Source organism: Variovorax trehalosi (assembly GCF_051216415.1).
Lineage (GTDB): Bacteria > Pseudomonadota > Gammaproteobacteria > Burkholderiales > Burkholderiaceae_C > Variovorax.
Window position 1 is genome coordinate 1 of record NZ_JBPJZG010000002.1, and the last position, 55754, is coordinate 55754.

The window sequence follows — 55754 nt, forward strand, 5'->3', positions numbered from 1 at the left end:
GTTTCAGCGGAGCCTTCGATTATGCACTGTTTTTTGCAATCCAGTCAACTTCGAAGAAGCTTTTTTATCGACCAACTCTTCAGCAACCACCCCTTCCAGAGCAACCACCGAATCACTGCATGAGCGTCATCAGCCGAGCCCACGAGTATATGCCAAATCCATGGCCTCGCAAGACCTCGCTGAACAAAATCGACATCGGAGCCTCTTCGTCCTGGGGCAGCGCTTCGCGCCGCCCCAGGACGAAGAGGAGGCTCCTCCGATAATCCGTGCCACATGGCACTCATCACACTCCTCGACGCCCAACTCGCGTTCGGTCACGTCCCGCTGCTCGATCATGCGGACTTCTCTCTTCTTGAATCGGAACGCATCGGCCTGATCGGTCGCAATGGCGCTGGCAAGTCGTCGATGCTCAAGATACTGGGAGGCCTGGAAAAGACCGATGACGGCACCCTGCAACTGCAACAGAACCTGCGCGTCGCCTACGTTGCGCAAGAGCCGGTGCTCGATATGGATGCGGATGTATTCACCGCAGCCAGCCAAGGCCTGGGAAGCGTGATCGCCGTACGGGATCTCTATCTGTCAGGCGCCGAAGGCCTGGACCTCGATGCCCTCCAGTCGCAGATCGAAGCCTACGACGCCTGGAACTGGGAGCAGCGCGTCGAAGAGACGCTGCACCGCCTCCACCTGGACCGCAACGCCCGCGTCGGCTCCCTCTCCGGCGGTACGCGCAAGCGCGTGGCGCTCGCCCAGGCCCTGGTGGCCGCCCCGGACGTTCTTCTATTGGACGAGCCCACCAATCACCTGGACCTCGACTCCATCGAGTGGCTCGAACAGTTGCTGATCGACTTCAAGGGCAGCGTCGTCACCATCACCCATGACCGCAGCTTCCTGAACCGCGTCGCCACCCGCATCGTCGAGCTGGACCGCGGCAAGCTGGGTTCCTACCCCGGCAACTTCGAGCAATACCTCCTGCAGAAGGAAGAGCAGCTCGCCCAGGAAGCCGTCATCAGCGCCAAGGCCGACAAACTCCTTGCGCAAGAGGAAATCTGGATCCGCAAGGGCGTCGAAGCCCGCCGCACCCGCAGCCAGAGCCGCATCACCCGCCTGCAGGAGCTGCGCGCCAGCCGCGTCTCCCGTCGCGAGGTGCAGGGCAGCGTCAACATGGACGTGGCCTCCGGCCAATCGAGCGGAAAGATCGTGGCCGAGCTCACCGAGGCCACCAAGTCCTTCGGCGAGAAGACCGTCATCCGCAACTTCAGCGGCACCATCCTGCGAGGCGACAAGATCGGCCTGCTCGGTCCCAACGGCGCGGGCAAGACCACGCTGCTCAAACTCATCCTCGGCGAGCTCGAACCCGACAGCGGCAAGATCCGCCGCGGCACCAACCTGCAGGTGGCGTACTTCGACCAGATGCGCGACAAGCTCGACCTGGACGCCACGCTGGAAGACTTCATCAGCCCCGGCAGCGAGTGGATCGAGATCGGCTCGCAGAAGAAGCACGTCAAGAGCTATCTCTCCGACTTCCTCTTCTCCCCCGCGCGCGCCAACTCCCCTGTGCGATCGCTCAGTGGCGGCGAGCGCAACCGCCTGCTGCTGGCCCGCCTGTTCGCCCGTCCCGCCAACGTGCTGGTGCTCGACGAGCCGACCAACGACCTGGACATCGACACCCTGGAACTGCTCGAGAGCCTGCTGCAGGACTACGACGGCACCGTGTTCCTGGTGAGCCATGACCGGACCTTCCTCGACAACGTGGTCACCAGCACCATCGCCTTCGAGGGCGACGGCCGCTGGCGCGAGTACGAAGGCAGCGTGCAGGACTGGCTGATCCAGTCGAAGCGCGCGCGCGAGATCGCCGAGCAGCGCCTCGCCGCGGCACCACCGCCGCCCGCCGCACCGGCGCCCGCCCCTGCGGCCGAGACGGCCTCCAAGGCAGCCGCCCCCCGCAAGAAGCTCTCATATAAAGAGCAGCGCGAACTCGAAGCCCTGCCCGCGCAGATCGAAGCCCTCGAAGCCGAGCAGAAGCGCATCACCGAGATGCTCGAGCTCGACGGCGGCGCTATCTATGCTTCCGACGCTTCGCGCGCCGTGGAACTGAGCGAACGCCATGCGCAGATCGACGAGGAACTGCTCGCCGCCCTGGAGCGCCAGGAAGAACTGGGCATCGCGCGTTAATCAAGTCAAGCACCAAAGCCCCGTCTCGCGTCCGCCCGTCCGACGCGGGGCGGGTGCCGACTAGGCTATATATGCGGCTACCCCAATCCCCCGGGAATCGCCGCATGCCCTCACCCTTCACGCTCTTCGGCCGATATGCCGTGCTCGTCGCGGCATTGCTGCTGGGCGCCTGCGCCCAACTGCCCAAGGACGTCGACCGCCCCATCACGACCGCGCTCGCGTCACCCAACGACACCGCGCTGGGCGCGCTGGTCCGCCAGCGCCGGCAGGCCGACAAGGCCCGTTTCGAGTCGGGCTTCATGCTGCTGGGCGGCCCACCCGCCGCGTACGGCAGCCGGCTCGCGCTGATCGAAGGCGCGCAGAAGACGCTGGACCTGCAGTACTACGCCATCCACGCCGATGCGAGTACGGGCCGCCTCGTGCGAGGCCTCCGGGCGGCGGCCGAGCGCGGCGTGCGCGTGCGCATCCTGCTGGACGACTTCCACAGCACCGGCCGCGATGCACTGGTGCTGGGCCTGGCCTTCGTACCCAACATCGAGATGCGCCTGTTCAACCCGCTGGCAGGCTCGCGCGACTCCACCTTCAGCCGGCTCTTCAACTCGATCGGCGACGCCTCGCGCATCCAGCAGCGGATGCACAACAAGCTGTTCCTGGCCGACAACGTGCTCGGCGTCACCGGCGGGCGCAACCTGGGTGACGCCTACTTCGGCAACGCGACCACCGGCAACTTCGTCGATCTCGACGTGCTCGCGGCCGGCCCGATCGTGCAGGACCTCTCGCGCAGCTTCGACAGCTACTGGAACAACGAGCGCGCCTACCCGGTGCAGTCGCTGGTCTCGCGCGAGGAGTTCCAGGAGATCCGCGACCGCGCGCGCAAGGCAGACAAGGAACTGACCGACGAAGCCACGGCAGCGAAGAAGGACGATCCCGGCGCGCCCGAAAGCAAACCCAAGCCCGACGCGCCGCCCACCGCCGCCCAACGCGCCCGCGCCTGGGACGAGAAGCCGCTGGACCTGCGCACCGCCACCTTCGTCTGGGCGCCGGCCGTGATGCTGGCCGACCAGCCCGGCAAGATCCCGGCCGACTCCGGCCCCGGCGCGACGCGCGACCCGGGCCTCGTGGTAAGCCAGTCCGCCGACGCCGGGCGCGCCCCCCGCGCCTCGAATGCAGCGTCGCCGCCCTCGCGCCGCACCGCGTCGCTCGAAGCCGCATCGGACGCGGCCGCCAGCGGCGACACCGTGGTCGAGGGCCTGCTGCAACTGATCGGCCAGGCGCGCTCCGAGCTCCTCATCATCTCGCCCTACTTCGTGCCCGGCCAGGACATGAAGCAGGCCTTTGCCGCGGCCCGCGCCCGTGGCGTGAAGATCCGCGTGCTAACCAATTCGCTGGCCTCGAACGACGCGCCGGTGGCGCACGTGGGGTACGCGCGCCATCGCGAAGAACTGCTCAAGATGGGCGTCGAGCTCTACGAACTGCGCAGCGAGCAGACCACCTTCGGCACGGTCTTCGGCTCCGGCTCCTCGGGCGGCGGCAGCAGCGCCACCGGCGAATCGCGCGCGATGCTGCACTCCAAGGTGCTGGTGATGGACGGGCGGCTGCTGGTCGTCGGCTCGATGAACCTCGACCTGCGCTCCCAACTTCAGAACACCGAGATCGCGCTGCTGATCCGCAGCGACGAACTCTCGCGCGTGGCCGGAGAGCAGATCGAGCGCGGCATGCGCGAGCGCTCCTGGCACGTCGAACAGGTCAACGGCGCGCTGGTGTGGCACGCCCCCGAAGGCAGCGGCCTCGCGGACACAACCACCGAGCCCGACGCCAGCGCCACGCTGCGCCTGATGCTCAAGCTCTTCGGCCCGCTCGCGCCCGACCAGCTGTTGTAGTCAGCCCGGTCAGTGCTTGTGCTGGTGGGCGGCCCCACCGGCATCGGCGCCTTCTGGCGCCCCCACGGGCAGCGTCACGTCCAGCGCGGTCTTCACGCCCTTGGCGTCTTCGAACTTCAAGGTGAACGGCACGGTCGCGCCCTTCGCCAGCGCCCCCTTCAGGTCCATCATCATCACGTGATAGCCGCCGGGCTTGAGTTCGACGGTCTGGCCCGCGGGCAGGTCGAGGCCGCCGGCGAGCTCGCGCATCTTCATGGTGTCGCCTTCCATCTTCATCTCGTGCACCTCGGCCACGCCGGCCGCGGGCGTCGAGATGCCGACCAGCTTCGCGCCGGTGGGTGCGGTGAGCTTCATGAAGGCGCCCGTGCCGCTCTGGCCCGGCACCGATTGCCGCACCCAGCCGTCACGCACGTCGACCGTGGCCACACCCTGCGCCACCACGTTGAGCTTCGCGGCCGGCGCCTTGAGCCCTGCGGTCGAATTGCCCGACGTCGGCACTTCGGCCCAATCGGCGACACCGACGTCGCAGGTCTGCAGCACCTTGAACCACAGCGTGCCCGGCGTACCCGGCACCTTGCCGCGCAGCACGAATTCGCTGCGCTCCTTGCCCGGCAGCGCGTCCTGCGGGGTCTCAGCGGTCCAACGCACTTCGCCGTCGCCGGCGTTCTTCTGCACGTCGAGCTTCCAGCCCTTGCGCGCCTGGGCGTCGGTCAGCACGAAACCCTTGGGCAGGCGCACCGCGAGCCCGGTGGTGGCGGTGGCGCCCTCGCAGGCATGGCCGACGCGGAAGGCGGCGTTGTAGTCGCTGCCGACGGTGACGCCGCCCGGCGGCAGGGTGACGTGCGCCAGCGCGGCAGCCGCCCCACCCAGCAGGGCGCAGGCGGCGAGGGTCTTCTGGATCTTGAAGCGAGGGGTGTTCATGTCGTCGTGTCCTTGCAGATGAATGAAGGTGTCAAAGGTCGAACTTGAGTTCGGCCACGTAGGTGCGTTGCGGGTACGGGTGGAAGGCCCAGTACTTGTTGTTGTTCAGGTTGTCGATGCCAAAGGCCGCGCTCCACTGCCGGTCGATGCGGTAGCGGATGCGCGCGTCGACCACGAAGAATTTCGAAAAGCCCATGTACGCGAAACCATTGGGGTCGCTGTTGTCGAGCGAACCGTATTGCTTGCCGCTGTAGCGCATGCCGACGGTGTAGCTCCAGTTGGCATCGGGCCGATAAGTCGCGAGCAGCGCGGCGCGCACCTTGGGCACGCGCGGCTGCTCGCGCCCGACGCTCGCGGGGAAGCCGCTGTTGGCGGTGATCTTCGAGTTCGTCAGCGTGAGGCTGCCGCTGAGGTCGAATCCCTTCACGCCCACGTCGACCGCGTTCAGCGCCACCTCCAGGCCCCGGGTGCGGATGGCATCGACGTTCTGCACGGTGCTCACCAGGTTGTTGAGCGCCTGGCTGTAGAGCGCGTCCTTCGTGTTCTCGAAGAACAGCGTGGTGCGCAGCATGCCGTCCAGGCCCCAGCCCTTGAGGTCGCGCTCGGCGGTGAGCTCGGTGGTCCACGAGCGCTCGGGGCGCAGGTTCGGGTTGGTGTTGACGATGCGGTTGCCGTCGATCGAGCCCTGGTAGAGCTCGCTCACCGTGGGCATGCGCACCGCACGGCCGGTCGAGGCCTTGAAGAGCCAGTCGGGCGTGGCCTGCCAGGCGACCGCGGCCTTGGGCGAGTCGTAGCTGTTCCTGCGCGGCGCGAAGTCGAGCAGCCGCGTCGCGTTGCCGAGCTGCCCGCCGTAGGCCTCCCAACGCTCGTGGCGCAGGCCCAGCGTGGTCTTCCAGTCCTTCGCGAAGCGCCAGGTGTCCTGCACGTAGAGCGACTGCAGCCGGGTGTTGCCGTTGAAGGCCGAGAACGGCGTCACGGCCGACCCATTGATCCAGTCGAGCGTGTTGCCGACGCTGGTGCGCAACCGTGCCGTGTCCTGCTGGAAGCCGAAATCGACCACGTGCGCGCCCACGCCTTCGGCCGAGCCGGTGGGCCGCCAGGTGCCGGCGGCCTTGAAGGTGTTCCAGCCGGAACCGCCCATGTCGGTGGTGCGCCCCGGGCCACCGTTGAACGCAACCGGCAGTGGGTTCGTCGGCACCGGCGTGCGCGAGGTGTCGCTCGAATAGTCGAACAGGCTCGCGGCCACTTCCCAATCGAACACGCCGCCGGTGTGGCTCTTCACCGAGAGGCCGTGCATGTAGTGGGTGAGCGCGGTTTCGGTCGGCGCCAGCGCGGCGCTGGGCCCGTCGAGGTTGTAGGTGCGCCCGGCGATGTTCACCCGCCCCGAATACACGGGCCGTCCGAACGCATCGCGCAGCCAGGTGTCGACGCCGCCGTGCGTGGTGTTGTTCCAGGCGCCCAGCGTGTAGGTGGCGCGGAGGGTGGGCGAGAAGTCGTAGGCCACCTTGAGCTTGGCCTGCTCCTGCGTGGTGTCGTAGAGGGTGGCGCCGCCCACCAGCCACCACGGCTGGTTCGACGGGTTCAGCTCCAGCACCGCGCCGGTGACCGGCGTGCCCGCATTGCCCACGGTACCGGCGCTGAGCAGCCGGTTGCCGAACACCAGCGCCTGCCCCTTGCTGTGCGTGCGCGAGGCGCTGAGCCACCACGACCAGTCGCCGCTGCGGCTGCCCAGCGACAGGTCCAGCTGCTGGCCGGCCGGCGACGAATGGCTGTTGTACAGGTCGAAGTTGGAAGCAAAGCCGCTGAGCTTGACGTGCGCCTCCAGCTGCGTGGGCATGCGCGTCACGTAGTCGACGACAGCGCCGACCGAATTGCCCGGGTACGCGGCCGAGAACGGCCCGTAGAGCACGTCGACCCGTTCGATTTCTTCGGGCGACACCATGCCCCAGCGCGGCGCATAGGTGGCGCCGTTGCCCAACGGGTTCGACAGCATGATCCCGTCCGCATAGACCATCGAGCGCGCGCTGTTGCCCGTGCCCGAAGCGCGGGTGGCGAGCACCGCATGGTTGAAGTCGCCGATGTAGCGCTTGCGCACGACCAAGCTCGGCAGGTACTTGAGGGCATCTTCGGCATCGGTCGCGTTGACGGTCTCGGCGATCTGCTCGTGCGTCACGCCCTCGATGGTGGTCGGGATCTGTGTCGGCAGCGAGGTCGGCCGGCCGCCGCTCACGGTGACCGTGCTCAGGGCCCGGCCGGTGCCGGCTTCAGGCGCATCGGCCGGGGCCTGCTGTTGCGCCCACACGGGCGCGCTGAGGGGAAATGCCATGGCGATCGCCAGGGCGCGGGAATGCTTTTTCACTGGGAACCTGCTCCACGAACTTCAAGCCGGACAGGCCGCGGGCGCCCTCGATCGGGCGCATACGGCTAGGGTTTGGAAAGCTTCAGGAGAGGCTCGGGGGCCCGCGCGCCGGCAACGGCGCCGTGGTGGCCGCGGCAAGGCGCGCGGCGGGAATCGGCTGGACCACGCGGCCCAGCGGGAGGGGAACATCGAAGGAGACCGGGGCCATGGCCGGCGGCGGTGCGCCGGTCAGCACGCACAGCGGGCAGTCCATGTGCGAGGCGCCCATTTCCTGCGCACCGCCTTCGGTGTGCACCACCACCTTGATGGAGCCGGCGCTGGAGCACACCAACTCCATGGCTTGCGGATGCACGATGGGCGACGCCACCGCCACGCCCAGCGACAGCATGAACCACAGCAGCACCCAACGGCCGATCTGGCCGAGGACGCGGGGGTGGGGGCGCTGCAGGTGCATGGCGGTCGCGATTATCTGCGCACTTTGCCCTTGGGAGCCGCTGCGGCCGCGCGGGGCGCCGCCTTGGCCGGGGCCTTGGCGCCCTTGGGCGCAGGTGCGGCCTTCGAAGATTTCGCCCCCTTCTGGACTTTCTGCCCCTTCTGTCCCTTCACCGCCTTGCCGCCGCGCGCAGCGCGCGGCGCCGGCTCGGGCGCCGACAGCGCCGGCATCGGCACCGCCGTCTGGGCCTGCGCGCTGGTGAGTACCGGCGTCACGGTGAAGCCGCGCGTCGCCATCAGCGCCGGCAGCCCCTGCGGGCCGATCATGTGCAGCGCGCCGACCGCCGCGAACACGCCCTTGCCGCCCGCATGCAGGCGCTCGATGCCGTCGGCCAGCCCCGGGTTGCGGTCGTCCAGCAGGCGCTTCATGAGCCGCTGCTCGGCGGGGGTGCGAAGGCAGTCGCACCAGTCGGCGTAGCGGGCCAGCTTGTCGGCGTCGCTGCGCGCCCAGACATCGGCCAGCTCCTTCATCTGCCCGCGCAGCTTGCCCGACTCCAGCTCGTCGAGCGCCGCATCGACCTGCTCGGCTTCCTCCGCTTCGGAATCGCCGGTCAGCGCCTTCACCTGGGCGGCCGCGCTCTCCAGCGCGAAGATCGGCTTGTTGGCATTGCGGGCGGACACCGCCATCGTCTCGTCGACGCCGAACTCGGGGTACAGCCCGTCGGCGCGCGCCACCAGGCCGGCCAACGTCGACACCTGCAGGATGGGCTGCAGCTTCGCCGTGGCGCCGGGCGGCACGCAAGCCTCGGCGTTCTGGCGGTCGAGCCGGCGTGCGCGTTCGCCGCTGAGCATGCGTGCCAGAAGGGCCGGATCGGCCGGCTGGCCCATGAACCGGGCGGTGGCTTCGTCCCGCGCATCGATCTCCAGCGCGAGCGTGTCGCTCTGCGCCAGCGCCTTCTGCACGGTGGGGCCTGGCCGGACCCATTCGGCGCGGCCGATGTGGATCGTGCCGTAGAGCCAGGAGGTGCGCCCGTCGCGCTCGATGCGCCAGAGCAGACCCCGGTCGACGCCGTTGCGCACGCCCGGGCCCAGCTTGGCGAGGCTGGCAATGGCCGAGGGCGGACAGTCGGCCGCCTGCGCTGCGAACGCGAACACGCAGAGGGCGCCCGCCAGGACCTGGCGCGCAAGGCGTACAGGAGCCAATAAATCAGTGGTGCGCTTGAGCGCAGAGAGGATCCGGCGTATCCGCAAGGCCTGCTCCAGGATGAAAGAAAGTCCGGCATTCTCACAGCACCGCTGCCCATAATCCGAAACCATGCAGAGCATCTTCCACCTTGCCTTTCACGTGCGTGACCTCGACGGTGCGCGCCGCTTCTACGGCGACGTCCTCGGTTGCGCCGAAGGCCGCAGCACTGACACCTGGGTCGATTTCGATTTCTTCGGCCACCAGATCTCGCTCCACCTGGGCGAGCCCTTCGCCACCGCGCGCACCGGCCGCGTCGGCGACGTGATGGTCCCGATGCCGCACTTCGGCCTCGCGCTGGCCCTGCCCGACTGGCAGGCGCTGGCAAAGCGGCTCGAGGCCGCCAACACCGATTTCGTGCTCGAACCCCAGGTACGCTTCGAAGGGCAGCCGGGCGAGCAGTGGACGATGTTCTTCTGCGACCCCTTCGGCAATCCGATCGAGGTCAAGGGCTTCCGTTCCCTGGCCACGATCTACGACAAGTAAAGACACGTGGGATACACCTTCGCATCGGCCACCGTGTTGCTGCTGCTGATCACCGATCCGCTGGGCAACATCCCGATCTTTGCCAATGCGCTCAAGGGCGTGGCGCCCGAGCGGCGCACCTGGGTCATCATGCGCGAGGTGCTGATCGCCTTCGCGCTGCTGCTGGGCTTCATGTTCGTGGGCGACGGGTTCCTGCGAGTGATGGGCCTGTCGGGCCTCTCGCTGCAGATCGCGGGCGGGGTGGTGATGTTCCTGATCGCGCTGCGCATGATCTTTCCGCCCGAGCATGGCCCGGTCCCTGTCGCGGCACCGACCGAAGAGCCGCTGATCGTGCCGCTCGCCGTGCCCGCGCTGGCCGGCCCCTCGGCGTTGGCCACGGTGATGCTGCTGGTGTCGCAGGCGCCCGAGCGGCGCCTCGAATGGGTGGCCGCGCTCAGCGTCACCATGGCGGTGTGCGCCATCGTGCTGGTGCTGGCCGAGCGCATCCAGCGGCTGGTCGGCGAGCGCCTGGTGCTGGCCTTCGAGCGGCTGATGGGGCTGATCCTGGTGGCCGTGTCGGTCGAGATGATGATCCGCGGCGTCAAGCTCCTGGCGTCGGAAATGGGGAGGTAGCTGTCCACATGCCCTTCTTCGCGGAGCCCCACGTGGCAGCCCGGATCTTCCGGCTCACGCTGACCACCCTGATTCCGCTGCCGTTCCTCTTCGGCGCGAACGCCGCCCACGCGGTGCAGGTCTGCGAACTCAACGGCCAGAGCGTGAGCCCTTCCAACGGCAGTACCACGGCCGGCAAGACCGGCCTCATGCGCTGCAAGGACGGCACCACCGGCGAACTCCAGCGCGAGCAGCAGGTGCAGAACGGCGTCTTCATGGGCCTGGTGCGCTTCTACGAAAAGGGCAAGCTCGCGCGCGAACACACCATCAACGCCAAGGGCAACATGCAGGGGCGCGCCCGCGAGTTCTCGCCCGCCGGCCAGGTGCTGCGCGAAGCCGTCTACGACGATGGCCAGGAGCGCGGGCTGGTGCGCAGCTTCTACCCCGGCGGCCAACTGCGGCGCGCCACTTTCCACCCCAACACCGGCGCCGGCCCCGAGCGCGCTGTTGTCGAATTCACCGAGCGCGGCCAGATGTCGATGCTGCGCTGCGGCGAGGCGCCGGTGCTGGCGCCGGTGGCCGACGACGCGAAGCTGTGCGGTTTCACGAGCGGCGGCCCATCGCAGGTCGACCTGTTCGATGCGCGCGGCACGCTGCGCTCGCGGGTGTCGTACCTTGCGGGCAAGCGCGTGCGCAGCCAGGAGTTCTACGACAACGGCAAGCCCTCGACGCTCGACGAGACCACCGGCAACCAGCGCATCGAGCGCAGCTTTTCATCGGAAGGCGTGAAGCGCCGCGAGACCGTGTGGCTGCTGGCCGAACGCACCGCCATCCGGCAGCGCGAGCAGGAGTTCTCCGAAAAAGGCACCGTGGTGCGCGACCAGCGCTGGACGCCCGTGGGCGAGCCGCTGCGCGACGACGGTTTCTATCTGAATGGCCAGCCGCGCAGCAAGGCCGTGTACAGCGGGACCGGCACGGCGCGCGTGGTCGAGGTCACCGAGTTCTACGACAGCGGCCAGCGCGCCGCGCAGGGCCGCTATCTCGCGCCGGGCCGCAGCCGGCAGGTGCCCATCGGCACGCACCAGCGCTTCAGCGAAAAAGGCACGCTGCTGGCCGAATCGCACTTCGATCCCAAGGGCCGGGTGACGCGCGAGCGCGCCTGGGACGAGAACGGCGACCTGCAGCGCGACGACGAGGTTTTCGAAGACGGCTCGCGAAAAGCCTTCACGCAATAGGCGAGGCCTTCGCGGCGAGCGTCAGTCCAGCTTGATGCCAGCCTGCTTGATGATCGGCCCCCAGCGCTTCGATTCCGCACGCGACAGCGCCGCGAACTGCGCCGGCGTGCCGGGCATCGCTTCCATCCCGAAATCGTCGAAGCGCTTCTGCACGGCGGGCGTACCGAAGGCCTTGTTTAGGTCGCCGTTGAGCTTGTTCACCACCGCGGGCGAGAGGCCCGCCGGACCGAGGATGCCCTGGAACGCGAACACCTCGGTGTTGGGCACGCCCACTTCGGCCAGCGTCGGCACGTTGGGCAGCGGCTTGCTGCGCGCACCCGAGCCGATGGCCAGCACGCGCACCTTGTTGCTCTGCATGATCGGCAGGCCCGAGGCCAGGTCCAGGAACATGCAGGGCACCTGCCCGCCCATCACGTCGGCCATCGCGGGTGCGGCGCCGCGGTACGGGATATGGGTGATGAAGGTGCCGGTGCGCACCTTGAACATTTCCATCGCCAGGTGGTGCGGCGAGCCGTTGCCGGGCGAGGCGTAGTTGACCTTGCCGGGGTTGGCCTTCACGTAGGCCAGGAACTCCTTGAAGTTCTTTGCCGGGAAGTCCGGGTGCACCACCAGCGCGAGCGGGAACTTGCCGATGGCGCCGATGTAGGTGAAGTCTTTCTCGGGGCTGAACGGCAGCTTGCTGAACAGGTGCTCGTTGAAGGCCAGCACCGCGTTGTCGGCCGAGAGGATCGTGTAGCCGTCGGGCTTGCTCTTGGCGACGATGTCGGCGCCGATGTTGGTCGAGGCGCCCGGGCGGTTGTCCACCACGATCTGCTGGCCCAGCGTCTGGCGCATGGCTTCGGCCAGCACCCGCGCGATCACGTCGGTGCCGCCGCCCGCCGGATACGGCACGACCCACTTGATGAGTTGCGCGGGGTACTCCTGTGCATGGGCGAAGGGCGAAGCGGCCACGGCGGCGCCGGAGGCGAGCGTGGCGAGAAGGGTGCGGCGATCCATGGATCAGTCTCCTGGTTGTAGTTGGGTTGCGGAAAGCGATGGTACGGGCAGCGCACGCAGCGCGTCGGCGAGCGCGGTGCGGCAGCGCGCCTCGTCGCCGACCTGCTCGAACAGCAGCAGCGCCAGGCGTGCGAGGAACAGCGATTCGCGCTCGGCGCCCGCTTCGGTGATGGCGCGCGCGCAGTCGGCGTAGAGCCGGTCGCGGGCGTCGGGATGGAGAGATGCGGTGTTGCTCATGCGGCGATGGGCTCCAGTGAAACGGCGGCACGGGACAGCGCGCCTTGCAATGCGCCAAGCGGCATGCGATGCCAGCGCGCGGCCACGTGGCCGTCGGGGCGCAGCAGGTAGACGGCGCCGTCGCGCGCGCCGAGCGCTTCGAAGACGGCGGGGTTCGCTTGCGCATCTGCACCGTCGATGCCCGGGGCGGCGATGGTGCGAATGGCAAAAGGCAACGCGCGTGGCTGCGCCTGCTTCACATCGTCCTCGCGCAGTTGCACGGCACTGGCATTCGGCCGCAATACCAGCAGCGTGAAGACCGGCGCAATCAGGTCGGTGAGATGGCCTTGTTCGAGTTGCTGCTCCGGCATCACCTCGCCCGGCAGCGGACCTGCGGGCAACGCATCGCCCTCGCTCGACAACGGCGATTCAGCGTAGCGCACGGCCTGCGTCTGCCGCGGATTGATCAGTTGCGCGATGCCGCGGTGCGCTTCCGACAGCGACAGCGCCGCTTCGCGCAGCAGGTCGAAGCCGCGCGAAGGCGGCGACATGAATTCCGTGCTGCGCATCGCGTTTTCCGCGTTGACGTGGAAGGCCGCGATGCGCTCCTGCGAGTACGAATCGAGCAGCGCCGCATCCGACACGCCGCGCGCGACCAGCGCCAGCTTCCACGCCAGGTTGTCCGCATCGTCGAAGCCCGAGTTGAGTCCGCGCACGCCGAAGATCGGCATCGCATGCGCCGCGTTGCCCGCGAACACGACGCGGCCGTGGCGGTAGCTATCGAGCGTCATCGCGCCGGCGCGATAGACCGAGGTCCACACCGTCTTCCAGGGCAGGTGCCCTTCGCCGATCGCATCGAGATGGCGCTGCACGAACTCGGCCACGGCCGCGGGCTGCAGCGCCTCTTCGGTGCCCTGGCCCGCGCGCAGCTGGTAGTCGATGCGCCAGATGTCGTCGGGCTGGCGGTGCATCAGCACGGTCGAGCCCGGGTTCCACGGCGGGTCGAACCACGCGCGGCGTTCGGTCGGATGGTCGCTGTGCAGCTCGATGTCGATGATCACGTAGCGGCCTTCGTAGCCCGTGCCTTCGAGCGAGAGGCCGAGCGCCTTGCGCACGAAGCTCTGGCCGCCGTCGCAGGCGGCAAGCCATTGGCCGTGCAGGCGGTAGCTGCCCTCGGCGTTGCGCACGTCGAGCGTCACGCCGCCGTCGTCCTGCGAGAGGCCCGTGAGCTCGGTACCCCAGCGGATGTCGATGAGCCCCGGCGTCGCCTCGTTGCGGCGGAAGATCTCTTCGAGCAGGTAGTGCTCGGCGTAGTACTGCTCCAGGTTGATCATCGGCGGCAGCTTCTGCTGCGCGTCGTGCGGCATCTCGAAGCGGAACACCTCGGCGGTCTTGTAGTAGCTGCGGCCGCCGGTCCATGGCAGGCCCTTGGCCATGAACGCCTCGCGCACGCCGAGCCGCTCCATGATCTCCAGGCTGCGCCGCGAGATGCAGGCCGCGCGGCTGCCGACGCACACGGTGTCGTCGGCCTCGAGGATCACGCAGCGCACGCCGTGGTTCGCGAGCCCCAGCGCGAGCGCCATGCCGACCGGCCCGCCGCCTGCGATCACGACCGGGTGGCGGCCGGGCTCGATGCCATCGGCCTCCAGCGGCGGCGTCCAGACCTTGTAGCGCGTGTAGTCGAAGGCGCCGACCGACGGCGGCAATTCGTTCGCACTCAGGGTCGGCGGCACGGGGCCGCTCGCGGCATCGGCGGCAACAACAACGGTGGGGTTCGTCATGCAACGGGATTGTCCCGATGCACGGCGGCCGCCAATGTCATAACTTCGTATGAAGTACTTACCCTCGATTCACCCGAACGCATGAGACGCTGGCGCATCCACCCCACCGACGCGGCACTGGCCGCGGCCGTCGTCGGCGACGTGCTCTCCGGCGTGGGCACGCCGCACCTTGCCACGAGCTATCTCAAGGCGATGCAGCGCGTGATGCCGGTGACCTTCTGCACCGTGTTCGCGGTGAGCGCTGCAGGCCGCATTGAAGCGGTGTCGGCCGCGAGCAGCTACGGCAGCACGGCCGAGCGCACCACCGAGCGCTATGTGGAACAACGCTTCGACCTGCTCGACCCCAACATGGCCTGGCTCGCGGCCCGCAAGCTGCCTCAGCGCCCGCAGCTCTGGCTGGGCCACCAGCGCGCCGAAGAGGTAGCCGACCCGGCCTACCGCGCGGCCTGCTATGGCGACGTCGGCATCCGCGAACGCGCCTCGGTGCTGTTGCTGCTGCCGACCGGACAGCGCGTGGCGGTGAGCTTCTACCGCAGCCTCGCGCAGCCGGAGTTCGATGCGGGCGACTTCGCGCGGATCGAGGCGCATGCGACGCTGCTGGCCGATGCCACCGCGGCGCATGGCCGCAGCGCGATGGCGGTGCGGGAGTCCGTGGCGCCTGCCCTCGCCTCGCGGTTGCTGACGTTGAGCCTGCGCGAGCGCGAAGTCATCGGCCACCTGATGGCGGGCAAGACTGCGAAGGAGGCGGCGCGCGAGATCGGCGTGGAGCTGACCACCGTGCGCACGCACCAGTACCGGGCCTTCCGGCGGCTGGGGATCCGTTCGCAGAAAGAGCTGCTGCTGCGCGCCACGGCAGACGCGTAGCGCCCCTTCTCTCTTTGCTTACTTGGCGGCGTCCAGGCGCTTCTGCATGCGCGCCGAGCGATCGGCCGACGGCGGATGCGAGCTCATGATGGAGCTGCCGGTGGCGCCGCCGCTGAGCTTGGCCAGCTTGTCGAAGGCGGTGACCAGGCCCTTGCGATCGAGCTTGCGCTCGGTCAGCAGGTCAAAGGAATAGTTGTCGGCCGCGCTTTCGTTGGCTTGCGAGAACTGCGCATTGACGAACTTCTCGCCCAGGTCGCCGGCCTGCGACTGCGACAGCTGGGCCGCGACCCCGCCGGCGGCGCCGGCCAGTCCGCGCACGGCCGAGGCGGCGTAGGCGGTCTGCATGCGCGACTTCGAGTGGCCCAGCGCCACGTGGCCGATCTCGTGGCCGATCACGCCACGCAGTTCATCGTCGTTCATCAGATCCATCAGGCCGCTGTAGACGCGGATGCAGCCGTTGGCCATGGCCCAGGCATTCACGTCCTTGGTCATGTAGACCTTGTAGTTGGCCGTCTTGCCGTTGACGGTGGTGGGCATCTGCTTGATGACCTGGTTCAGGCGCGTGGCATAGCGGCTGCCGGCGGGCGCGATCTGGTTCTTCTGGTCCATGGCGGCGCACGACTGATCGGACATCGTGCTGACCTCGGCGTCGCTCAGCGACATGGCCTTGAAGGCCGAACCACCCGCCTGGGCGAGCGCGCCGGTATCGGCGTTCTTCATGGTTTCGCAACCGACAAGGGCGAAGGCCGCAACGGCGGCGGCAATAGGCAAATAACGCATGGAATACTCCCGGTTTTTATTGGTATCAATGGCGGCCGCGGAGCGCAGCCGCCGGACGCGCTGCCCGGTGCGATGAAGACGCGATGAGACGCGTCAGGGCAGCCGCTGGATCATAGCCATCGCAAACCGGCCCGAGCGACACCGGCAAGCAGTGGCGCGCGACGTACCGCCGCCATGCCCTCAGTCTTCGGCCGCGTCCTCGGTCTGCGGCTTCACCAACGACACCGGCGCCTCCTTCGGCCTGCCATTCACCGACACGATCTCCTGATCGATCGCCCCGAACAGCGAGCGCCCGTCCAGCCCCTTCATCTCGATGCGGATCGTGTCGCCGAACTTCATGAATTCGGTGACCGGCGCGCCGGTCTGGATGGTCTCGATGCAGCGCTTCTCGGCGATGCACGAATAGCCCTTGGGCCAATCCATCTGGCCGTCTTTCCTCTCGACGCCCTTGTTGCTCACCGTGCCGCTGCCGACGATGCTGCCGGCGCGCACGTTGCGCGTCTTGGCGATGTGCGCGATGAGCTGGCCGAAGTGGAAGGTCATCTCCGGGCCGGCGTCGCACATGCCCACCTTGCGGCCGTTCCAGCTGCTTTGCAGCGCGAGGTGCACGCGGCCGTCCTGCCAGGCTTCGCCGATCTCGTCGAGCGTCACGGCCACGGGGCTGAAGGCGGTGGCGGGCTTGCTCTGGAAGAAACCGAAGCCCTTGGCCAACTCGGCCGGAATCAGGTTGCGCAGGCTCACGTCGTTGGCCAGCATCACGAGGCGGATGCCGTCGAGCGCCTGGTCGGGCGTGGCGCCCATCCTCACGTCACCGGTGATGACGGCGATCTCGGCCTCGAAGTCGATGCCCATGGCTTCGCTGGGCACGATCACGTCGTCGACCGGGCCGAGGAAGTCGTCGCTGCCGCCCTGGTACATCAGCGGGTCGGTGTAGAAGCTCTCGGGCACCTCGGCGCCGCGGGCCTTGCGCACCAACTCGACGTGGTTGATGTACGCCGAGCCGTCGGCCCACTGGTAGGCGCGCGGCAACGGCGCCATGCACATCGCGGGGTCGAAGGGAAACGAATGGCGCGCGCGGCCGGTGTTGACGGCGTCGTACAGGTCCTGCAGCTGCGGGCTCATGAAGCCCCAGTCGTCCAGCACTTGCTGCAGCCGGCTCGCGATGCCGGTGGCGTAGTGGGCGAGCGTGAGGTCGCGCGAGACAACGACGAGCTGGCCGTCGCGCGAGCCGTCCTTCAGGGTGGCGAGTTTCATGATGCGGTGCGTGATGAGGGACACGGGCGGACACGAAGGCCGGGCGCCGCTCCCACTAAACTGGTTGAACGGGCGGCAGTTTACCGAGGTGGTCTTCCTGAACCTCCGTGCAAACGCCCACTCCACACCTGATGTCGACGCTCGTCGCCCCTTCTTCGCTGCCTTCGTTGTCCACGGGCCTGCCCGGGCGTCCGTCCTGGCGGGTGCTGGTCGGGCTGACGCTGGCGGTCGCACTGGTCCACCTGCTGGTGCTCGGGGTGGCGCCGATGGCGATCGGGCCGGAGCCCTCGCCGCTTGCGAACAAGTTCATCACCCGGACCATCGTGATCGCGCCGCCCGCGGCGGACAAGCCCGCGGCACCGGCGCCTGCCGCCGCGCCGGTCGAGGCCAAGCCGGCGGCGCCCGCGAAGCCCCGTCGCCCGCGCGCGCCGACGCCGCCCAAGCCGAAGCCCTATCCCGAACCGGACGCGTCATCGCAGCCCGCCCCGGAAACGCCCGACCTGACGGCGCAGGTTGCTACCGATTCAGGAGCAACGCCGCCCGAAGCGCCCGCCAGCGCACCCGCCCCGGAAGCCGCGCCTGCCGCCGCCGGCGCCGGAAGCGGCACCCCGGGCGGCACGGCGGCCGCCGGCAGCGAAGCCTCCGGCACCATCGCCGGCACCCAGGCGCTGCGGATTCCCGGCTCCGTCACCCTCGATTTCGAAGCCACGGGCCAGACCGGCGCCTCCCCGCAGCGCGGCGTGTTCGGCGAACTGGTCTGGCTGCAGGACGGCAGCCGCTACGACGGGCGGCTCACGCTCAAGGCGGTGTTCTTCACGCTGCTGAACTGGCACAGCACCGGCAAGATCGGCCCCTCGGGCCTGGAGCCCGAGCGCTATTCGGAGAGCCGCAAGGCCGAGGTGGCCTCGCATTTCGTGCGCGACCAGGGGCAGATCATCTTCAGCAATAACGCCCCGAGCGTGCCCTTGCAACCCGGCGCACAGGACCGCATGAGCGTCATGATGCAACTGGGCGGCCTGCTGGCCGCCAGCCCCGACCGCTATCCGGCGGGCACCCGGATCTCGGTCCAGACCGTGGGCGTGCGCGACGGCGACGTCTGGGTCTTCGTGGTCGGCGACGAGGAAAAGCTGCAGCTTCCGGCCGGCGAATACACCGCGCGCAAGCTCACCCGCACGCCCCGCAAGGAATTCGACCGGAGACTGGAGCTCTGGCTGGCACCGAAGTACGGCTACCTGCCCGTCCGCATCAAGCAAACCGAGGCAAACGGCGACTTCGCTGACGCCCAATTGCGCAAACCCCTACCCGAAGGCCCCGCCAATTGAGGCAAAAAGGCTCACAAGTTAACCGTCCAGCGACAACTGTTCTTGAAACTGGCGCGTTGATTGCTATCTAACCCGTTATGAACGCCATCGATATCCTCACTGGGCCCGCCATGAACATGCTTTACGACTCGGAGTCCTTCGTCGTCGTGCACGTGCAGCCGAATGAAGGCGACGAGCCCGCGAAGCCCAATGTGCCGGTGCTGGAGCGCCACGGATTCGAAATCGTGGACAAGCGCTCGGGCAAGGAGGTGTACCTCGACGGTTCCTGGGCCGAACTGTTCCAGCAGCAGATCGCCGCCTGGCAGCTCAACACCCCCACGCAGGAAGAAGTCGAGGACACGCTCGAGGGCTACGCCGAACTGGCCCACACGCCCGTGCTGGTGCACTGAGCGCCGGGCCACCCACCGCAAAGAAAGCGCCCCTGCCGGGCGCTTTTTTCATGGGGCGCCGGCTTTGCGCAGGTAGATCCACCGGAACATCGGCCCGACCAGCAACAGCACCGCCACCAGCCGGCACACCTGGAACGCCGTCACCACCGGCACCCCGAGCTGCAGCACCTTGGCCGTGATCGCCATCTCGGCGATGCCGCCCGGCGAGGTGCTCAATAGCATCGTGGCAGGATGCAGCCCGGTCGCCTGGGCCAGCAGCCACGCCACCCCGCTGCACAGCACCAGCATGGCGAAGGTGCCCAGCGCCACCGAGCCCAGCCAGCGCGGCGCCGTGTGCAGGAACTCGCGGCTGAAGCGCACGCCCAGGCTCACCGCGATCACGAGCTGCGCCGCATTCGACATCCACGTGGGCACCGCTGACAGCGACTGCCCGGCGATCGTGAACCCCATTGCCACCAGCAGCGGCCCGATGAACCACGGGTTGGTGCGGCCCAGCGCGCGCATCGCGAGGCCGCCGATGCCCGTGGCCAGCGCGAGCAGCGCCAGCCCGACCGCGTTCACCTCGCGCACGCCGGGCGGGTTGATCTCCAGGCCGTGCAGCCCGCTCCACTGCATCGCGAACGGGATCGTGACCGTCACCACCACCAGCCGCAGGCTGTGCGCCGCAGCCACGAGGTCGGTGCGGGCGCCGGCCGACTCGGCCAGCAGCGTCATCTCCGACGCGCCGCCGATGGCGCCGGCAAAGTAAGTCGTGGCTCTCATGGCGCGCGGCGGCACATGCGGCATGCGCGCGGCATGCAGCCCGTGCAGCCAGCGCCCGAAGCCCCATCCCAGCAGCAGCGCCCAGGCGATGGCCAGCGCAATCGCCCACCAGACGCCGGCCACCAGCGACACCACATGCGGCGTGAAGTAGAGGCCGAGCGCGGTGCCGATGGTCCACTGCCCCGCATTGCGCAGCGGCGTGGAGCTGGCGGTGGGCGCACCCGCGATCGAGGCGAGCGACACCGCCAGCAGCGGGCCGATCATCCAGGGCAGCGGCGTGTGCAGTGCGAGGCAGGCGCCCGCCGCGGCCAGTGCGAGCAGCAGCGTGGCCAGCACGCGAAGGGGAAAACGGAAGGGCACGAACGAGGAAAAAGGGACAGGGAAAAGCGCAAATGGATGGCACGGCGCGCATGCACCGCAGGGATAGTATGGCCCGATGTCTTTTCAACGCTGGCCCGCGCGGGCTCCACGTTTCCTGCTCCCGCTGCTGGCCGCGGCCGCATTGGCGGCGTGTTCCCCGTCGCCCCTTTTTCCGCCCGGCCCCGATGCACCCGTCGCGAACCGCGTCTCCGCGTTGCTGCCGGTCGATGCGCTGCTGCTCGGCGAGCAGCACGATGCACCCGAGCACCATGCGATCGAACGCGAAACCGTCGAGGCGCTGGTCGCGCGCGGCCAGCTCGCCGCGCTGGCGCTCGAAATGGCCGAGGAAGGCCGCAGTACCGCGCAACTCGCCCCCACCGCGAGCGAGGCCCAGGTGCAAACCGCCCTCGGCTGGAGCGACAAGGCCTGGCCCTGGGCCAATTACGGCCCGGCCGTGATGGCGGCCGTGCGCGCCGGTGTGCCGGTCGTCGGCGCCAACCTGCCGCGTGCGCGCATGAAGGATGCGATGGCCGACGTGTCTCTCGACGTGCAGCTCAACGGCGAGGCCTACACCGCGCAGCAGGACGCCGTGCGCGAAGGCCACTGCAAGCTGCTGCCCGAGTCGCAGATCATCCCGATGACGCGCATCCAGGTCGGCCGCGACCGCGCCATGGCGCAGGCCATCATCAAGGCGCGCCAGCCGGGCCGGACGGTGCTGCTGATCGCCGGCGCCGGCCACGCGGTGCGCGCGCTCGGCGTGCCTCAGCACCTGCCGGACGACGTGAAGATCGCCTCGGTGCGGCTGCTGGCCTCGGCGACGAACACCACCCCGCCGGGCGAATACGACAAGACCTGGTTGACGCCGCCGCTGCCCGAGAAGGACTACTGCGCCGAGCTGCGCCGGCCCGCCAAGGCACCGGCCGCCTCCTGAAGGAAAGAAGCCGCGGCCCCGAAAGGCGGCGGTGGGAGGCGTGTTTCCTATCTCTCGCACGCGCGCACACGGCCTGAAGGCCGTCGATATAGTGACGTCGGCCAAGGGCGGAGATACCGCGCCGATTCAAACAACGAGAGGGAACTGCATGGTCTTCACACGCGCGCGAAGCGTCGTCGTTCGATGGGCGGCGACCTGTCTCTTGACGCTGTCGGCCGCGCACGCCGTCGCCAAGGAAAGCATCGTCGACCTTCCGACGCGACCGGGCATCACGCAGCGCATGCTGTACGTCGAGCCGGATGCGAAGCCGCACGCCGCCGCCGTGTTGATTGCCGGTGGCCACGGATCGTTGAAGTTCTTTCCGAACGGCAGCATGGGCTGGGGCGACCAGGGCTTTCTCGTTCGCACACGCGGCCTCTTTGCGCAGCGAGGCATCGCCGTCGTGGTGATCGATGCGCCCTCGGACAAGCGCTCAGGGCTCGGTGGTTTTCGCGACAGCGCCGAGCACGCCACCGACATCGGCGCCACCGTCAGGTGGCTCAGGGAGCAGACCGGCGTGCCGGTCTGGCTGATCGGCCACAGCCGTGGAACGGAGTCGGCGGTTTCCGCGGCCCTGAAGCTGGGCGCAGCGCCTGCGGGACCCGACGGATTGGTGCTCGCCTCCCCGATCTCGAGCGACTCCGCCTTCACGTCAGGAAAGGCGGTGACGCACCTTCCGCTGGAAGACATCCGGGTGCCCGTGCTGGTGCTGCAACACGAAGACGATGCCTGCTCGGTCACCGCGCCGCGCGACCTGCCGCTCGTCGTCGATAGGCTCTCGGGCGCGCCGCGCAAGTCGGTGGTCAAGCTCGGCGGCGGCAAGCCGGTCGGGGACCTTTGCGGCCACCAGGCGACGCATGGCTTCGGCGGGTTGGATCAACCCGCGGTGCAGGCCATTGCCGACTTCGTCGGCCCGTAACCTGCCCCGAGGCGCTGACGCCTCAGGCGTGCTTCTTGATCGAATCCGCCAGCGTATTGACCAGCGTGTCGATGTGCGACTTCTCCACGATGTACGGCGGCGCCATCACCAGCACGTCGCCCGCGGGCCGCACCAGCGCACCCTTGTGGAAGCAATCCAGGAAGATCTCGAAGGCGCGCTTGCCCGGCGAGCCCGCGATGGGCGCGAGCTCCACCGCCGCGGCGAGGCCGAGGCTGCGGATGCTGATCACGTTGGGCAGTCCCTTGAACGCGCTGTGGAACGCATCCCCCAGCACCTTGCCCATTTCGCCGGCGCGCGCGAACAGGTTCTCTTCCTTGAAGAGGTCGAGCGTGGCGATGGCCGCGGCGCAGGCCACCGGATGGCCCGAGTAGGTGTAGCCGTGGAAGAACTCGACCACGTGCTCGGGCGCGTCGGTCTTCATCATCGCGTCGTAGAGCTTGTCGCGGCAGATCACGCCGCCCAGCGGAATCACGCCGTTGGTCACGCACTTGGCGAAGTTCAGCATGTCGGGCACCACGCCGAAATAGTCCGACGCGAAGTTGGTGCCCATGCGGCCGAAGCCGGTGATGACCTCGTCGAAGATCAGCAGGATGCCGTGCTTGTCGCAGATCTCGCGCAGGCGCTTGAGGTAGCCCTTGGGCGGCAGGTACCAGCCGGCCGAACCGGCCACCGGCTCCACGATGATCGCGGCGACGTTGCTCGGGTCATGCAGCGGAAGGATGCGCGTCTCGAGTTCGACCAGCGGGTCCTCGGCCCACACCGGCTCCTCGTTGTGGATGTAGGCGTGGTTGACCGGATCGTGAATGAAGCGCATGTGGTCCACGCGCGGCAAAAAGGCCGAGCCGAACACCTTGCGATTGCCCGGGATGCCGCCCACCGACATGCCGCCGAAGCCCACGCCGTGGTAGCCCTTCTCGCGGCCGATGAACACGTTGCGGTGGCCCTCGCCGCGTGCGCGGTGATAGGCCAGCGCCACTTTCATCGAGGTGTCCGCGGCCTCGCTGCCTGAATTGCAGAACAGCACCTTGTTGAGATCGCCCGGGGCGAGCGCGGCGATCATCTCGGCCGCGCGGAAGGCCTTGTCGTTGCTGACCTGAAAGGCGGTGGCGTAGTCGAGCGTGTCGAGCTGCGTCTTGATGGCCTCGTTGATGGGCTTCCTGTTGTGGCCCGCGCCCACGCACCAGAGGGAGGAGACGCCGTCGATCACCTTCTTGCCGTCGTGCGTGGTGAATTCCATGCCGTCGGCCGCCACGAAGACGCGCGGGTCTTTCTGGAAATGGCGGTTGGGGGTGAAGGGCAACCACTGGTTGCCCATGTTGAAGTCCTGGTAGGCCATGTCTCGCTCCTGCGGTTATCTGTCGAGGGGAAAATCGCGATTCTGGCACCCCTGCCACAATTACGCCCCTGATGACGACCCCAACTCCTACCTCGCCCGCCTACATCCTGAACCTCTCGTGCCCCGACCGCACGGGCATCGTGCATGCCGTCTCGGGCTTCCTGCTCGATCGGGGCGCCAACATCGAGGAGGCGGCCCAGTACAACGACCACGGCACGGGCCTGTTCTTCATGCGCGTGCGCTTCGCCTGCGGCGACCACGGTGAAGCGGCGCTTCGCGAGGAGCTCAAGACCTTCGCCGCCGGCTTCGGCATGAACCTGCAGCTGCACGCTGCCGCCGAGCCGATGAAGACAGTGATCCTGGTCAGCAAGGAAGGCCACTGCCTCAACGACCTGCTGTTCCGCTGGAAGAGCGGCCTCCTGTCCATCGACGTGCGCGCGATCATCTCGAACCACCGCGACTTCTACCAGCTGGCCGCGAGCTACAACGTGCCGTTCCACCACATCCCGGTGACGGCCGCGACCAAGCCACAGGCCGAGGCGAAGCAGCTGGAAATCATCGAAGCCGAGGGCGCCGAGCTCGTGGTGCTCGCGCGCTACATGCAGGTGCTCAGCAACGACCTGTGCAAGAGCCTCGCAGGCCGCGCGATCAACATCCATCACTCGTTCCTGCCAAGCTTCAAGGGCGCCAAGCCCTACTACCAAGCGCACGACCGCGGCGTGAAGCTGATCGGCGCCACCGCCCACTATGTGACGGCTGACCTCGACGAGGGGCCGATCATCGAGCAGGACGTGGCCCGCGCCGACCACACCGACACCGTCGAAGACCTCACGGCCCGCGGCCGCGACACCGAAAGCCAGGTGCTGGCCCGCGCGGTGAAGTGGCACAGCGAGCACCGCGTGCTGCTGAACGGGCACCGGACGGTCGTGTTCCGCTGACCCCCGGCACCCGCCGCTGCAGGCGGGTGTAGCATCCGGCGCCAAAAGAGGAGAAGGCGCAATGCGACGTTGGTTCGGTGGGTTCCTGCTGGCTGTTCTTTCAGCCTGCCTGTTCGGATGTTCGGCCACCGGGCCGCGTTTCTCGGAGGTTTCGCAAAGCCTCCCCTCGCTCGGCGAAAACGACGGCCGCATCTACTTCTATCGCGACTCGATCGTGGGTATGGCGGTCCAGCCCGAGGTCGTGGTCAACGGCCAGGTCGTCGGCAAGTCGCAACCCAACAGCTTCTTCTTCATCGACAGACCCGCCGGCACCTACCGGGCCACCGCCCAGACCGAGGCCGAGGGCAGCATCGACATCGTGCTGCGGCCCAAGCAGACCGCGTATGTGCGGATGAGCATTGGCATCGGCTTTCTCGTCGGCCGCCCGGCGTTCGCGCGGGTCGGCGAAACGGAAGGCCGCAGCGCATTGCCGCCGCTGGCCTACGGCGGTACGGTGCCGGTCTCGACCAAGGCGGCGAGTACGACGCCGGCTGCACCATCGCTCCCTGCAACGCCCACAGCCGCCGCTGCGACTGCGACCGCGACTCCCGTACGCCAAGCGGCGGTTGCGCCGAATGTGCCAGCGCCTGCGGCCGTTGCCATTCAACCGGCGGCTGCGCCCGCTCCGAACCCCGTCCGCGTCCCTGTCCCCGTAGCCTCCGAGGCCACGCCTTTCGCCAAGACGCCCGTCAACGATCTCCGACTGCTCCTGCAGCCCACCCGATGAGACATCTGCTCGCTCCCTTTGCACTGGCCCTGGCGATCTCGCTTCCCGCATCGGCCCAGGTCCCGCTTGCGCCCGATGCGCTCTTCGCGCGCGTGTCCCCTGCCGTGTGGGTGGTGCAGGCCAGCGACGCGCAAGGCAAGACCCTTGCCACCGGCAGCGCCGTGGCCACTGGGCCGGGCACGGCCGTCACGAGCTGCCAGTTCCTCGCGAAGGCCAGTTCGGTGGCACTGAAGCGCGACAACGTGAGCTACGGTGCGACGCTGGAATTTCCGGATGTCGAGCGCGACCTGTGCCAGTTGCGGATCGCCAACTTCGCGCCGCCCACCCCGGCCATGGCACCGGCGACGGCATTGCAGGTCGGCATGCCCCTCTACATCGTCGGGGCGCCCAGAGGCAAGGAACTCACACTCGGCATCGGCATGCTCGCCGGCGTGCGACGCGGCGGCGCAGGCGAACTCGAAGCGCTGCAACTCGCGTCGGCGTCCGAGGCAGGGCTTGGCGGTGCCGGGCTGTTCGATGCCCAGGGGCGGCTGGTGGGACTGCTGGGCACGACGCCCGCTGCAAATCTCGCAATGCCCTCGGCGTGGATTGCCGAACTGCCGGGGCGCGGCCGCGTGGCCATCGAACGCCTGGCCGCGCTGCCCGCCACGGCGACAACCGGCGGCACGGCCATGCCGAGCGCGAACCTTGCAGCAGGCCGGCCGAGCGTCATCGAATACCAGCTGCACGACCAGTTGACCAACACCTACCGCAAAGTCATCTACCGCGCGGACCCTGCCACCGACGATCGCATCAGCTTCAACAACGGCGGCTGGATCGAGAAGCCCGGTTGCGAGGTCGTCAGCGTCACCACGGCCATCGCGGGCGACTTCGATGCGGCCATGCCGCCCGGCGGCTGGGGCAAGGCGAACCTGAAGGAAGAAGCCGCCTGGCGGACGCGCTACAGCACCGTCTTCGGCGGATCGCGCATCAACATGGAACTCGACGCCACGGTGATGGAAGACACCATCGTGAAAGTCGGCGGCCAGGAGATGAAGGCAGTGCGCATCGAGTACCGCGGCTACACGCAGCGCTTCGCGAATGCGGGAGCCGTCTATGGCAACCAGTACGGCAAGTACCGGGCCGAGGTCTGGTACTCGTCCGAACTCGGACGCGTCGTCCGGTTCGAAGCTCAGACGCGGGGGGGAGCCGGCGGCATCGCATTCCAGGTACGCGAGACACTCGAGCTGGTCAACATCCGCTAGAGAGATCCCGCGGCCCCGGCGTCACCGCCGGGGCGCCGCATCATCAGTTGCGATTCGGGTTGTTCGGACGGCTGTCGCGGCGATCCGGCACGCCATCGCCGTCACGGTCCCAGCGACCGCGGTTGTATTCCCAACGGCCATTGTTCTCACGCCATTCCGGTGCGCGGTACGCATAGCCCGGCCGTGCGCGCACATACGTGCCGCGGACCCATACATGGTGCCCACGCTTCCATTCATAGTGCCCCGGCGCCCATACATAGCCGCGGCGCGGCGGCGGCACGCGCTCCGAACGCGGCGGCGGCGGTGCGACCTGGATGACCACCGGCTGCGCTTGCGCCGTCGTGGGAATGGTCATTGCGGCGCCCATCGACAGCAGCGAAGCGGCACCAATGGAAAGGGTGATTGCGAGTTTTTTCATGGGGGGCTCCTCATGAGTGGTTGGAGCCTTCATGCTGCGCGGCCCATGTGAAGGCCCTGTAAGCCTTACACGAAATCTTGTGTAAAGCTGTTTCGCTACCTTTTGAGGTACTTTCGGCGCCTTCGCTGCGCTCACTCCTGCAATTCCTTCAATTCGATGGCCGCGGCCATCGCGGCGTGGCCCGCCTTGTTGGGATGCAGATGGTCGCCGTTGTCGAACTGCGGGTTCAAGGTCTGCGGGTCCGCAGGGTTGCGCAATGCGGCATCGAAATCGATCACGCCATCGACGTCCTGCCGGCTGCGGATCCATCGGTTGACCGCGTTGCGCATGGCCTCGTTGCCCTCGTTCCAGTACGGCGTATTCCTGAACGGCGGCACGGTGCCGAGCAGCACCTTGATGCCCTTGGCGCGCGCCTGCTTCACCAGTTGCTGCAGCCCATCGGTGATGCGCTCGGCGGTCGGAAGATCGTGCACGGTGTCCGGATTTCCAGGCGCCCCGAGGAACACGCTGCGACCGATGTCGTTGGTACCCAGCAGCACGATCGTGTGCGTCACCCCGCTCTGCCCCAGTGCATCGCGCGCGAAACGCGAAAGCCCGTGGGGGCCGATGCCATCGACCAGCAGGCGGTTGCCACCGATGCCGGCATTGAGCACCGACACCTCGTGCGCCGCCTGCGGGCTGCCGCGCAGACGCGTGGCCAGCATGTCGGGGTACGCGCCATCGCCGGACTCGCCGCCACCCGCGGTGATCGAGTCGCCGAACGCGACCACGGTGCGCACGGACTTCGTGGTCAACACGTCCAGGCCCGTCACGATGTGATTCAGCGGGAGCGTTGTCGCGCCCTGCAATTTCGATGCTGTCACTGCATTGCCCGGCGCGACCCAACTCGTATCGACGGAGAGCAGGTGCACCGTGCCGTAGGGCGTCGCACGGTCGAAGAAAGCGCTGACCGCCATCGTTTGCCCCGCCTCGATCTTGAGATCGACGCCATCGCTCCACGCCTCCGCGCCGGGCGCGATGGTGAGGCTCGCGCGGCCGCCGAAGCGCAGCACCCGCAACGTCGATGGAGAAATCGCATCACCGCCCGTGCTGCGCGCCACGCTCGCGGCCGCGACACGCAACGGCGCCTTGCCGAAGCGGTTGGAAAAGCGAATGCGGATGCGCTCGCCGCCGAGCGTGGGCGCCAGTTGCTGCCGCAGCGTCTGCCCACGGAATTGATCGCCGCCAGGTGCGGGCTTGTGCGCCACGGCCGGGTTCGCGGCCAGCTCGCGAAAGTCCAGCGGTGCCACGGCCCAGCTGCCGACCCAATGCGCGTCGGCGGGTTGCTTCGGACGGTGGTCGGGCTGCACGGCCTGCACGCCGACCGCCAACACGGCGAGGCACAGCGCGGCGATCCAATGCGCCAGTGCCACTTCGCGAAGGCGGGACAGGCCGCGGGAAACGAGGTTCATGCGTGCAAAGCGGCTCAGTTTACGGAGCCGCCTTGCCCTCTGGCGCGACGGGGTCTAGCGCGTGGTTACCAAGTGTCTACATAGGGAGAAACAGGTACTACACCACGCGTGGCGGACGCCAACCCACGCACCAGCCAGGTGCGGGTTTCGGCCGGATCGATGACCGCATCGATCTCCAGCGTCTGTGCCATGTGGATCGCCTCGCCGTTCGCGTACTGCTGGGCCACGAGCTTCTTGAAGAGCGCATCGCGCTCCACGCCTTCGGGCACCGCTGCGAGCTCCTTGCGAAAGCCCAGGCGCACCGCGCCTTCGAGCCCCATCGCACCGAACTCGCCCGTGGGCCAGGCCACGGTGAACACCGGCGCATCGAAGCCACCGGCCGTCATGGCTTGCGCGCCAAGGCCGTAGCCCTTGCGCAGCACGACCGCGAAGAAGGGCACGCGCAGGTGCGAGGCCACCATGAACATGCGGCACACATGGCGCACCTGCGCCTGGGCCTCGATCTCGGGGCCGACCATGAAGCCGGGCGTGTCGCACAACGACACGATGGGCAGCCCGTGCGCATTGCACAGCTGCATGAAGCGCGCGGACTTGTCGGCGGCTTCCACGTCGATGGCACCGCCCAGGTGGTGCGGGTTGTTGGCCATGAGGCCCACCGGCCTGCCCTCGATGCGCGCGAGCGCGGTGACGATGCCCGCGCCGAAGCCCGCGCGCAGTTCGAGCAGCGAGCCGATATCGGCCACGCCGCGCATCGCGGCGCGCACGTCGTACACGCGCAGGCGGTTCTCGGGCACGACGTGGCGCAGCGTACGCGGGTCGGCGCATTGCCAATCGGTGGTCGGACCCTGGAAGTACGAGAGGTATTGCTTCGCTGCAGCGACCGCAGCAGCTTCGTCCTCCACGAGGATGTCGATCACCCCGTTGCGCGACTGCACGCTGCTCGGGCCGATCTGCTCGGGCGCGAAGGTGCCGAGCCCGCCGCCTTCGATCATCGCGGGCCCGCTCATGCCGATGTTGCTGCCGCGCGTGGCGATGATCACGTCGGCGCAGCCCAGCAGCGCCGCATTGCCCGCGAAGCAGCGGCCATGCACGATGCCGACCACGGGCACCTTGCCCGAGAGCGCGGCGAACTGGCTGAAGGTGTGGTTGTTCAGGCCCGCGACGATGGGCATGTCGGTATCGCCCGGCCGGCCGCCGCCGCCTTCGGCGAACAGCACCACGGGCAGTTGCAGTTGATGCGCCACCGCCAGCAGCCGATCGGTCTTGTGGTGGTTGCGCATGCCCTGCGTGCCGGCGAGCACCGTGTAGTCGTAGGCCAGCACGGCGCAGCGCGATTTCTCGGGGCCGAACTGCTTCGCGTTGATGCTGCCGAGGCCCGTGACCATGCCGTCGGCCGGTGTGTTGGCGATCAGGTCTTCGAGCGTGCGGCGGCGCGTTTGCGCGGCGATGGCGAGTGTGCCGTATTCGATGAAGTTGCCGGGGTCGGCGGCTGTGTCGCACAGGTCCGCGATGTTCTCGCGTGCGGTGCGGCCGCCCTGCGCATGGCGCTTGTCGACGGCCGGCTTGCGGTTGGCGTCGAGCGTGGGCGCGTGGCGGTCGATGACCTTCTGCAGGTCGGGGCGGATCGCGTCGAGGTCGTGCTCGGCGCGCGCTTCAGCTTCGACCGCCTGCGCATCGACGGCTTCCAGCCGCACCAGCGACTGCCCTTCGACGAGGTAGTCACCGGGCTCCGCAAGCAGCGCGACCACGCGACCCGCAAAGGGCGCATGCAGCAGGTGCTCCATCTTCATGGCTTCGAGCACGCCGAGCTGTGCACCGGCAGGGAGCACGTCGCCCACGGCCACTTCGAACTGCACCAGCTTCGCGGGCATCGGGGCCTTGACGGTGAGTTCGTCTGCGTCATCGACAACCGAGGTCAGTGCCTGCGCGACGGCAGGAGCCATTGCCTTCGCATGCGTTTCAAGCGACGCCGCAGCCGCCAGCAGATCCCCCAGATGCGCCTCGACGAAGCGCGTATGCACCGCCTGCGTCGCGAACTCGGGCCGCGTGGCAATGGCGCGCAGCAGCGGGAGATTCGTCGCGATGCCATCGATGCGGCATTCGTCCAGCGCGCGCAGCGAGCGGCGCAGCGCATCGGCAAAGTTCGGCGACGGTGAATGCACGATCAGCTTGGCGAGCAGTGCGTCGTAGTGCGGCGAGGGCGCAAGGCCCGCGTAGCCGTGCGTATCGACACGCACACCCGGTCCGCTCGGCAGGTCGAAGCGCGCGAGCGTTCCGCTCGACGGCCGCGCATTGCCCTGTGCATCGAGCGTCTCGGCGTTGATGCGCCACTGCACCGCGAAGCCGCGTTGCGGCGCCGTACAGTCGGCCTCGATGCCCAGCGCGCTCAAGGATTCGCCGGACGCGACGCCCATCTGTAGTTGCACCAGGTCGAGGCCCGTGACAGCTTCGGTCACCGTGTGCTCGACCTGCAGCCGCGGATTCGCCTCGATGAAGACGAAGGGCAGCGTGGCCGATGCCGCATCGACAAGAAACTCGAAAGTGCCGAGCCCGCGATAGCCCACCGTCTTCGCCATGCGCAACGCGGCCTGCGTGACCTGCACGCGCAAGGCCTCGGGCAGCGACGGGCTGGGCGCGATCTCCACCAGCTTCTGGAAGCGTCGCTGCAAGGTGCATTCACGCTCGCCGAGGCTCGCCACGGCTTGCCCGTCGCCGAGCACCTGCACCTCGATGTGCCGCGCATTGCGCATCAGCCGCTCGACATACACGCCCTCGATGCCGAACGCCGCCTTGGCCTCGGACATGCAACGCGCATGCGCCTCTGGCAGTTCCTCGGCATTCACCACCGCGCGCATGCCGCGCCCACCACCACCGCCGATGGCCTTGACCATCACGCCCGCGCCCCGCGCATGCTGCTCGGCAAGAAAGGCCTGGGCTTGTGCGAGCGTCACGGCGCCTGCGCTGCCGGGCATCACGGGCACGTCGCATTGCGTGGCGAGTTCGCGTGCACGCGCCTTGTCGCCAAACAGGCCCAGCTGTTCGGGCGTCGGCCCGATGAAGACCAGCCGCGCATCCGCGCAGGCCTGCGCGAAATCCGCACGCTCGCTCAGGAAGCCGTAGCCGGGATGCACCGCATCGCAGCCTTGCGCCTTCGCGACCGCGATCAGCGCGATCACATCGAGATACGCAGACGGCCCGGTCGCATCGAGCGCCACCGCCACATCGGCCAGCTGCACATGAAGCGCCGACGCATCGTCGCGCGCATGCACCGCCACACTGGCGATACCGAGGTCGCGCAGTGCGCGCACCAGCCGCACGGCGATCTCGCCGCGGTTGGCAATCAAAACTTTGGAGAACACGCGATGTCTTTCAGTTCTTGTCTTTGAGCAACCGGCGCAGCACCTTGCCGGCGCCCGTTGTGGGCAAGGCATCGATGAAGCTCACCGCGCGCGGCGCCTTGTAGCTCGCCATGTTGTCGCGCGACCAGGCAATGAGCGCGTCGGCATCCAGTTCCGCATTCGGCTTGCGCACGATGAACGCTTTCACGACCTCGCCCTTCTCGGCATCGGGCTGTGCGATCACCGCGGCCTGCGCCACGGCGGGATGCTTGATGAGGATGGTCTCGACCTCTTCCGGGAACACGCTGTAGCCCGAGACCTTGATCATTTCCTTGAAGCGGCCGATGAAGGTGAGATACCCGTCGGCATCGAGCTTGCCCATGTCGCCGGTATGCACCCAGCCGTGGCGCAATGTGGCCGCGGTGGCCTCGGGCTTGTTCCAGTAGCCCTTGAAGGAGCCCGGGCTGGTGAGCACGATCTCGCCGACCTCGCCGGTGGGCATGTCGGCGCCCGTGTCGGCGTCGACAATGCGGATCGTCACGCCCGGCACCGCGATGCCCTGCGTGCCCCAGCGCGGCGCATGGTGCGGCGTGTAGGTGTCGCAGGTGTGGGTCTCGCTCAGGCCGTAGGCCGCCTCGAACGATGTGCAGTTGCCGGCATGCGAGCGCCACTGCGCCGCGAGCGATTCGGTGAAGGTGATGCCGAAGCTGGTCACCGGGTTCATCTTGAGGCTCGAGAGGTCGAAGCCCGCGATGTTGGGCACCTGCATGCACGCCACGTTCATCGGCGCGATGCTGTACCACCAGCTCACCTTGTAGGTGGCGATGGCCTGCAGCACCGCGCGCGGATCGAAGCGGTGCAGCAGCACCGAGGTGGCACCGCTCAACACCGGCACGTTCACACCCATCAGCATGCCGGCGATGTGATACAGCGGCGCGATGGAGAGCAGCACGTCGTCCGGGTGCACGCCGTTGCAGTCGACCACAGCGCGCGTCTTGAAGAGCGCGTTGCCGTAGCTCAGCATCGCGCCCTTGGGCAAGCCCGTGGTGCCCGAGGTGTAGGTCATGAGCGCGACGTCGTCCATGTCGATGGCGACCGCCTCAGGCCTCGCACCAGACTTCATCACCGCGAGGAAGTCTTCGCAATCGTCGGGAAGGTTGCGCTCGGTCTTCTGCTCGGCAGCGAGTTCCGCCGGCAGGTCGAGCGCGGCCGGCGCGGGCAAGAGATCCGCGTAGTGCACCACGAACACATGCGCGAGCGCGCTGTCGGGCTGCACCTTGCGCACCACCGGCAAGAGCGGCGCGGCCGCGACGATCACGCGCGCCTTCAGGTCGTTGACCTGGTAGGCGAGCTCGTGCTCCTTGTTGAGCGGGCCGCTCGGGCAGACGATGGCGCCGATCTTCTGGATGCCGAAGTGCGCGACCAGGTACTGCGGGCAGTTGTTGAGAAAGAGCACCACCGGCTCGCCCTTCTTCACACCTAGGGCCTGCAGCCGCGCCGCGAACGCATCGCTCGCGCGGTCGAGTTCGGCCCAGCTCGTCGCATGGCCGTACCAGATGCAGGCGGCGCGGTCGCCACGCTCGCGCGCATGGGTGCGCAGGTATTCGTGCAAAGGCTGTTGCGGGCGGTCGGGCAGTGTCTCCATGGCGTCTCTTTCTCAGGGTTATCGATAGCCGCCTGCACCGGGCAGGCGCTTGCCAATGGGTGCATGGTGCACGAACAATCCTACCCATGGGTATAACTTCCGCGACACGGCACAAACCCTCTGGGTCCGACAAGCAGCCGACGGCCACCACGGCGCAGCCGCACCTGCCGCAGGGCACGGGCCGCCAGCGCGCGGCGACGCAGAGCACCGACACGCAGCGCGAGCGCATCCTGCAAGCGGCCGCGCAGCTCTTCGCCACGCAGGGCTACGCCAACACGACGATGGCGCAGATCGTTCGCGCGCTCGGCGTGACCAAGCCCTTCGTGTACTACTACTTCCGCGACAAGCAGGAGATCTTCGAGACGCTGTCGTGGCGTCCTGCGGTCGACTGCTTCACCGCACTCGACTTCGCAGCCGACGACCCACGTCGCGCGAGCGAGAAGGTGCTGGAAGGCATCGAGCGGCTGATCCGCGCGACCATCGCGCACCACCCGGTCGCCTTCTTTCCGTACCGCGAGCCGCAGGTGTACCGGCCCGAGTACATCGCGGCGCAGAAGAAACTCGCGCATCACTTCTACGACCTCTTGTGCCCGCTGCTCGAAGAGGCGCGGCGCGATGGCGACCTCGACTTCGGCGAGACCAAGATCACCGCGCTCGCGGCCTGCAGCCTGCCGGGCTTCCTGTACAGCTGGTACCGCCCCGGTGGCCGGCTCTCGCCCGACGAGGTGGTGGCCGAACTCACGAAGCTCGCGAGCCGCGTGATCGGGTTGCGCGCCAAAGACTGATTACCAACCTCCAGAGACACACCATGAAGTTCAAGAAGGCGCCCTCGGCGCGGATCGCCCTTGCCTGCCTGCTTTGCATCGCAGGTGCCGCGAATGCCCAGCAGCCGACCTACAAGATCGCCTACATCGATCCGCTCTCGGGTCCGTTCGCCAACGTCGGCGAGCTGATGCTGATGCACACGCAGTACGCCATCGAGGAGATCAATGCCAAGGGCGGCGTGCTCGGCGGCACGAAGTTGCAGCTGCTGCAGTTCGACAGCAAGCTCTCGGCGCAGGAGAGCCAGAGCGCGCTGCAGGCGGCCATCGACCAGGGCGCGAAGGCCATCGTGACAGGCGGCTCAGGCTCATCGGTGGTCACTGCGCTGGTGCAGTCGGTGGCGCGCTGGAACCAGCGCAACCCGGGCAAGGAGCTGATCGTGCTGAACCACTCCTCCATCGACCCCGAGATGACCGGCAAGGGCTGCAGCTTCTGGCACTTCCAGACCGAGGCCAACACCGCGATGAAGATGAAGGCGCTGGCCAACTACATCAAGAAGACGCCCGATGTGAAGAAGGTCTACCTGCTCAACCAGGACTACGCGCACGGCAAGCAGTGGGCCAGCTACGGCCGGCAGATGGTCGGCCTCGCGCGGCCCGACGTGCAGTTCGTGGGCGAGGCGCTGCACCCCATCGGCCGCGTGAAGGACTTCGCACCCTACATCGCCAACATCCGCCAGAGCGGCGCCGACTCGGTCATCACCGGCAACTGGGGGCAGGACATGACGCTGCTGCTCAAGGCCGCGGGCGACGCGGGCTACAACCTGCGCTACTTCAACCACAGCGCGGGCTCGGTGCCGGGCACGGTCACGGCCGTTTCGCAGGCGAAGACAGGGCAGCTCACCTGGGTGGCCGAGTGGCATCCGGGCCAGGCCGACTCACCGAAGGCCGATGCCCTCGCCAAGGCCTACAACGCCAAGACGGGCAAGGACTTCCTCGCGCCGCGCATCGACATGACGCCGCGCCTGCTGGCCGCCGCCATCAACAAGGCCGGCAGCGCCGACACCGTGAAGGTGGCCCGCGCGCTCGAAGACCTGAGCTTCGATTCGGTGGTCGGCCCGGTGCGCATGCGCGCCGAAGACCACCAGCTGCTGCTGCCGCAGGTGGTGAACACCATCGGGCCAGTGGACGGCAAGACGGTCAAGCTGGGCTGGGAAGGTACGAACTATGGTTTTCGCACCGATGCGGTCTACACCGGCAACGAGCTGGCGCAGGGCACGGAGTGCAAGATGGTCCGGCCCTGAGCAATCCTTGGTGAACACATGAGGGACGCGAGCGATTTCTAGGGGAAACCCCGTCCTGCCTGCCCCCTGTGCCATCGGGATACTCCGGGTGATACCTCACGGCTTTCCGAAGCGGGTCCATTCCAAAGGCACAACACCAAATGGCAGGCAAAAACTCGCTCCATCCGATCCCGCATCCCGCGAAGAAACCCTTCGTCGGCAACCTGCTGTCGATCGGCTCCGACTCTCCCGTGCTCGACATGTGGAAGATCGCGCAGGACCTGGGCGGCATCTACTGGCTCGACATGCCGGGCATGCCGGTGATCGTGGTGTCGTCGCCCGCGCTGGTGGACGAACTCTGCGAAGAGCCCCGCTTCGACAAGAGCACGCGCGGCGCGTTGCGGCGGCTGCGCGCCGCATCGCACGGCCTGTTCACCTCCGACACGCACGAGGAGACTTGGTCCAAGCCGCACAACATCCTCTTGGCCAACTTCAGCCAGCGCGCGATGCAGGCCTACCACCCCATGATGCTGGACATCGCGGGGCAGCTGGTCACCAAGTGGGAGCGGCTGAACTTCGACGAAGAGGTGGACGTGGTGCGCGACATGACCGCGCTCACGCTCGACACCATCGGCCTCTGCGGCTTCGGCTACCGCTTCAACTCGTTCTACCGCGAGGGCTTCCACCCCTTCGTCGATGCGATGGTGCGCACGCTCGAGACGGTGCAGAACCGCCGCGGCCTGCCGCTCGAGGAGCTGATGCTGAAGAAGGAGCTCGCGCAGCAGCGCAAGGACATCCGCTACATGCACAAGATGGTGGAAGACATCATCGAGGAACGGCGCGCGAGCGGTGCCGACATCGCGACCAAGCCCGACCTGCTGAGCTACATGATCGCGGGCGTGGACAAGAAGAGCGGCGAGCAGCTCACCGACAAGATGATCCGCGACGAGTGCATCGAATTCCTCATCGCGGGGCACGAGACCACCAGCGGCCTGCTGTCCTTCGCGATCTACTTCCTCCTGAACAACCCCGAGGCGATGGCCAAGGCGCAGGCCGAGGTCGACAGCGTGTTCGGCGGCGACACCTCGCAGAAGCCCACCTACGCGCAGGTCAACCGACTGCAGTACGTGATGCAGGTGCTCAAGGAATCGCTGCGCATGTTCCCGACCGCGCCCGCGATCTCGATGCGCGCGAAGGAAGACACGACCATCGGCGGCCAGTACACGATCAAGAAGAACAACATGATCATCATGCATGCGCTCGCGCTGCATCGTGACAAGGGCATCTGGGGCGAGAACGCCGACCAGTTCGACCCCGACAACTTCAGCCGCGAAGCCGAGCGCGAGCGGCCGGTGAACGCCTTCAAGCCCTTCGGCAACGGGCAGCGCGCCTGCATCGGGCGGCAGTTCGCGCTGCAGGAGGCGGTGCTCACACTGGGCATGATCCTGCAGCGCTTCAACCTGGTCGATCACACGGGCTACAAGCTCAAGATCAAGGAAGCGCTGACGATCAAGCCGGAGAACTTCAAGATCAAGGCGCTGCTGCGCGACCCGGCCTCGCGCCCGCGCAGCAACGGCGAGGCCACTGCCACGCCGGACGCACCCGCCAAGCCCACGGTGCGCAAGCCTCAGGCGGCACGCCACGGCACCTCGCTGCTGGTGCTGCAGGGCTCCAACCTCGGCACGGCCGAAGACCTCGCGCGCCAACTGGCCGAGGCCGGCGAGCTGCGCGGCTTCTCGACCCAGGTGGCCTCGCTCGACGACTATGCCGAACGACTGCCGGCCAATGGCGCCGTCGCCATCGTCTGCGCCTCGTACAACGGCGTGGCGCCCGACAACGCGGCCGAGTTTCACCGCTGGCTCGACAAGGCCGACGATGCGCTCAACGGCGTGCGCTTCAGCGTGTTCGGCTGCGGCAACACCGACTGGGCCGCCACCTACCAGGCCGTGCCGCGCCGCATCGACGAACGGCTCGAAACGCTCGGCGCCACCCGCGTGCATCCGCGCGGCGAAGGCGATGCGCGCGAGGACATGGACGGCGCCTTCCAGGACTGGAGCGATGCGCTCTGGCCCGAGCTGGTGAAGGCCTTCGGCATCAAGGCCGGCGCCGACACGCCGGCCGAGGCCGAGCCGCTCTACACGCTGGAGGAACTGCCGCCGCCGCAGAAGAACGCGCTGGTCGATGCGCTGGGCGCCGTCGCCTTGCGCGTGGTCGAGAACCGCGAACTGCAAAGCCCCGGCAGCGATGCCGGGAGCAGCCGCTCCACGCGCCACGTCGAGCTGATGCTGCCCGAGGGCGTGAACTACGTGCCCGGCGACCACCTGAGCGTGGTGCCGCGCAACAGCCCCGCGCAGGTCGAGCGCACGATGGCGCGCTTCGGCTTCGACCGCTCGGCGCACGTGCGCCTGCAAGCCGTGCCGGGCCGCAAGGCCGCGCTGCCGGTGGACCAGGTGATCGCGGTCGACCGCCTGCTCGGCGACTACGTCGAACTGCAGGACGTGGCCACGCGCAAGCAGATCGCCACGCTCGCGGCCTACACCGAGTGCCCGTTCACCAAGCCGAAGCTCGTGGCGCTCTCGGGCAGCGACGAGGCCTCGCAGGCCGCGTACAAGGCCGAGGTGCTGCACAAGCGCAAGTCGCTGCTCGAACTGCTGGAAGAACACCGCGCCTGCCAGGTGCCGTTCGCTGTGTTCCTGGAAATGCTGTCGCCGCTGTCGCCGCGCTACTACTCGATCTCGTCGTCGCCTTCGATGACGCCGGGCCGCTGCAGCGTGACCGTGGGCGTGGTGAGCGAGCCCGCGCTCTCGGGCAACGGCACCTTCGAGGGTGTGTGCTCCAACTACCTCGCGCGTGCCGAGGCGGGCGACACGGTGCACGGTGTGATCCGCGAGACCACAGCCGAGGGCTTCCGCCTGCCGGAAGACGCCAACCGTCCGCTGATCATGATCGGCCCCGGCACCGGCCTCGCGCCGTTCCGCGGCTTCCTGCAGGAGCGCGCGGCACGGGTCGAGCGCGGGGAGGCGCTGGGCGAGGCGATGCTGTTCTTCGGCTGTCGCCATCCGGAACAGGATTTCATCTATGCCGAGGAGCTGCAGGCCTGGTCGCACCGCGGCCTGATGAAGCTGCATACGGCCTTCTCCCGCTCGGGCGAGCGCAAGGTGTATGTGCAGGACCTGATTCGCGAGCAGGCCGCGGCCGTGTGGAAGCTGCTCGAAGCCGGCGGCGTGATCTACGTGTGCGGCGACGGCTCGCGCATGGAGCCCGACGTGCGGCGCACGCTGACCGACATCGCGCGCGAGCACGGCCACGACAGCAATGCCTGGATGGACAAGATGATTGCCGACCAGCGCTATGTGCTGGACGTGTGGGCGGGGACTTGAACTAGCTTTGCAGCGCCGCGGCGTGATCCGAGAAGGTGCCTCGGATCTGCCAGCCGTCCGGCGTGAGCGCGATCACCTTGTCCGAGAGGCCATGCTCCCTGGCCTGCACCTTGATGTCGGCCGCGGTCGCGCACATGAGGTCGAGCATGGTCCGGGCCGTGAGCTGTTGGCCCGCGAGCTGGCGCTGGGCGCCGCTGTCCATGAAGTAGACCGTGTTCCTGCTCGGCACCACAGCGAGCAGTTCCCCTTCGAACCCCTCCGCCAGCGTTTCCCAGAGACCGGGCAGCAGCAGCGTGCAGGCTTCAAACTCGTCGCCCGCCACCAGGGCCTGGTACATGACAAGGTCTTGCGCGCCGAGGTTCGGGCCCGTTTTCTGGATCAGGTTCTCGACCGCCAGCGCGTGGAGCTTCTGCGCGTCGAGGCCCAGTTCGTCCATGTGCTCCTGCGTGAGCGAGACAGGCTGGGCAGCTTCATCGATGGCATAGGTCACCAGCAGGCCCGCCTCACCGGCGAGAGGGTGGGCAACGGGCGTCTGCGCCTCCCGGTTGCCGCCCTGCGCCTCGATGCGGTCGAGCATCGGCCGGACCGTATCGAGAAAGCTGACGTGCTTGATGCGCGGATAGATCCGGGGTGGGTTCGGCTTCATGGTGTCCGGATTGTTCGGACCGCCCCACGGCGCAACAAGTGCAAGAAGTCATGGGCCGGAATAAAAAAGCCGGCGGCTGCCGGCTTTCAGATTCTGGATATCCCCCAACTTACAGATCGCGGTCGGGGTCGGGATAGACCAGCGGCCCCAGGAGCCCGCGATTGAAGGGCTTCCACTGGCCCTCGGGCTGCGCCAGCCGGTCGGCCACCGCATAGAGCACCGCAGGGTGCGCGCCGAGCCCCAGATGGCTCGCCATCACTTCGATGTTCTCCGACTGCGGGCCGGTCTTCTCGATGCTGCAGCGCCAGGCGACGACGCCATCGGTGCGGCTGAAGATCGAGGTGGTCGGCACGGGCGGCGTGGGCTGCACGAACTTCATGCGGCGCGGGTCGTGCGAGCTCTGGCCGCTCACGCCCTCGTACACGCGCCATGCGTTGGTCGCGCGCGGGCTGCCGGAGAACGGGCTGCCCAACGTGATGACGTTGCGGATCAGGCCCGAATGGGCCGAGGCCAGCAGCCGCGCATAGACGCCGCCAAGGCTCCAGCCGATCACGCTAACCTTCTGGCCGCTCTTGTCGTTCAGGGTCTTGAGCAGCTCGACCATGCCGTCTTCCACGCCTTCGCGCGGACCGAGATTGCGTCCCAGGCCCCAGCCGTGAGCGTCGTAGCCGCGGCTCGTCAGGTAGCGGCGCAGCAGCAGGGTGGAAACATCGCTCGCCACCAGGCCCGGCAGCACGAGCACCGGGTGCCCGTCGCCGCGCGGCGTGAGTTGCAGCAATGGCCACATGGCGATGCCGGCGCCCGTCTCCCAGAGGGCGCGTGCTTCGGCCAGCAGCAGCAGGCGCGAGGGCGGCGCGATGTGATCGTGGGTGGCGGTGGTCATGGAGGCGGCTTCCTTTCGGGTTTTCTCTTTTATAGGACGAGCATGAGGGGCCATGGTTGCACTCTCCCGTCGGACGACTTCGTCATTTATCCGAGGTATTTGCCCCTCAGGTAATCAAGGTAAGCCCTCGATTCGCTGGAAACATACGGAGAAACCAGCGTGAGTGTGTAGAAAGCCGCCAAACCGGGATCGGCCTGCGCCAGGGCGTCGCGCCCGGGCACCAGCCGCTCGAACGACAGCCAGCAGGTGGTGGTGAACACCATCTGCAGCGCGAGGATGCGCGCCTGCTCGGCGCTGGTCTCGATCACGCCCGAGGCGACGAGCCCTTCGCACAGCGTTTGCGCGGCCAGGAGGTTCTGCGCGGTGAGTGCCTGCGCGCGCTGGCCGAGGGCCGGGTATTCGCTGGCCAGGAAGGCCATGTCGCGGTAGATGAAGCGGTATTCGTCGATGGCCTCGAAGCGCAGGTGCAGCGCGAGCCAGAGGTCGTCGATGGCCGTGATCGACGGCGAAGAACTGTTGAGCGTTTCGAGCCGCTGCTCGAAGCGCCGGAACAGCCACTCGACGATCAGCTGCTTGGCCTTGAAGTGGTAGTGCAGGTTGCCCGGGCTCATGCCGAGCTCGGCGGCGATCTTGTGCGTCGACACGGCCGCAAGGCCCTCCGCGTTGAACAGCGCAAGGCTGGTCTGCAGGATGCGATCGCGCGTGGTGTTGGAGCTGGCCACAACCGGGTTGCGTTGTCGTCGCTCAGCGTTTGGTGCTGCGGCGCTGGCTGTCGCTGCCTTGGAGTTGTGCGAGGCGCTCACGCAATTGCGCCACCTCTTCGCGCAGCGCCTGCACTTCTTCCGCGCTCGGCATACCCAGGCGTTGCAGGGCGGTGGCGACGCGCTGGTCGAACACGTCCTCGAACTTGCGGATGCCGAAGCTGTCGAGGCTCGGGAAGCCGCGGGTGAGCGCGGCCTTGGCCGCCGCCGCATCGACCTTGCCCTGCCCGATGCCGAGCAGGCCTTCAATGACGTTGGCCTGGCGCTTGGCGACGTCGTTGCGCACGTTGTCCAGGGCCTTGAGACCCGCACGCAGCAGGCCTTCGGCCTTGCCGGGTGCGGCTACCGCCGTTGTCTTCTTCTCAGCGGGCACCGCCTTGCGGGGAGCCGCGGCTTTCTTCCCAACCAGGGCTTTGGCCGGAGCTTTCTTCGCAGGCGTCGCCTTCTTCTTCAACTTTGCAGTTTCGTCGGTGCGGGTCGCCATCAGCAGTGCTCCAGATAGCAGAAAGAAAAAGAGGCGCAGAGCGCCTCGGGGATCAGGCTGCCTTGCGGGCGGCAGCGCGGCGGATCGGCTTCTTGGCCACGGGGGCCTTGGCCTTCACGGTGCGCACGGGCTTGGCAGCTTCGCCGGCCACGCGGGTTTCGATTTGCTTGGCGCCGGCGGCGATGCGGTCGGCGATCTGCACCGAGACGGTGGCGATCGGCTGGTTGATGGCGTTCAGCGTGTTCAGCACCGAGGTGGCGACCGGCGATTCGACGCGGGCCACGCGGCCGGCGACGGTTTCGATGCCGCTGGTGGTGCCGGCTGCAACGCGGTCCATCACCGAGACAATGCGGCTGGTGTCGATGTCCAGACGGTTGACCAGGAAGCCGTTGACCTTCTCTTGCGCGCCGATCAGGTTGGCCTTGATCTGTTCGCTCACCAGCGGAATCTGGCGGCTGCCCAGGAAGTTGCTGTAGCGGGTAGCGGCGCCGCCCAGGAGGCGATGCACGCCGGTGCGGTAGGCGCCGACCAGGGTCTTGCCCGCGTCGTTGTATTGGCCGACGACGTGGATGGCTGCGGAAGCGAGGGTGGTTTGCGTGGACATGATGAAGATTTCCTTGAAGTTGAATGGGTCGCCGGATGCGATGGGCCAATCTTCTTCCGAAGGGCCTAGGCCTGCAAAACTAGAACGGTCGGAAAACTAGTCCAACTGCCCCAATTTTCTGGCCCGGGGCCCTCCGATCATGCCGCTGCCGCCCTGGACGCACTGGCCCGCTTGGCCGGTGCGGCCTTTCGGGCTACGGGCTTGGCGGTGGTCGTCTTGATGGGTGTCGCCTTGCCCGCCTTCTTCGCCGGGGCCTTCTTGGCCGTGGCCTTGACCGGCGCGGACTTCTTGCCGGCCGCGCTCAACGGCGCCTTCTTGCGCGCTGCCGGCTTCTTCGCGGCGGGCGCAGCCTCCTTGACGTCCGGCGCGTGGGCCGCAACGGGCGCGGGCTTGGGGGCCGTGGCGCCGGCCGCGGACGGGTGCTTCTGCGTGAGGTCCATCAGGAGCTTGTGCTCGGCCAGCATGTAGTCGCCGATCTCGGTGATGTCGGGCACCGCGCGGCGGCAGGCGATGAGACCGTAGTCCATGCGGCCGTTGTAGCTCTGCACCGTCACGTTGAGCGCCGTGCCGTGGCTGGCGATCGACACCGGGTAGTAGCAGGTGACAAGCGCACCCGCGAAGTACATCGGGAACGGCGCGCCCGCCACGTTGGAGATGGCCACGTTGGCCGCCGGCGGCAAGAGGTTCACCAGGCCCGAACGGCCCACCATCGAGGCGATGCCCGACACCAGCCAGGGCGCGGCGAAGGTCGGGAAGTCATCGAGGATCACCGCCTTGAAGCGGTTCATCGTCGACTTGGAGCTGTTCGACGACACATTGATCGCCTTCAGCCGCTGGATCGGGTCGGTGATGTCGGTCGCCAGGCTCACCAGGATCATGCTGGCCTGGTTGTTGGCCGTGTCGTCGCCCGCTTCGCGCAGGCTCACCGGCACGCCGGCCACCAGCGGCTTGGCGGGCAGCTCGTTGTTGTCGGCCAGGTAGTGGCGCAGCGCACCGGCCACGGTGGCCATGACCACGTCGTTGAGCGACACGCCGAAGTGCTTGGCGATGTACTTGGTCTCGGCCAGCGAGATGGTGCGGCCCGCGAAGGTGCGCTGGTTGGTGATCGACACGTTCAGCGAGGTGCGCGGCGCGAAGAGGTTGAACTTCTTCGGCGCGGTGGCCGCGGCCTTCTCGGCCGCTTTCTCGTCGGGCTTGGCGAGGCCGCTGATGGCCCGCGCGATGGCGGGCGCCATCTTGAAGAGCTTGACGTACTGCTGCGCCGTGTTGCGCAGCGCGGCCGTTGCGAGCTCGGCCATGCCCAGTTGGTAACCGTTGCCGCGCGGGCGCGAGCGCGGCGGCTTCACCACGCGGCCGGTGGCCTCCAGGTCGAAGATGGCCTTGCCCACTTCCACGCCGGCCTGCCCGTCGATGCCCGCATGGTGCACCTTGGTGTAGAGCGCCACCTGGCCGCTCTGCAGGCCGTCGATGATGAAGAACTCCCACATCGGGCGGCTGCGGTCGATGAGCGTGGAATGCAGCCGCGCCACGTACTGCTGCAGCTGGCGATTGGTGCCGGGCTTGGGCAGCGTGATGTGGCGCACGTGGTAGTCGATGTCGATGTCCTCGTCGTCGACCCACACCGGGTTGGACATGTCGAAGGGCATGAGCGCGAGCTTGCGCGTGAACACGTCGGCCAGGTGGATGCGGCTGGCCATGAACTGCTTGGCATCCTCGTAGAAGTCGCCCTTGTAGCCCTTGGGCAGGTCCAGCACATTCAGCGAGCCCACGTGCATCGGCATCTCGGGGGTTTCCAGGTGCAGGAAGGTGGCATCAAGTCCGCTCAGGTGTTTCATGTGTTGTGTCTCCTTGGTGGGGCATGCGCCGTCCGGCAGGATACCCCTCGCGTGGCGTTCGTGGGCCCCGCCCGCTTCAGTGTTTCCACCGAGGTTTTCCCGAGTAATGAAAAAGTGGCTGCGGCGGCAACAACCGCTCGCAGCGCCTTTTTCACGAGGGCTTCGTACACTGAGGCCATGACGTCCACCCCCTCCCCGACCCCGCAAGACGACCACCTCTGGCTCGAAGACATCGACGGCGACACCCAACTGGCCTGGGCCCGCAAGGAGAACGCGAAGACCGTGCAGACGTATGCACAGTCGCCCGCCTTCAAGGCGCTCGAAACGGGCATCCTCGAAGTGCTCGACTCGGACGACCGGATTCCGATGGTCCGCAAGATCGGTCCGAACTTCTACAACTTCTGGCGCGACAAGGACCACCCCAAGGGCCTCTGGCGCCGCACCACGCTGGCCGAGTACCGCAAGCCGCAGCCCGCGTGGGAAACCGTGATCGACATCGACGCCCTGGCCGCGGCCGACAAGGAGAACTGGGTCTGGCACGGCGCCGACTGCCTGGAGCCCGACTACAGGCGCTGCCTCGTCTCGCTCTCGCGCGGCGGCGCCGATGCCGACGTGGTGCGCGAGTTCGACCTGCAGAGCAAGACCTTCGTCGAAGGCGGCTTCACGCTGTCCGAGGCGAAGAACCATGTGGGTTGGAAAGACATCGACCACCTCTACGTGGCCACCGATTTCGGTCCCGGCTCGATGACCAGCTCGAGCTACCCGCGCATCGTGAAGGAATGGAAGCGCGGCACGCCGCTCGACGCCGCCATCACGGTGTACGAAGGCGCGCACGAGGACATGTCCGTGAGCGCCTACCGCGACAACACGCCCGGTTTCGAGCGCGATTTCGTCTCGCGCCAGATCGACTTCTACGAAAGCGAAACCTGGCTGCGCGGCACGGGCGGCACGCTCACCAAGATCGATGTGCCCGACGACTCCAACACCGACATCCGCCGCGAGTGGATGCTGATCGAGCCGCGCGAGGACTGGACCGTGGGCGGCGCGACCTACAGGTCGGGCTCGCTGCTGGCCGCGAAGTTCGACGACTACATGGCCGGCAAGCGCGAGCTCACCGTGCTGTTCACGCCCGACGACACGACCGCGCTCGACAGCCATTCGTGGACGCGTCATCACCTCATCCTCAACGTGATGCACGACGTGGTGAACAAGCTCGAAGTGCTCACGCCGCAGGACGGCGGCCCATGGAAGCGCGAGAGCCTCGGCGGCGCGCCCGCGCTTTCCACCATCGCGGCCGGCGGCATCGACGAGGACGAGAACGACGACTACTTCCTCACGGTGAGCGGCTTCCTGCAGCCGACCACGCTCTACATCGGCACCATCGGCCAGGGCGAACCCGAGGTGCTGAAGGACAGCCCCGGTTTCTTCGACGCGTCGCGCTACACCGTGAGCCAGCATTTCGCGGTGTCCAAGGACGGCACGCGCGTGCCCTACTTCGAGATCGCCCCGAAGGACCTGAAGGCCGATGGCAAGAACCCGACGCTGCAGTACGCCTACGGCGGCTTCGAGATTTCATTGCAGCCGAGCTACAGCGGCAGCATCGGCCGCGCCTGGCTGGAGCAAGGCGGCGTCTACGTGATCGCCAACATCCGCGGCGGCGGCGAGTACGGCCCGCGCTGGCACCAGGCCGCACTGCAGGAGAACCGGCTTCGCACCTGCGAGGACTTCGCGGCCGTGTCCGAAGACCTCATCGCCCGCAAGATCACCTCGCCCGCGCACCTGGGCGCTATGGGCGGCAGCAACGGCGGCCTCCTGATGGGCAACATGCTCACGCTGTACCCGCAGCTCTACGGCGCGATCGTGAGCGAGGTGGCATTGCTCGACATGCAGCGCTACACGCACCTGTCGGCCGGCGCTTCGTGGATCGCGGAATACGGCGATCCCGACCAGCCCGAGGAGTGGGCGTTCATCCGCACCTTCTCGCCGTACGAGAACGCGAAGGCCGATGGACGCTATCCGCCCGCGCTCTTCACCACCTCCACGCGCGACGACCGCGTGGGCCCGGTGCATGCGCGCAAGATGCATGCGAAGCTCGCTGCGCAGGGCCACGACACCAGCTTCTACGAGAACATGGAAGGCGGCCACAGCGCGGCGACCGACAACAAGGAATCCGCCTTCATGGATGCCCTCGGTTATGCGTATCTGTGGCAACACATAGGAAAGCCGACATGAGCATCTCCAACGCCACCCTCGAACTGATCGGCGCGCCGACCGACATCGGCGCCAGCGTGCGCGGCGCGGGCATGGGCCCTGACGCGCTGCGCGTGGCGGGCGTGGCCGAGGCGCTCGCCGGGCAAGGCTTCACGGTCATCGACCGCGGCAACCTCGCCGGCCCGGCCACGCCCTGGGCGCCGCCGGCCAACGGCCTGCGCCACCTCACGGAGGTGATCGCCTGGAACCGCTCGGTCTACAACGCCGTCGATGCAGCGCTCGGCCTGAACCACGTGCCGCTGATGATGGGCGGTGACCACTGCCTGGCCATCGGCTCGATCAGCGCCGTGGCCTGGCATGCGCGCAAGCGCGGCAAGAAGCTGCGCGTGCTGTGGCTCGATGCGCACTCCGACGTCAACACCGAAACCACGAGCCCCAGCGGCAACCTGCACGGCATGCCGGTCTCGTGCCTGCTGGGCCATGGGCCTGCGGAACTGACCGGCTGGAGCGGCGAACCCGCCGCGCTGGCGCACGAGGCGATCCGCTTCATCGGCATCCGCAGCGTCGATGGCGACGAGAAGGAAGCCATCCGCACGCTGGGCCTGAACGTGTTCGACATGCGCCACATCGACGAGCACGGCATGCGCACCACCATGACCGAGGCGCTGCAGGACGTGGACGAGGACACCCACCTGCATGTGAGCTTCGACCTCGACTGCCTCGACCCCAACATCGCGCCCGGCGTGGGCACCGGCGTGCGCGGCGGACCGACCTACCGCGAGATGCAGCTGTGCATGGAGATGATCTCCGACACCGGGCGGCTGTGTTCGCTCGACGTGGTGGAACTCAATCCCGCGCTCGACGTGCGCAACCAGACCGCGGAAATCGCGGTGGAGCTGATCGAGAGCCTGTTCGGCAAGTCGACGCTGGTGCGGTAGGCCGCGCGCTCAGCCGCGATTCGGCGACGGGGCGACCGGGAAGCTGGTGGCGGGTGGCGTAGCAGGCGCTTCCGCCGGCATGTCGGGCGGTGCATCGGCGCCGCCGCCTTCGAGGAAACGGTCGAGCAGCGTGAAGAAGCGGTCGTAGAAACGTTCGTCGGTCAGGGTCTCGCTGGCCACCTTGACCATCGCGTCGTCGCTGCCCGAGAACGGCAGCGAGAGCGAGCCGATCGCGCCCACGCCCACGCTGGCCGAGTTGTTGACCTTCTTGATGCCGTAGCGGTCCTGCAGCGCGGTTGCGAAGGCCACGGTGCTCTGCTTGCCGGACTTGCCGCCCTCGCGCGCGCAGACCACGCGGAATTCGACCTCGACGTGCACCTCAGCGGCCGGCTGGAAGCTCTTGCGCCCGGTCACCAGGTCGGCGTTGGCCGCGGTGACCATGTAGCCCTGGCTCAGGAGCGCACGACGTGCCGCCTCGCAGGTCTGGGCCTCGGTAGCAGGGTAGTTACGCGTGTGGGTGGTGGTGGAATCGAAATCCTCTGGCTCGTACGACACGCGCCGCGAGGCGCTGCCGCACCCGGCGAGCACCAGGGCGGACAAAAGCCCCAGGACCAGGACCGGCGTGCGAAGGGAAGAGGAAGAAAAGGAATTGAAGTGGGACGGCATGGCGCGGCGAATGCTAACCGGCGCCTCCGCCGGCAAGGCTTCGAGCGTGGCGACGCGCCGGCGTTCCCTGGCGGCGGATTATTTTCAGGACCACATCAGCACGTGATGCGCCCGCGCCTTCGTGGCGGCAATCAGCCGCGCATTGGGCGCATCGGTGCCGGCCACCCAGTCGCGCGCAGCTTCGGCGCTGCGGCCGAACTGCTGGTGGCGCTGCACCAGGCGCTGCTCGCGCACCGCGTCGTCGATGTCGACGTACCAGCACTCGTCGAGCATCCCCGCCGCACCGGCCCAGGGACCGACGTCGTGCAGCAGGTAGTTGCCCTCGGTGATGACGAGCTGCGTCGATGGCAGCACCGCGATGGCGCCGGCAATCGGCTCCTCGATCTCGCGGCGAAATTCGGGGGCGTAGACGATGTCGCCGTCGGGGCGCTGGTTGCGCAGCCGCTGCAGCAGGGCGACGTAGCCGGCGCTGTCGAAGGTGTCGGGGGCGCCCTTGCGGTCGGCACGGCCGAGCCGTTGCAGCTCGACGTTGGCCAGGTGGAAGCCGTCCATGGGGACGACTTGGGCGCGGTCGGCACCCACTGCCTGGCGCATTGCCAGCGCCAGCGTGGATTTGCCGGCACCCGGCGCACCGACCAGCCCCAGCAGTTTGCGCTGCCCGCTGGCCATGAGGGCCTGCAGACGGGCAAGGCCGTCTGCAGGAACGGGAGGAAGTTTCTGCACGGGGATGGAACTCATCCCTCGAGCGTAGCGTCCCCGCGCGTCAAAAAAACATCAGGGGTACAGGCCGCGCTCCTGGCGCGCCATCAGGATCCGCTCGCAAGCCACCGCGTAAGTGGCGGTGCGCAGCGTGATCTTGTGCTTGTCGGCCGTGTCCCAGATCTGGTTGAGCGCGTTCATCATGATGCGGTCCAGGCGCACGTTGATCTCGTCCTCGTCCCAGAAGAAGGACGAGAAGTCCTGCACCCATTCGAAGTAGCTCACCGTCACGCCGCCGGCGTTGCAGATCACGTCGGGCACCACCAGCACGCCGCGCTCGGCGAGGATGTCGTCGGCCGTGGGCACCGTGGGGCCGTTGGCGCCTTCGAGCACCAGCTTGGCGGTGGTTTTCTGCGCGCGCTCGGCGGTGATCTGGCCTTCGAGGGCGGCCGGGATCAGGATGTCGCAGGCCGTGTCCCAGAAGGCTTCGTTGGGCACCACGTCGCCGCCCTTGAAGGCGATGACGCCGTCCTTGTTGGCGATGGGGATGAGCGTCGCGAGGTCCAGCCCGTTGGTGTTGACGATGGTGCCGGTGTGGTCCTGCACCGCGACGATCTTGGCGCCCGCTTCGGCAAAGAGTTCGGCCGCGACCGAGCCCACGTTGCCGAAGCCCTGCACCGCGATGCGCGCGCCGCGCAGGTCCATGCCCAGGCGCCGCGCCGCTTCACGGCCGGTGACGAACACGCCGCGGCCGGTGGCCTTCACGCGGCCGAGCGACCCGCCCAGGTGCAGCGGCTTGCCGGTGACGACGCCGGTGGCGGTGCCGCCGACGTTCATCGAGTACGTGTCCATCATCCACGCCATGATCTGGCCGTTGGTGTTGACGTCGGGCGCGGGAATGTCGGTGTGCGGGCCGATGATGATGCCGATCTCGCTGGTGTAGCGGCGGGTGATCTTTTCCAGCTCCTGCAGCGAGAGCTTCTTCGGATCGACGCGGATGCCGCCCTTGGCGCCGCCGTAGGGCAGGTTGACGGCTGCGGTCTTGATGGTCATCCAGGCCGACAGGGCCATCACTTCTTCGAGCGTGACGTCGGGGTGGAAGCGCACGCCGCCCTTGCCCGGGCCGCGGCTCATGTTGTGCTGCACGCGGTAGCCCTCGAAGTGGGCGATGGTGCCGTCGTCCATTTCGATCGGCACGTCCACGATCAGCGCGCGCTTGGGGCGCTTGAGGGTTTCGACCCAGCGGGCCAGCGGGCCGAGGTACGGCACGACACGGTCGACCTGGGAGAGGTACGTTCCCCACGGGCTGTTGGCGGTGGGGGAGACGAAGGAGAGTTTTTCACTCATGAGAGATCCCTTGGATTGGAACTGAGGTGGCCGCAACGATAGACCTCTCGCGCCCGTCGCGCCATGGCTTATGCGCGCCGCGCTGACGGTTATGCAAGAGACGTTATGCGGCGTTGTTCGGGCGCCCGCCGCGTGGATTGCGCCGATGTAATCGCCGCGTGCGGCCATTGACGGCCTGGATTCCTAGATTGGTTCGCCGGCGCCATGTGGCGCCGGCGAACGACAACCCAAGGAGATCCTCACCATGCTGCACCGCACGCTTTTCCTCGCCCCGCTGTCTGCCGCCGCCCTGGCCGTCGCCGCGCTGGCACCCCTGGCCGCGTCGGCCGCCGGCGAATACCACTTCGCGCCCACCGAGGCCGGAGTGGAACGCTATCCAGACCATCTGCGCCAGGATCCGTCGCGCGACAAGGTCGTCGCCGAACTCGAAACCGCGCAGAAGCAGCCCGCGTGGAACAGCGTGAGCCGCGGTGCGCCCTGGCCTGCATCGCGCGCGGGCCAGCCCGCCACACGCGAGGCCGTGGAGGCGGAGGCCATCAAGGCCATGCGCGAGGGGACGATCCCTTCGGGCGAGCGATAGGCACAAGCGGCGGCTCCGCGTGCACGCGCACCGAGGCCGCCGCAGATAACCAAACTGTCATCGACTGGTTATCGATCGCGCAGATCCACTTCATAGAGTTGGCTTCACCAACCAACCACCTCAAGGAGCCAGCGAATGAAGTCCTCTTCCACCACCCGTCCCACCCGCATCCTGGGCACCGCCGCCGTCGCCGCCCTGCTGGCCATCGCCTCGGCACCGAGCTTTGCCGGCAACTACGCCGAAGGCGATCCGCGGCCTGTGCCGCTCGCCTCGTCCACGACGCGCGCTGCCGTGACGGCCGATGCGCAGCAGTGGCTCAAGAGCGCGCCCACGCAGGGCTACACCGCCAGCTACGCGCCGCCGACCGCCGTCGGTCCCGCGAACAGCCGCGCCGCCGTGGCGGCCGACGCACGCCTCTGGGTCCAGTCCGGGATGGCAGCGCTGCAGAACAGCGATGCCGGTACCGATACGACGCGGCCCGCATACCGCCAGGCGATGGCCGAATACAACAAGCTGCGTGCGAGCCCCGCCTATGGCGCGCTAGTCGATCAGCTCACGCGCCAGCAGGCGGCTGCACAGCCGAACACCACTACCCGCTGAACCGGTAAGGACCTGTGGGTACCGCAGGGAGGGTCAGCGCAGGGTAGGCACGGGGCATTTCCTTGGTTCTATCTCCTATGGTCTGCTGCTATAGGCCGCATCTTCTGCAAAGAACCGATGCATGAACCGGATAATTCTCCAATGCTCGACCTGGACCGCATCGACCTTCGCCTGCTGAAGATCCTTCAGGAGGACGGACGCATCACCAACCTCAAGCTGGCCGAGGCGGTCGCGCTCTCGCCCACCGCGGTGCTGGCGCGCGTGCAGCGCCTGACGCGCGACGGTTTCATCCTGGGCTACGAAGCGCGCCTCGATCCCGAGAAGCTGGGTCGGGGCTTCACGGTGTTCGTCGAGGTACTGCTCGACCGCACCACGCCCAACGTGTTCGACCAGTTCAAGGCCGCGGTGCAGGTGCGCGACGAGATCATGGAATGCCACATGGTCGCCGGCGGCTTCGACTACCTGCTCAAGACCCGCATGGCGGACATGGCGGCGTACCGCGAATTCGCAGGCACGGTGCTGTGGCAACTGCCCGGGGTGCGCGAGACGCGGACCTATGCGGTGATGGAAGAAGTGAAGAGCAGCGCGCGGCTGCCGCTGGGACTCTGAGGCGCCGGAGCCTCAGGCGGGCTTTCTGGCCCGGCCACCGAAGATCGCGGTGCCGACCCGCACCATCGTGCTGCCGGCGCTGATTGCCGCTTCGAGGTCTGCGCTCATGCCGAGCGACAGCGTGTCGAGCTCGATGCCCGCCGCTCTGATCGATTCGAAAACCGCATGCGCGCGCAGGCACAGATCGCGTTGCGCCGCGAAATCCGGCGCCGGTTCGGGGATCGCCATGAGCCCGCGCAGCCGAAGCTGTGGCAACGCCGCCACAGCGCAGGCGAGTTCGACGGCCTCTTCGGGCGGCACGCCGGACTTGTTCGCACCCCCGTCCACGTTAACCTGAAGGCATACATTGAGCGGCGCCAGATGGGCCGGCCGCTGCGCCGACAGGCGCTCGGCGATCTTGAGCCGGTCGACGCTGTGGACCCAGTCGAACTGTTCGGCCACGGGCCGCGTCTTGTTGCTTTGCAGGGGGCCGATGCAGTGCCATTCGAGGGAGGCGCGCAGATCGGCGAGCGCCTCGATCTTGTCCAGCCCCTCCTGCACGTAGTTCTCGCCGAAGGCCGTTTGGCCCGCCGCATGCGCCTCGCGCACCGCCTCGGCCCCGAAGGTCTTGGACACCGCCAGCAACCGGACCCCGGCCGGGTCGCGGCCGGCCGTTACACATGCCGCCTCGATCCGGTTCTTTACTTGCTGGAGGTCGTCGCCAATCATCGTCATAATCGTCCAAAATCGTATCAAAACGTCACCGAACTCGAGCCGAGGAGCCCCGTGGACATCACCCAACTGCTGGCATTCAGCGTCAAGAACAAAGCCTCCGACCTGCACTTGTCGGCCGGGCTGCCGCCCATGATCCGCGTGAACGGCGACGTGCGTCGCATCAATGTCGATGCGCTCGACCACAAGGGCGTGCACGCGATGGTGTACGACATCATGAGCGACACGCACCGCAAGCACTACGAAGAATTCCTGGAGGTCGACTTCTCGTTCGAGATCGACGGCCTCGCGCGCTTCCGCGTGAATGCCTTCAACCAGGCACGCGGCGCGGCCGCGGTGTTCCGGACCATTCCTTCGAAGATCCTCACGCTCGAGCAGCTGAACGCGCCGAAGATTTTCGGCGAACTGGCGCTCAAGCCGCGCGGGCTGGTGCTGGTGACGGGCCCCACGGGCTCGGGCAAGTCGACCACGCTGGCGGCGATGGTGAACTACCTCAACGAAAACGAGTACGGCCACATCCTCACGGTGGAAGACCCGATCGAGTTCGTGCACGAATCCAAGAAGTGCCTGATCAACCAGCGCGAAGTAGGCCCGATGACGCTGTCGTTCTCGAACGCGCTGCGCTCTGCCCTGCGCGAAGACCCGGACGCCATCCTGGTGGGCGAGTTGCGCGACCTCGAAACCATCCGCCTCGCGATGACCGCGGCCGAAACGGGCCACCTGGTGTTCGGCACGCTGCACACCTCGTCGGCCGCCAAGACCATCGACCGGATCATCGACGTGTTCCCGGGCGAAGAGAAAGAAATGATCCGCGCGATGCTTTCCGAGTCGCTGCAGGCGGTGATTTCGCAGACGCTGTGCAAGACCAAGGACGGCCAGAGCCGCGTGGCGGCGCACGAGATCATGCTGGGCACGCCCGCCATCCGGAACCTGATCCGCGAGGCCAAGGTGGCGCAGATGTACTCCACCATCCAGACCGGCCAGGGCTCCGGCATGCAGACGCTCGACCAGAACCTGATGGAGCTGGTTCGCCGCAACACGATTTCCGCTGCCGAAGCCCGCGGCAAGGCGAAGATTCCCGAGAATTTCCCCGGCTGATCCACAGCCCACCGGAGTACCGACATCATGGAACGCGATCAAGCCAGCCAGTTCATCAACGACCTGCTCAAGCTCATGGTGAGCCGCAACGGCAGCGACCTGTTCATCACCGCCGACTTCCCGCCCGCGATCAAGGTCGATGGCAAGGTCACCAAGGTGTCGCAGCAGGCGCTGGGTGCGCAGCACACGCTGGCGCTCACGCGCTCGGTCATGAACGACCGGCAGGTGGCCGATTTCGAGCGCACCAAGGAATGCAATTTCGCGATCTCGCCAACCGGCATCGGGCGCTTTCGCGTCAATGCCTTCGTGCAGCAGGGCAAGGTCGGCATGGTGCTGCGGACCATTCCCGCCAAGCTGCCGACCATCGACGGGCTGGGCATGCCGCAGATCCTGAAGGACGTGTCGATGACCAAGCGCGGTCTCACCATCCTGGTGGGCGCCACCGGCTCGGGCAAGTCGACCACGCTGGCCGCGATGATCGACTGGCGCAACGAGAACTCCTACGGCCACATCGTCACGGTGGAAGACCCGGTCGAATTCGTGCACCCGCACAAGAACTGCGTGGTGACGCAGCGCGAAGTGGGCATCGACACCGACAGCTGGGAAGCGGCGCTCAAGAACACGCTGCGCCAGGCGCCCGACGTGATCCTGATGGGCGAAATCCGCGACCGCGAAACCATGGAGCACGCGGTGGCCTTCGCCGAAACCGGCCACCTCTGCATGGCCACGCTGCACGCCAACAGCGCCAATCAGGCGCTGGACCGGATCATCAACTTCTTCCCCGAAGAACGCCGCGCGCAGCTCCTGATGGACCTGTCGCTGAACCTGCGCTCGCTGGTCTCGCAGCGCCTGGTGCCGACCGAAGACGGCCAGGGCCGCGTGGCCGCCGTCGAGGTGCTGCTGAACACGCCGCTGATTTCCGACCTGATCTTCAAGGGCGAGGTGGGCGAGATCAAGGAGATCATGCGCAAGAGCCGCAACCTGGGCATGCAGACCTTCGACCAGGCACTGTTCGACCTGTTCGAGAGCCATTCGATCACCTTCGAAGACGCGATCCGCAACGCCGACTCGGCCAACGACCTGCGGCTGCAGATCAAGCTCAACAGCCAGCGCGCGCGCAGCACCGACCTGGCAGCCGGCACGGAACACTTCGCGATCGTCTGACCGGGATGCGGGGGTGCCCCGGAGCGGGCACCCGGCCTGCGGGCGAATGGCTTTAAGCTCCTGCCCCATGAGCAGCATCAACACCCGCACCTACGAATCCATCCCCGCTCAGACCGTCGCCTTTCTCGGCCTCGGCGTCATGGGCGGGCCAATAGCCGGCCACCTGGCCAAGGCCGGCCACAGCGTCACGGTCTACAACCGCACGGCCGCCAAGGCCCAGGCCTGGGCCGACGAATTCGGCCCACCGGGCCGCCACGCCGTCACCCCGCGCGAAGCGGCGGCGGGCGCCGACATCGTTTTCTGCTGCGTCGGCAACGACGACGACCTGCGCTCCGTAGTGCTGGGCGACGACGGCGCCTTTGCCGGCATGAAGAAAGGCGCCGTGCTCGTCGACCACACAACCGCTTCGGCCGACGTGGCGCGCGAGCTGTCGAAGGCGGCCGAGGCGCTGGGCCTGCACTTCATCGACGCGCCGGTGTCCGGCGGCCAAGCCGGCGCGCAGAACGGCGCGCTGACCGTGATGTGCGGCGGCGACGCGGCCGCGTTCGAGCGCATCAAGCCGGTGGCCGCAGCGTTTTCGCGTGCGGTCACGCTGCTGGGCAAGAGCGGGGCGGGTCAGCTCGCAAAGATGGTGAACCAGATCGCCATCGCGGGCCTGGTGCAGGGCCTGTCGGAAGCCATTGCCTTCGGCCAGCGCGCCGGCCTCGACATGGAAGCCGTGCTCGGCGTCATCGGCAAGGGCGCGGCCCAGAGCTGGCAGATGGACAACCGCGGCAAGACCATGATCGACGGCAAGTTCGACTACGGCTTTGCCGTCGACTGGATGCGCAAGGACCTGGGCCTGGTGCTCGACGAAGCCAAGCGCAACGGCGCACGCGTGCCGGTGACGGCGCTGGTCGACCAGTTCTATGCCGACGTGCAACAGGCCGGCGGCAGGCGCTGGGACACCTCAAGCCTGATCATCCGGCTCAAATGAAAAAGGCCCGCGGATGCGGGCCTTCTTGTTTCAGCGGACCGGCGAGGTCGTCACCGCCGGCTGCGCGGGCGCCGAGCCCGGCGCGGGCAGCGGCTCCATCGGCGGCAGCGGCACGCGCGAGGAAGATGAAGAAGGCGTCGCGTTGCTCACCGGTGCAGGGCCCGTGCCGCCACGCTGTGCCGACGACTGGTTCACCGCCTGGCTCGCGGCGAGGTCGGCCTCGCTCACCACCTCGACCACGCGCACCACCTTCACCACACCGCCCACGCCGCGCGTGATCTCGGTCGCGCGATCGGTCTCGCGCCGCGTGGCGATGCCCATCAGGTAGACCACGCCGCGTTCGGTGATCACCTTGAACGAATTGGCAAAGATGTCCTTCGCATCGAGCAGCGAGGCCTTCACCTTGCCGGTGATGTAGAGATCGTTCGA

At 67.7% G+C, this 55754-nt stretch carries 50 protein-coding genes (1 of these 50 running past the window's edge); 24 read left to right on the forward strand and 26 right to left on the reverse strand.

All coding sequences use genetic code 11. The annotated features are described in order from the left end of the window. The first annotated feature begins 273 nt into the window (after positions 1-273). On the forward strand, positions 274-2172 hold the full coding sequence (locus ACSFA7_RS07930) for an ATP-binding cassette domain-containing protein (RefSeq protein ID WP_435498904.1): 1899 nt from the start codon (positions 274-276) through the stop codon (positions 2170-2172). A 104-nt stretch (positions 2173-2276) separates the two neighbouring features. After that, positions 2277-4052, forward strand: a complete 1776-nt coding sequence (locus ACSFA7_RS07935) for a phospholipase D family protein (protein WP_435498905.1) — start codon at positions 2277-2279, stop codon at positions 4050-4052. A gap of 9 nt (positions 4053-4061) precedes the next feature. Here the strand turns inward: ACSFA7_RS07935 and ACSFA7_RS07940 are convergent, their stop codons facing one another. The 4 genes from ACSFA7_RS07940 to ACSFA7_RS07955 form a co-directional block, all read right to left on the reverse strand. Further along, positions 4062-4973: a copper chaperone PCu(A)C domain-containing protein gene (locus ACSFA7_RS07940; protein ID WP_435498906.1), complete on the reverse strand. Its 912-nt coding sequence runs from the start codon at positions 4971-4973 to the stop codon at positions 4062-4064. A gap of 31 nt (positions 4974-5004) precedes the next feature. Further along, positions 5005-7299 carry a TonB-dependent receptor gene (locus tag ACSFA7_RS07945; protein ID WP_435498907.1) on the reverse strand — a complete coding sequence of 765 codons (2295 nt, stop codon included), beginning with the start codon at positions 7297-7299 and terminating at the stop codon, positions 5005-5007. A gap of 115 nt (positions 7300-7414) precedes the next feature. Then, positions 7415-7786, reverse strand: coding sequence for a DUF2946 family protein (locus ACSFA7_RS07950; RefSeq protein WP_435498908.1), 372 nt, complete (start codon positions 7784-7786; stop codon positions 7415-7417). A gap of 11 nt (positions 7787-7797) precedes the next feature. Further along, on the reverse strand, positions 7798-8967 hold the full coding sequence (locus ACSFA7_RS07955) for a TraB/GumN family protein (RefSeq protein ID WP_435498909.1): 1170 nt from the start codon (positions 8965-8967) through the stop codon (positions 7798-7800). Between the two features lie 112 nt (positions 8968-9079). Between ACSFA7_RS07955 and ACSFA7_RS07960 the strand changes: the two genes are divergently transcribed. The 3 genes from ACSFA7_RS07960 to ACSFA7_RS07970 are packed head-to-tail and all read left to right on the forward strand — an operon-like array spanning position 9080 to position 11319. Next, entirely contained in the window at positions 9080-9493 is a 414-nt protein-coding gene (locus ACSFA7_RS07960; protein ID WP_435498910.1) for a VOC family protein, read from the forward strand. Positions 9494-9499: 6 nt separating this feature from the next. Continuing rightward, positions 9500-10105 carry a MarC family protein gene (locus ACSFA7_RS07965; protein ID WP_435498911.1) on the forward strand — a complete coding sequence of 202 codons (606 nt, stop codon included), beginning with the start codon at positions 9500-9502 and terminating at the stop codon, positions 10103-10105. A gap of 8 nt (positions 10106-10113) precedes the next feature. Continuing rightward, the gene (locus ACSFA7_RS07970) at positions 10114-11319 is read left to right on the forward strand and encodes a toxin-antitoxin system YwqK family antitoxin (protein ID WP_435498912.1); all 1206 of its coding nucleotides are present in this window, start codon (positions 10114-10116) and stop codon (positions 11317-11319) included. A gap of 21 nt (positions 11320-11340) precedes the next feature. Here ACSFA7_RS07970 and ACSFA7_RS07975 read toward each other — a convergent pair whose 3' ends face one another. Genes ACSFA7_RS07975 through ACSFA7_RS07985 form a run of 3 tightly spaced genes read right to left on the reverse strand, consistent with a single transcriptional unit; the run spans position 11341 to position 14312 of the window. Then, positions 11341-12315: a Bug family tripartite tricarboxylate transporter substrate binding protein gene (locus ACSFA7_RS07975; RefSeq protein WP_307687524.1), complete on the reverse strand. Its 975-nt coding sequence runs from the start codon at positions 12313-12315 to the stop codon at positions 11341-11343. Positions 12316-12318: 3 nt separating this feature from the next. Then, complete coding sequence (locus ACSFA7_RS07980) at positions 12319-12552, reverse strand: hypothetical protein (RefSeq protein ID WP_435498913.1); 234 nt, start codon at positions 12550-12552, stop codon at positions 12319-12321. Further along, positions 12549-14312, reverse strand: coding sequence for an FAD-dependent monooxygenase (locus ACSFA7_RS07985; RefSeq protein WP_435498914.1), 1764 nt, complete (start codon positions 14310-14312; stop codon positions 12549-12551). The genes ACSFA7_RS07980 and ACSFA7_RS07985 overlap by 4 nt, the downstream gene beginning before the upstream one ends. Positions 14313-14393: 81 nt before the next feature. Here ACSFA7_RS07985 and ACSFA7_RS07990 point away from each other — a divergent pair, with 81 nt between their 5' ends. Then, a complete protein-coding gene (locus ACSFA7_RS07990) occupies positions 14394-15176 on the forward strand; it encodes a helix-turn-helix transcriptional regulator (RefSeq protein ID WP_435498915.1) in 783 nt (260 codons plus the stop codon). An 18-nt stretch (positions 15177-15194) separates the two neighbouring features. On the opposite strand, the gene loiP is transcribed toward ACSFA7_RS07990, so the two are convergent. Further along, the gene (loiP, locus tag ACSFA7_RS07995; RefSeq protein ID WP_435498916.1) at positions 15195-15956 is read right to left on the reverse strand and encodes a metalloprotease LoiP; all 762 of its coding nucleotides are present in this window, start codon (positions 15954-15956) and stop codon (positions 15195-15197) included. Between the two features lie 180 nt (positions 15957-16136). After that, positions 16137-17210: a fumarylacetoacetate hydrolase family protein gene (locus ACSFA7_RS08000; protein ID WP_435498917.1), complete on the reverse strand. Its 1074-nt coding sequence runs from the start codon at positions 17208-17210 to the stop codon at positions 16137-16139. A gap of 131 nt (positions 17211-17341) precedes the next feature. Here ACSFA7_RS08000 and ACSFA7_RS08005 point away from each other — a divergent pair, with 131 nt between their 5' ends. Together ACSFA7_RS08005 and ACSFA7_RS08010 are read left to right on the forward strand one after the other, a co-directional pair. After that, positions 17342-18532 carry a DUF3108 domain-containing protein gene (locus tag ACSFA7_RS08005; RefSeq protein WP_435498918.1) on the forward strand — a complete coding sequence of 397 codons (1191 nt, stop codon included), beginning with the start codon at positions 17342-17344 and terminating at the stop codon, positions 18530-18532. A 110-nt stretch (positions 18533-18642) separates the two neighbouring features. After that, the gene (locus ACSFA7_RS08010; protein ID WP_041944045.1) at positions 18643-18921 is read left to right on the forward strand and encodes a BTH_I0359 family protein; all 279 of its coding nucleotides are present in this window, start codon (positions 18643-18645) and stop codon (positions 18919-18921) included. Between the two features lie 48 nt (positions 18922-18969). On the opposite strand, the gene ACSFA7_RS08015 is transcribed toward ACSFA7_RS08010, so the two are convergent. After that, positions 18970-20043 (reverse strand): AbrB family transcriptional regulator, encoded by a 1074-nt coding sequence (locus tag ACSFA7_RS08015; protein ID WP_435498919.1) that lies wholly within the window; start codon positions 20041-20043, stop codon positions 18970-18972. Between the two features lie 76 nt (positions 20044-20119). Here ACSFA7_RS08015 and ACSFA7_RS08020 point away from each other — a divergent pair, with 76 nt between their 5' ends. Together ACSFA7_RS08020 and ACSFA7_RS08025 are read left to right on the forward strand one after the other, a co-directional pair. Beyond that, positions 20120-20974: a ChaN family lipoprotein gene (locus tag ACSFA7_RS08020; protein WP_206175841.1), complete on the forward strand. Its 855-nt coding sequence runs from the start codon at positions 20120-20122 to the stop codon at positions 20972-20974. 148 nt (positions 20975-21122) lie between these two features. Next, a complete protein-coding gene (locus ACSFA7_RS08025; RefSeq protein ID WP_435498920.1) occupies positions 21123-21932 on the forward strand; it encodes an alpha/beta hydrolase in 810 nt (269 codons plus the stop codon). 22 nt (positions 21933-21954) lie between these two features. Here the strand turns inward: ACSFA7_RS08025 and aptA are convergent, their stop codons facing one another. Next, entirely contained in the window at positions 21955-23289 is a 1335-nt protein-coding gene (gene aptA, locus ACSFA7_RS08030; protein ID WP_257865305.1) for an omega-aminotransferase AptA, read from the reverse strand. Between the two features lie 71 nt (positions 23290-23360). Between aptA and purU the strand changes: the two genes are divergently transcribed. The 3 genes from purU to ACSFA7_RS08045 all read left to right on the forward strand — a co-directional run bounded on the left by purU (position 23361) and on the right by ACSFA7_RS08045 (position 26237). After that, positions 23361-24227, forward strand: a complete 867-nt coding sequence (gene purU, locus ACSFA7_RS08035; RefSeq protein ID WP_435498921.1) for a formyltetrahydrofolate deformylase — start codon at positions 23361-23363, stop codon at positions 24225-24227. Between the two features lie 61 nt (positions 24228-24288). Continuing rightward, complete coding sequence (locus ACSFA7_RS08040) at positions 24289-24993, forward strand: DUF2846 domain-containing protein (protein ID WP_435498922.1); 705 nt, start codon at positions 24289-24291, stop codon at positions 24991-24993. Further along, positions 24990-26237 carry a S1 family peptidase gene (locus tag ACSFA7_RS08045; protein ID WP_435498923.1) on the forward strand — a complete coding sequence of 416 codons (1248 nt, stop codon included), beginning with the start codon at positions 24990-24992 and terminating at the stop codon, positions 26235-26237. Before ACSFA7_RS08040 ends, ACSFA7_RS08045 begins: the two co-directional genes overlap by 4 nt. A gap of 43 nt (positions 26238-26280) precedes the next feature. On the opposite strand, the gene ACSFA7_RS08050 is transcribed toward ACSFA7_RS08045, so the two are convergent. From ACSFA7_RS08050 to ACSFA7_RS08065, 4 genes are all read right to left on the reverse strand, one after another. Then, a complete protein-coding gene (locus ACSFA7_RS08050; protein ID WP_435498924.1) occupies positions 26281-26655 on the reverse strand; it encodes a YXWGXW repeat-containing protein in 375 nt (124 codons plus the stop codon). 131 nt (positions 26656-26786) lie between these two features. Next, positions 26787-28106: a GDSL-type esterase/lipase family protein gene (locus tag ACSFA7_RS08055; protein ID WP_435498925.1), complete on the reverse strand. Its 1320-nt coding sequence runs from the start codon at positions 28104-28106 to the stop codon at positions 26787-26789. A gap of 65 nt (positions 28107-28171) precedes the next feature. Beyond that, positions 28172-31465 carry a carboxyl transferase domain-containing protein gene (locus ACSFA7_RS08060; protein ID WP_435498926.1) on the reverse strand — a complete coding sequence of 1098 codons (3294 nt, stop codon included), beginning with the start codon at positions 31463-31465 and terminating at the stop codon, positions 28172-28174. 10 nt (positions 31466-31475) lie between these two features. Beyond that, the gene (locus tag ACSFA7_RS08065; RefSeq protein ID WP_435498927.1) at positions 31476-33089 is read right to left on the reverse strand and encodes an AMP-binding protein; all 1614 of its coding nucleotides are present in this window, start codon (positions 33087-33089) and stop codon (positions 31476-31478) included. An 86-nt stretch (positions 33090-33175) separates the two neighbouring features. Here ACSFA7_RS08065 and ACSFA7_RS08070 point away from each other — a divergent pair, with 86 nt between their 5' ends. The 3 genes from ACSFA7_RS08070 to ACSFA7_RS08080 all read left to right on the forward strand — a co-directional run bounded on the left by ACSFA7_RS08070 (position 33176) and on the right by ACSFA7_RS08080 (position 38513). Continuing rightward, positions 33176-33874 carry a TetR/AcrR family transcriptional regulator gene (locus tag ACSFA7_RS08070; RefSeq protein WP_435498928.1) on the forward strand — a complete coding sequence of 233 codons (699 nt, stop codon included), beginning with the start codon at positions 33176-33178 and terminating at the stop codon, positions 33872-33874. Between the two features lie 23 nt (positions 33875-33897). Continuing rightward, entirely contained in the window at positions 33898-35154 is a 1257-nt protein-coding gene (locus ACSFA7_RS08075) for a branched-chain amino acid ABC transporter substrate-binding protein (RefSeq protein WP_435498929.1), read from the forward strand. A gap of 140 nt (positions 35155-35294) precedes the next feature. Continuing rightward, positions 35295-38513: a bifunctional cytochrome P450/NADPH--P450 reductase gene (locus tag ACSFA7_RS08080; RefSeq protein WP_435498930.1), complete on the forward strand. Its 3219-nt coding sequence runs from the start codon at positions 35295-35297 to the stop codon at positions 38511-38513. A 1-nt stretch (position 38514) separates the two neighbouring features. Here ACSFA7_RS08080 and ACSFA7_RS08085 read toward each other — a convergent pair whose 3' ends face one another. From ACSFA7_RS08085 to ACSFA7_RS08110, 6 genes are all read right to left on the reverse strand, one after another. Next, entirely contained in the window at positions 38515-39159 is a 645-nt protein-coding gene (locus ACSFA7_RS08085) for a DUF1444 domain-containing protein (RefSeq protein WP_435498931.1), read from the reverse strand. A gap of 109 nt (positions 39160-39268) precedes the next feature. Further along, complete coding sequence (locus ACSFA7_RS08090; protein WP_435498932.1) at positions 39269-40042, reverse strand: esterase/lipase family protein; 774 nt, start codon at positions 40040-40042, stop codon at positions 39269-39271. Between the two features lie 86 nt (positions 40043-40128). Next, complete coding sequence (locus ACSFA7_RS08095; protein ID WP_435498933.1) at positions 40129-40764, reverse strand: TetR/AcrR family transcriptional regulator; 636 nt, start codon at positions 40762-40764, stop codon at positions 40129-40131. A gap of 22 nt (positions 40765-40786) precedes the next feature. Further along, a complete protein-coding gene (locus tag ACSFA7_RS08100; RefSeq protein ID WP_435498934.1) occupies positions 40787-41287 on the reverse strand; it encodes a phasin family protein in 501 nt (166 codons plus the stop codon). A 52-nt stretch (positions 41288-41339) separates the two neighbouring features. Then, positions 41340-41891 (reverse strand): hypothetical protein, encoded by a 552-nt coding sequence (locus ACSFA7_RS08105; RefSeq protein WP_435498935.1) that lies wholly within the window; start codon positions 41889-41891, stop codon positions 41340-41342. 137 nt (positions 41892-42028) lie between these two features. Further along, positions 42029-43726, reverse strand: coding sequence for a WS/DGAT/MGAT family O-acyltransferase (locus tag ACSFA7_RS08110; RefSeq protein WP_435498936.1), 1698 nt, complete (start codon positions 43724-43726; stop codon positions 42029-42031). A gap of 177 nt (positions 43727-43903) precedes the next feature. On the opposite strand from ACSFA7_RS08110, the gene ACSFA7_RS08115 reads away from it, so the two are divergent. Then, entirely contained in the window at positions 43904-45958 is a 2055-nt protein-coding gene (locus ACSFA7_RS08115; RefSeq protein WP_435498937.1) for a prolyl oligopeptidase family serine peptidase, read from the forward strand. Beyond that, positions 45955-46875 carry an arginase gene (gene rocF, locus ACSFA7_RS08120; protein WP_435498938.1) on the forward strand — a complete coding sequence of 307 codons (921 nt, stop codon included), beginning with the start codon at positions 45955-45957 and terminating at the stop codon, positions 46873-46875. Before ACSFA7_RS08115 ends, rocF begins: the two co-directional genes overlap by 4 nt. 9 nt (positions 46876-46884) lie before the next feature. On the opposite strand, the gene ACSFA7_RS08125 is transcribed toward rocF, so the two are convergent. The 3 genes from ACSFA7_RS08125 to ACSFA7_RS08135 form a co-directional block, all read right to left on the reverse strand. Then, positions 46885-47541 (reverse strand): DUF2242 domain-containing protein, encoded by a 657-nt coding sequence (locus ACSFA7_RS08125; protein WP_435498939.1) that lies wholly within the window; start codon positions 47539-47541, stop codon positions 46885-46887. 84 nt (positions 47542-47625) lie between these two features. Beyond that, on the reverse strand, positions 47626-48279 hold the full coding sequence (locus tag ACSFA7_RS08130; protein WP_435498940.1) for a nucleoside/nucleotide kinase family protein: 654 nt from the start codon (positions 48277-48279) through the stop codon (positions 47626-47628). A 36-nt stretch (positions 48280-48315) separates the two neighbouring features. After that, complete coding sequence (locus ACSFA7_RS08135; RefSeq protein WP_176661906.1) at positions 48316-49587, reverse strand: Glu/Leu/Phe/Val family dehydrogenase; 1272 nt, start codon at positions 49585-49587, stop codon at positions 48316-48318. Between the two features lie 244 nt (positions 49588-49831). On the opposite strand from ACSFA7_RS08135, the gene ACSFA7_RS08140 reads away from it, so the two are divergent. From ACSFA7_RS08140 to ACSFA7_RS08150, 3 genes are all read left to right on the forward strand, one after another. Continuing rightward, positions 49832-50167 (forward strand): DUF4148 domain-containing protein, encoded by a 336-nt coding sequence (locus ACSFA7_RS08140; protein WP_435498941.1) that lies wholly within the window; start codon positions 49832-49834, stop codon positions 50165-50167. 135 nt (positions 50168-50302) lie between these two features. After that, the gene (locus ACSFA7_RS08145) at positions 50303-50767 is read left to right on the forward strand and encodes a hypothetical protein (RefSeq protein WP_435498942.1); all 465 of its coding nucleotides are present in this window, start codon (positions 50303-50305) and stop codon (positions 50765-50767) included. 141 nt (positions 50768-50908) lie between these two features. Further along, positions 50909-51376, forward strand: coding sequence for an Lrp/AsnC ligand binding domain-containing protein (locus ACSFA7_RS08150; RefSeq protein WP_198788393.1), 468 nt, complete (start codon positions 50909-50911; stop codon positions 51374-51376). A gap of 12 nt (positions 51377-51388) precedes the next feature. On the opposite strand, the gene ACSFA7_RS08155 is transcribed toward ACSFA7_RS08150, so the two are convergent. Next, positions 51389-52090: a YggS family pyridoxal phosphate-dependent enzyme gene (locus ACSFA7_RS08155; protein ID WP_435498943.1), complete on the reverse strand. Its 702-nt coding sequence runs from the start codon at positions 52088-52090 to the stop codon at positions 51389-51391. A gap of 51 nt (positions 52091-52141) precedes the next feature. Here ACSFA7_RS08155 and ACSFA7_RS08160 point away from each other — a divergent pair, with 51 nt between their 5' ends. From ACSFA7_RS08160 to ACSFA7_RS08170, 3 genes are all read left to right on the forward strand, one after another. Further along, entirely contained in the window at positions 52142-53185 is a 1044-nt protein-coding gene (locus ACSFA7_RS08160) for a type IV pilus twitching motility protein PilT (protein ID WP_013543830.1), read from the forward strand. 27 nt (positions 53186-53212) lie between these two features. Then, positions 53213-54349: a PilT/PilU family type 4a pilus ATPase gene (locus ACSFA7_RS08165; protein WP_176661903.1), complete on the forward strand. Its 1137-nt coding sequence runs from the start codon at positions 53213-53215 to the stop codon at positions 54347-54349. A gap of 67 nt (positions 54350-54416) precedes the next feature. Further along, positions 54417-55325 carry an NAD(P)-dependent oxidoreductase gene (locus ACSFA7_RS08170; protein ID WP_435498944.1) on the forward strand — a complete coding sequence of 303 codons (909 nt, stop codon included), beginning with the start codon at positions 54417-54419 and terminating at the stop codon, positions 55323-55325. 30 nt (positions 55326-55355) lie between these two features. Here the strand turns inward: ACSFA7_RS08170 and ACSFA7_RS08175 are convergent, their stop codons facing one another. Next, a protein-coding gene (locus ACSFA7_RS08175; RefSeq protein ID WP_435498945.1) for a BON domain-containing protein crosses the window boundary here: on the reverse strand, positions 55356-55754 show its 3' end. Its footprint extends 399 nt past the window's final position; 399 of the gene's 798 nt are visible here — the last part of the coding sequence; its start codon lies off the right edge, out of view; its stop codon occupies positions 55356-55358.

What these genes read in the sequence shown, in the direction of transcription:
- ACSFA7_RS07930 (WP_435498904.1), top strand. Translation starts at nt 274, where the DNA reads ATGGCACTCATCACACTCCTCGACGCCCAACTCGCGTTCGGTCACGTC.
- ACSFA7_RS07990 (WP_435498915.1), top strand. Translation starts at nt 14,394, where the DNA reads ATGAGACGCTGGCGCATCCACCCCACCGACGCGGCACTGGCCGCGGCC.
- purU (WP_435498921.1), top strand. Translation starts at nt 23,361, where the DNA reads ATGACGACCCCAACTCCTACCTCGCCCGCCTACATCCTGAACCTCTCG.
- ACSFA7_RS08065 (WP_435498927.1), bottom strand. Translation starts at nt 33,089, where the DNA reads ATGGAGACACTGCCCGACCGCCCGCAACAGCCTTTGCACGAATACCTG.
- ACSFA7_RS08115 (WP_435498937.1), top strand. Translation starts at nt 43,904, where the DNA reads ATGACGTCCACCCCCTCCCCGACCCCGCAAGACGACCACCTCTGGCTC.
- rocF (WP_435498938.1), top strand. Translation starts at nt 45,955, where the DNA reads ATGAGCATCTCCAACGCCACCCTCGAACTGATCGGCGCGCCGACCGAC.
- loiP (WP_435498916.1), bottom strand. Translation starts at nt 15,956, where the DNA reads ATGCGTTATTTGCCTATTGCCGCCGCCGTTGCGGCCTTCGCCCTTGTC.
- ACSFA7_RS08000 (WP_435498917.1), bottom strand. Translation starts at nt 17,210, where the DNA reads ATGAAACTCGCCACCCTGAAGGACGGCTCGCGCGACGGCCAGCTCGTC.
- ACSFA7_RS08010 (WP_041944045.1), top strand. Translation starts at nt 18,643, where the DNA reads ATGAACATGCTTTACGACTCGGAGTCCTTCGTCGTCGTGCACGTGCAG.
- ACSFA7_RS08125 (WP_435498939.1), bottom strand. Translation starts at nt 47,541, where the DNA reads ATGCCGTCCCACTTCAATTCCTTTTCTTCCTCTTCCCTTCGCACGCCG.
- ACSFA7_RS08040 (WP_435498922.1), top strand. Translation starts at nt 24,289, where the DNA reads ATGCGACGTTGGTTCGGTGGGTTCCTGCTGGCTGTTCTTTCAGCCTGC.
- ACSFA7_RS08155 (WP_435498943.1), bottom strand. Translation starts at nt 52,090, where the DNA reads ATGACGATGATTGGCGACGACCTCCAGCAAGTAAAGAACCGGATCGAG.
- ACSFA7_RS07970 (WP_435498912.1), top strand. Translation starts at nt 10,114, where the DNA reads ATGCCCTTCTTCGCGGAGCCCCACGTGGCAGCCCGGATCTTCCGGCTC.
- ACSFA7_RS08055 (WP_435498925.1), bottom strand. Translation starts at nt 28,106, where the DNA reads ATGAACCTCGTTTCCCGCGGCCTGTCCCGCCTTCGCGAAGTGGCACTG.
- ACSFA7_RS08005 (WP_435498918.1), top strand. Translation starts at nt 17,342, where the DNA reads ATGTCGACGCTCGTCGCCCCTTCTTCGCTGCCTTCGTTGTCCACGGGC.
- ACSFA7_RS08085 (WP_435498931.1), bottom strand. Translation starts at nt 39,159, where the DNA reads ATGAAGCCGAACCCACCCCGGATCTATCCGCGCATCAAGCACGTCAGC.
- ACSFA7_RS08105 (WP_435498935.1), bottom strand. Translation starts at nt 41,891, where the DNA reads ATGTCCACGCAAACCACCCTCGCTTCCGCAGCCATCCACGTCGTCGGC.
- ACSFA7_RS07945 (WP_435498907.1), bottom strand. Translation starts at nt 7,299, where the DNA reads ATGGCATTTCCCCTCAGCGCGCCCGTGTGGGCGCAACAGCAGGCCCCG.
- ACSFA7_RS08140 (WP_435498941.1), top strand. Translation starts at nt 49,832, where the DNA reads ATGCTGCACCGCACGCTTTTCCTCGCCCCGCTGTCTGCCGCCGCCCTG.
- ACSFA7_RS08170 (WP_435498944.1), top strand. Translation starts at nt 54,417, where the DNA reads ATGAGCAGCATCAACACCCGCACCTACGAATCCATCCCCGCTCAGACC.
- ACSFA7_RS08020 (WP_206175841.1), top strand. Translation starts at nt 20,120, where the DNA reads ATGTCTTTTCAACGCTGGCCCGCGCGGGCTCCACGTTTCCTGCTCCCG.
- ACSFA7_RS08130 (WP_435498940.1), bottom strand. Translation starts at nt 48,279, where the DNA reads ATGAGTTCCATCCCCGTGCAGAAACTTCCTCCCGTTCCTGCAGACGGC.
- ACSFA7_RS08135 (WP_176661906.1), bottom strand. Translation starts at nt 49,587, where the DNA reads ATGAGTGAAAAACTCTCCTTCGTCTCCCCCACCGCCAACAGCCCGTGG.
- ACSFA7_RS07935 (WP_435498905.1), top strand. Translation starts at nt 2,277, where the DNA reads ATGCCCTCACCCTTCACGCTCTTCGGCCGATATGCCGTGCTCGTCGCG.
- ACSFA7_RS07950 (WP_435498908.1), bottom strand. Translation starts at nt 7,786, where the DNA reads ATGCACCTGCAGCGCCCCCACCCCCGCGTCCTCGGCCAGATCGGCCGT.
- ACSFA7_RS08100 (WP_435498934.1), bottom strand. Translation starts at nt 41,287, where the DNA reads ATGGCGACCCGCACCGACGAAACTGCAAAGTTGAAGAAGAAGGCGACG.
- ACSFA7_RS08025 (WP_435498920.1), top strand. Translation starts at nt 21,123, where the DNA reads ATGGTCTTCACACGCGCGCGAAGCGTCGTCGTTCGATGGGCGGCGACC.
- ACSFA7_RS08110 (WP_435498936.1), bottom strand. Translation starts at nt 43,726, where the DNA reads ATGAAACACCTGAGCGGACTTGATGCCACCTTCCTGCACCTGGAAACC.
- ACSFA7_RS07985 (WP_435498914.1), bottom strand. Translation starts at nt 14,312, where the DNA reads ATGACGAACCCCACCGTTGTTGTTGCCGCCGATGCCGCGAGCGGCCCC.
- ACSFA7_RS08075 (WP_435498929.1), top strand. Translation starts at nt 33,898, where the DNA reads ATGAAGTTCAAGAAGGCGCCCTCGGCGCGGATCGCCCTTGCCTGCCTG.
- ACSFA7_RS07975 (WP_307687524.1), bottom strand. Translation starts at nt 12,315, where the DNA reads ATGGATCGCCGCACCCTTCTCGCCACGCTCGCCTCCGGCGCCGCCGTG.
- ACSFA7_RS08145 (WP_435498942.1), top strand. Translation starts at nt 50,303, where the DNA reads ATGAAGTCCTCTTCCACCACCCGTCCCACCCGCATCCTGGGCACCGCC.
- ACSFA7_RS08165 (WP_176661903.1), top strand. Translation starts at nt 53,213, where the DNA reads ATGGAACGCGATCAAGCCAGCCAGTTCATCAACGACCTGCTCAAGCTC.
- aptA (WP_257865305.1), bottom strand. Translation starts at nt 23,289, where the DNA reads ATGGCCTACCAGGACTTCAACATGGGCAACCAGTGGTTGCCCTTCACC.
- ACSFA7_RS07940 (WP_435498906.1), bottom strand. Translation starts at nt 4,973, where the DNA reads ATGAACACCCCTCGCTTCAAGATCCAGAAGACCCTCGCCGCCTGCGCC.
- ACSFA7_RS07960 (WP_435498910.1), top strand. Translation starts at nt 9,080, where the DNA reads ATGCAGAGCATCTTCCACCTTGCCTTTCACGTGCGTGACCTCGACGGT.
- ACSFA7_RS08045 (WP_435498923.1), top strand. Translation starts at nt 24,990, where the DNA reads ATGAGACATCTGCTCGCTCCCTTTGCACTGGCCCTGGCGATCTCGCTT.
- ACSFA7_RS08150 (WP_198788393.1), top strand. Translation starts at nt 50,909, where the DNA reads ATGCTCGACCTGGACCGCATCGACCTTCGCCTGCTGAAGATCCTTCAG.
- ACSFA7_RS08070 (WP_435498928.1), top strand. Translation starts at nt 33,176, where the DNA reads ATGGGTATAACTTCCGCGACACGGCACAAACCCTCTGGGTCCGACAAG.
- ACSFA7_RS08090 (WP_435498932.1), bottom strand. Translation starts at nt 40,042, where the DNA reads ATGACCACCGCCACCCACGATCACATCGCGCCGCCCTCGCGCCTGCTG.
- ACSFA7_RS08050 (WP_435498924.1), bottom strand. Translation starts at nt 26,655, where the DNA reads ATGAAAAAACTCGCAATCACCCTTTCCATTGGTGCCGCTTCGCTGCTG.
- ACSFA7_RS08080 (WP_435498930.1), top strand. Translation starts at nt 35,295, where the DNA reads ATGGCAGGCAAAAACTCGCTCCATCCGATCCCGCATCCCGCGAAGAAA.
- ACSFA7_RS07980 (WP_435498913.1), bottom strand. Translation starts at nt 12,552, where the DNA reads ATGAGCAACACCGCATCTCTCCATCCCGACGCCCGCGACCGGCTCTAC.